Genomic DNA, 54483 nt, shown 5'->3' with positions numbered 1-54483 from the left:
CGGAAATTGCCTGAAGCCCGCCGCCGCCGATCTGCTGTGGCATAGTCGCGCTGCGCACATACTCACGCCAGATAACTTGGGCGTATTTGCCGTTCAGAACCATCGGATGGCTATCAACCACACCGGAAACTTCTGTTACAGTCCGGCGGTTGCGGCGTTCGCGAGCGTCGGTATCAACGGCGGGGCGTGTTTCCCCGAACGATACCAGCGCTTTCAAACGTGAACGACTTACACCTTGGCTTGCCAGATAGTTGACCGCGGCGTTCGCCCTGCGCTTACCCAATGCCTTGTTGTAGGCATCCGATCCAACGGCATCGGTGTGACCGAAGACGCTAAACTGGATTTCCGGGAACTGGCGGATCCAATCTGCCTGTTCGCGAAGAACCGCTTTTGCGTCAGCGTCAAGAACCGACTTGTCAAACTCGAAGGTCACCATCGTCGGCACTTCTGCTGCGAAGCGCTGGTTCAGGTTGGCCAGGAAAGTTTGATCACCGTTCTGGATCTGAGTGTTATTCATCGTCGGGTTGCCGAAGCCGCCTTCGTCGATGTAAGCGCCTGCTTCTTCATTGAAGCTGTCAAAGGCAGTGCCTTCTCCGCAGGCCGTCAGAGCGAGCACGCTGGCCCCGACAAGAAATGTTTTGATCTTGTTGGTCATGTGTCTCACTCCATCACGTAGCCATAGGAGCCGCCAAAGTCCTGTTTGGCCACTTCAGCTGCAGCACCTGTCTGCGGAGATCCCGCAGGCCGGGCTGTTTGGCCGAAGAGGAACAATTCAGACTCGGTGGGGATACGAACACGATCAGTTGGAAGCGCCAGCGCCTCGCCACGGGTCGGAGTGACCAGATGCGGGGTGATGATGACAACCAGTTCCGATTGGTTGCGTTCGTAGTTTGCACTGCGGAACAGGGCACCAAGGATTGGAATGTCACCCAACCAAGGAACCTGCGCTGCCGAGTCGCGGAAGTCGTCCTGAAGAAGACCGGCGATGGCAAAGCTTTGACCGTCCAGCATTTCAACTGTGGTTTTCGTTTCGCGGCGAGTAAACGCGTTGACCGAGAAGCCCGAGTTGGTGACTGAAGTGCCAAGATCAATTGCTGATACAGCGGCGTTCAGTTCCAAGTTGATGCGGTGGCCGTCAACAACACGTGGCGTGAAGTTCAGTTGAACACCGAAAGGCTTGTAATCAATGGTAACCGCGCCGTCCTGGTCAACAACCGGGATCGGATATTCGCCACCAGCAAGGAAGCTGGCTTCCTGACCCGACAGTGCTGTCAGGTTAGGTTCAGCGAGTGTGCGAACCAGGTTCTTGGTTTCCAGAGCTTCAAGAAGGACACCAAACGCCACGCTACCAACATCAAACCCGATGCCGAACTGACCTGTTGACGTGCTGTCAACGTTCAGAACTGTTGAGCCAGGCTGACCAAGCGTTCCACCCGGAACAAGCTGGCCGGAGCCGGCCGCTGCCGAGATCGCGGCATCGCTGCCTGCCTGGATGATGTTGAGACCAGCGGAAAGGTCTTTGATGACCCGGCGCTGAACTTCTGCGAAGCGAACTTTCAACATCACCTGCTGGGTTCCGCCAACAACCATCAGGTTAGAAACCCGATCTGGTGCATAGCGATTTGCAAGGTCCAATGCGCGATCAAGTCGAGCAATGGATGAAACAACACCAGAAAGAACGATGCCGTCGTTTGCGGTCCGCACTTCGACGGGCTCGCCTGGAAGGATTTGACGCAGGCGTTCTTTGAACTCTGCGATATCCGGAGTTACTTGCACCTCAACGTTGGTGATCAAGCGACCGTCCGGTCCAAGAAGCGTCAAGGTCGTGCGACCCGGAGCTTTACCCAGCACGTAAATGGTGCGGTCCGACAATGTCGAAATATCCGCGATGCCTGGGTTTGCAATACTCAGTTCTGCAAAAGGAGCATCAGCTTCAACAACGATCGCGCGGTTCATGGGAACCTGCAATGCTGAAGAAACTTCTCCTTGCATAACCGATAATGACTGCGCCCCTGCGTGGGACACCGCCGCAGCTGACACGGCAAATCCAATTACCGCCGCCTTTAACAACCTATTAAATGTCATGTGACCTGCCTTTCCGATCACGCCTCAGTTTCCGGGTCTCTACGCCCGTATGTCGGGCACGATGATGCAAGCGTTAATTTATTGCAACAATCAGGCGGTTGAATGGAAAACCTTATGTGGATAACCCGCAACACACCACCCAATGATTGCGGCAAAAAGAAAAAGCGCCACCTCATATGGTGGCGCTTTTTCACGTTCATGACAAGTAAGGATTAGTTCGTGCACGGAATTGGTATGACAACGACCTCTTCTCCGCTACGTCGACGGATCGTACAAACACGTTCTTTTGGTGCTTCGACGACCACTTGTTCTACGACTCCTAGCAAATCACGTTGGTCAACCTCGACAGATTCTGAGACCAGAACATCGTCCGCACCGACAAGAGACAGTGACAGTCTACCCGTCGCCTGGGCTTGCGCCAACGACGCGACCTGGCGTGGATTCAATTCGACGGTAACTGTTCGGGCAACCGTCGGATGGTTGCGATCTTCATCTGCTGATTGGTCAATTGCGATCAAACGAACGCCAGCATCGATCAACTTAGTTACGCCTTCGCCGTTCGTGCCCTTGCCAGTCCAGTAGATATCAACACGGTCACCTGGACGCAGAAAGCCTGATACGCCGCTGGTCACATCGGTTCGAATCGCGAAAGCACGCATTCCGGGGCTGAGGCGCGATGAAACACCTGCATCTTCGCCTGGACCTGTAACTTTGATCGCCATGACAGCCTCGTTTGGCTCCATGGTGCGCAGGATGGACCTTGTTATTTCCAATCCTTTTGGAAACAGCCCTTCCTCAGAGACAAATGCCCCTTCTGGCACTGCCGCTACCGGCCATCTAACGGTATTGACGTCTTCGACCGTAAGTCTCTGCCCATATCGCATCTGTTTGTTGACAACGTAAACCTGGACCGTCGGAACAATCGCTTCTTTTGCTAGCTCGGCTTCAGCAAGCTGTGCCTGTTGTTGTCCAATGAAATCTCTGGCCATGTAGACCGCCCCGCCGGCTAATCCCAAGCCGATCAACAGGACAAACCCAAACACCAAACGCATGACTATTCCTCTCTGGTTTTTGGCTTGGTCGTGCGCGACGCCCCAGCCACCCGATATATTCCCCTCGGTTTATGGAGATCGATTGTGGCGAAACCGTGGATGAAAGGGGGAGATGTCGTGCAATGTTGATCTGGACGGGCGGGCCCAGATGGCATTTTAGTAGGTTGTTGTTGGAGTAACCTGGTTCAGGTGTGCACCCAAACCGTCGGAATGGTGCAAGGCACCTTTCGCCATGGAACTCATAACAGCAGCTGAAAGTCCTACCAACGCGGCAGTCAATACAACGAAATCAACGGTAATTGCACCGCTTTCGTCGCAAACAAACTTGTCAAACATTCCGCGCATTCGGTCTTACTCCAGGTTTGCCCACCGAGCCTCTCACGCAGACTTTCATCTGATTGTGGCTGTACTTGGGCGTCGGGTTAGCTAATCGAGGATGAACTGTTTCCCGAAGAAGTAGAAAAGGCCGCGCAATGCTGCGCGACCTTTGATCGTAGTATTTGGAAACCAGAACTTAGTAAGTTGTGGTAACGCTTTTGCCGGCCATGTGGCTGGAAACTTTGTCTGCCAGTGCAGTTGTGCCGTTACCGACCGAGCTCAGGACAGCGATGCCCAGGCCCACGATTGCAGCTGTCAGAACAACCCAGTCAACTGTGACCGCGCCAGATTCGTCATTAAGAAATGCGTTGAACATTTTCATCTTAGTTACTCCAGTTCCGTATTAGTAAGTCGTGGTCACGTCACGAGTGGACATGTGGCTAGAAACTTTGTCTGCCAAAGTCGTGGTGCCGTTACCGACGGAAGTCAGAACAGCGATGCCCAGACCTACGATAGCAGCAGTCAGTACAACCCAGTCGACAGTTACGGCACCGGATTCGTCGTTAAGAAAAGCGTTGAACAGGTTCATGTGTCCCTCCATTAAAGCACGCTCAGTTTCAAATCACCTTGACGACTGAGCGGACCAATCTCTCACTTTCGATCCAATGCCGTCTTGGCATGGGGGCTATATGGCAGGTCAATTAGGGCGAGAGTTTGTCGCCTCTTGTACAATTTTGGTTCGATAATGATTAATACTGATATATTTCGTAAGTAACTGAATTATATTACTTAACCTGTATTCACTCGTAATCCTGAATGGTTAAATACTCGTTATCGAGCCTGACTTTGCACATAGCGTGAACAATCTGCCCAATTGCTCTGGTCTCTCGGGCCAGACTTTGCGACATTTTCAAGTATGTGCAGAATTTCTCGCTTCATTGAGATGAGTTTTATGCGAACCGGAATTGTTATGATTCTGGTTATTTGGATGAATCCGGTGCAACTCGCAGCCCAGACCGGTCAGGAAGGTGGAGATTTCACCTTTAAACGCGTTGGCGTGCCCGGCGGTGACTCCCGACAACGGATAAAAGTGCAGATCGATCCCAACGCGGAAACTTACTGGATTACACCTGGAAGCGAGCCAAGGCGACCCGGAGACCCGCGTCCAGATGCTGCAACCCAATTACCGGCGGGGTTAATACCCCAGGCACCAACCGACTATGACTGGTATTGGGAGGCGGTTTCGCCGGCCATAGGGGTCAATGCTTCTGACAGATTTCAGGATGCAATCGTCGCTGTGCAGCGTGGGGCAACCAAAGTTGGAACTCCAAGACTGCAAACGCTACGACGAATTGCAGAGAGCCATGGCATAGATATCCTTACCGCAACCATAGGCACAGATGTATCTCCAGCTTTGGTATTGGCGGTTATTTCGGTCGAAAGTGCCGGGCGAGTAGATGCGGTCAGCCATGCCGGCGCAGAAGGTCTGATGCAGCTTATCCCAGCAACTGCAAAGCGATTTGGCGTTAGCAACAGTGGTGATCCACGGCAGAATATCCGCGGTGGCGTGGCCTACTTGGATTGGTTGCTGTAAGAATTCGACAAAGACCCCGTTTTGGCCCTCGCTGGATACAATGCCGGTGAGGGTGCTGTCGCAAAGCATAGCGGCGTGCCACCGTTCGCAGAGACTCGCGCTTATGTGCCGAAAGTGTTGGCCGCATGGAATGTTGCGCGCGGGCTTTGTATGACGCCGCCCGATTTGGTGACCGATGGATGTGTCTTTGTGGGGCCAATGGCATCAAGAAGTGGTGGGTAACAGATTGATCCGCGAACCGCTGAGCAATCAGACAGGCACTATTTGAACGGTCAGGTTGGCGCTAAAAACCTCGGAAATTCGCTGTCTATATATATAGTAGGTAAAAGTTTCAGGTTTTGGTGAGTAATTTGGGGTCGATCGGCCAACGACGCGACGCCCGAACCCGACATTACTCTCGTTAAATTGCCAACTTCTTAAAGATGCGTTCGGGGATCGATTTGATCACCGTCATTACCGGCCACCAAATGAATGGCGAATAGATCACGTTTTTCTTGCGATCAACGGCCCGGAAGATGTCTGTTACGATTTTTTCTGGCTGCGCAAGAAACGGCAGCTTGTCCATACCCCAGGTCATAGCAGTGTCGACAGTGCCGGGTTTAACCGTAATGACGTGTACACCTTCGCGCCCCATCCGATTGCGCAAACCAGAAAGATAAGCGTGAAAACCCGCCTTTGCGGATCCGTACACATAGTTGCCCAGCCGGCCTCGGTCGCCTGCGACAGAACCAACACCGACAATCGTACCGCTTTTGCGCTGTTCCATGATTGGCGCCAGAAGCGTCAGGAAATGTGCCGGACCGGTGAAACTGTCGGTCACGGTGCCTTCGATCAGCGACGGATCGGCGTCAATCTCATCTTGTGGGGGCATCGATCCGACAAAAACAGCAGCACTGATTGTGCCCTCAATATCGGCTGCCTGAGACAGAATTGGGCCAAAACTTTTCGGATTACGGGCGTCAAATGAAATGACTTCAGTAATCGGAGCACCGCGCGCTGCACAGTCACCGGCTGTTACCTGCATGTCGTCCGCATCGCGACCACACAGAAGAACGCCTTCGCCCCGGATTGCAGCCTGTCGGGCAAAAACCTTTGCCATCGTCGATGTCGCACCAAGTATGATCCATGTTTGGGGCATTATTCGGTCCTCAATTTCAAGCGGCGGACAAGATCAGTTGTGAAATGGCCTTCTGGGTCGGCGCTTTTTACGGCCTTTAACCAGTCTGCATGTTCTGGGTACATATCCCGGATAGTATCCGGACCGCCCAAGGCATCTTTGGCCAGATAAATTCGGCCACTGGCATCAACTGTTGCCGCTTCAAGTCGTCGAATAAGGTCTTCAGCGCCATTCCGATTTGGGAAATCAACGGCCAGCGTATAACCCTCCATCGGGAACGACATGAAACCCGCTCGTCCTGGCCCCATGCGCTTCAGCACCGCAAGCGGCGAGGCAAGACCTGAGCCCGCGATGCGCTCGACTATGGCGCGCAAAGCGTCCGCAGCCTCGATCGGCACAACGCATTGGAACTGATGAAACCCTGTTTTGCCGTATAGGCGGTTCCAGTCATAAATCTTGTCCAGCGGGAAGAAGAAGTCATCAATCGGTTTAACGACTGTGCGGCCTGCATCCGGCACGCGACGCCAGTAAGCAGCGTTGAATTTGCGTACCACAGTTGGCGATAGAGCGAACCCTGGCGCGTTAAAGGGTATTTTCTTGCCTCGCTTCGCAGCCGGAACCAGCCCGCCGCCGGTTTCCGCCTCTTCCAGAATACCGCGCCCCAGCGCTTCGCCCTTGGCGGTCGCATCAATCCACCCCACAGAATAAGTCGCGTCGGATGCATCAAGCAGTGACAGAAATTCGTCCCAACCATCGACCCGGCGTTCAGTGACGACCATTACGTCACCTTTTGCCTTCAGCATCTGAACCTTGGCGGACAAAATCGGCCCTGTCTGGCCCAAGCCGCCAATTGTTGCCTTGAACAGATTGGCGTTCTTTTTTTCCGTCAGGGTCTTAAGGCCCTTTGGTGTTACAAGCGTGATCTCGGTTACGTGGTTGCCAAACGAACCTGCGCCGTGGTGGTTCTTGCCATGTACATCCATGGCGATGGCACCACCGATGGTGGCAAACCCGGTGCCGGGCATGACCGGGGGCAACCAACCGCGCGGTGCGAAAACCTTCAGCAAATCGCCGATCTGGGCACCGGCTTCGACGTGAAGCTCGCCTGCGTCGGCATCAAATGCGAGCACTCGGTCCAGTCGGGTCATATCAATCGCCTGACCGCCGTCGTTAAGGCATGCGTCCCCGTAACTGCGTCGCATGCCAATAGCTGGTGCGGGCGTTTCCTTGGTCAACGCGGCCAAGGCAGAAGCCCGTTCAGGCCGGGCCAATTCGCCCGTTGCACTGTGGACCCGGCCCCAGCCGGTGTATTCAGTTGTTTTCCAGCCCATGAGATGCCTTTTGTGACTGACGTTCGGCCCAGGGGAACACCAACAGGCCAAGGCCGATGGCGAACCAAAGAGTTGTTAGACGGATAATTAGTGTTGCGGGCACAGCGATTTCCAATGGCACGCCCTGCAGAGCAAGCAGGCCAACCATTGCAGCCTCTGCACCTCCAAGGCCACCCGGAGCACCGGTTAACCCACCTGCCATAGTGGCAAAGATGAAGATGGCCAGAGCCATCCAAAGATCGATCTGGGCACCCATCCACACCAAAAGCAGATGAAACGCCCAACCTTCGGCCATCCAGCCTATGACGCCCAAAGCGCCCGCTGCCATTAGGGTTGTTGGACCCTGAAATGCCTTCAGTGACATTGCGGCACGGCGAATGCGTGCGAAAAGTTTCGGCAGGCGTTTGCCCGTAAGGCTATGACCCAGGTTGGCCGCTGTTCGCATCAACTCGGGGCGCGTTGCGATATACGCGGCAATAAGCGCAAGCATGACAACCGGCGCACCACCGGCGATACCTGTTGTTGAAAAAGCAAGCGCCAGTGCCAGCAAAATGGCCATCGCCGCAAGATCGGCCGAGCGATCAACAAGAACCAACGGCGCCGTCTTGTCGAAGGGCCAGCCGGTTTCGCGCCGTATCCAGCGCATGCGCACCAATTCGCCAACCCGACCGGGGGTTACGGACATTGCAAATCCGCCAATGAATTGGCGCACGTTTGCGACAAGTTTAGTAGGCAGCCCCAGCCTTCCCGCAAATAGATGCCAGCGGAGACCGCGAAAACCATAGTTCACAAGGCTAAGTACCAACAAAATAGAAATTTGCGCGACATTTAGATTTTTCAGGCCAGCCAGCGTCTCTTCCCACCCTGTCGCCAACGCAAGTGCCACCAGACCGGCAACCACCAGAACGATCAGCCCGACCAATAGCCCAATATCACGCCAACGCCGCGAAAGCGCCGCGCCGCCGGAAACAGATGATGGAACAGGGTTTGTGCTTATGGTCATTGGCTGTCGGTTATCGACAGATTTAGGCGAGATTATGATGTTGTTTCGAAATAATAAACAGTCTTTGGGGCGATTCTGTGCAGGCGTTGTGCAATGGGGTCAAACGCTGAACACATCGGCCCAGTCCGGATGCTTGCGCCGTTCGGCATTTATGAACGGGCAAAGCGGGACAATTTTGTAACCCGCAGCCCTGGCATCGGATACTAATGCCTCGGCCAATATACGTCCGGCTCCGGTCCGGCGCAGGGCATCGGGTACATCGGTATGATCCGCAATCACGAGGCTGGGCGAGGCGATAGAGATGGCTAGTTCGGCCAAATGGCCGTCTCGCGTCAAAACGAAACGGCCCCGGTTTCCGTCGAAGTGTTTTTCGACAATGTCAGACAATCGTGCCCTCAGTGGCGGCCCGGATGTCGTCATGGCTGACGTCGGGCGCGCATTCGAGGATGTGCAGACCTTTGTGACCAACCTCTAAAACGCCAAGGTTCGTGATGATCAGATCAACCACGGCTTTGCCGGTCAACGGCAGAGTGCATTCCTTCAACACTTTGGAATCGCCATGTTTGTTGGTGTGATCCATGACGACGATCACGCGGCCGACCCCGGCAACTAGGTCCATCGCACCACCCATGCCTTTGACCAGCTTTCCAGGGATCATCCAGTTGGCAAGATCACCTTTCTCATCCACCTCCATTGCCCCAAGGATGGCCGCTGCGATCTTGCCACCCCGGATCATTCCAAAACTTTGAGCGCTGTCAAAATAGGCCGCGCGCCGAAGTTCGGTGATGGTTTGCTTGCCAGCATTGATCAGATCCGGGTCTTCTTCGCCCTCGAACGGGAAAGGGCCCATGCCCAGCATACCGTTTTCAGATTGAAGCGTGATATCCTTGTCGCCAACATAGTTCGCCACGAGCGTCGGAATGCCGATGCCAAGATTTACATACATTCCGTCTTCAAGTTCTTGCGCGGCACGGGCGGCCATTTCATTGCGATCCCAAGGCATTATGCTTCCTCCCGCTGGCGAACAGTGCGCTGTTCAATTCGTTTTTCGTGATCGCCCTTGATGATGCGGTTCACATAGATGCCGGGCAAGTGAATGTGATCCGGGTCCAGTTCGCCCGGTTCAACGATCTCTTCCACTTCCATCACGCAAATTTTGCCGCACATTGCCGCGGGCGGATTAAAGTTGCGGGCGGTCTTGCGGAATATTGCGTTGCCGGTGGTGTCGGCTTTCCAGGCTTTCACAATCGATAGATCGGCAAAAATGCCTTCTTCCAGAATGTAGGTCTCACCGTTGAAATCCTTGTGCTCTTTGCCTTCGGCAATGACTGTGCCGACGCCGGTTTTGGTGTAGAGCCCCGGAATCCCGCAGCCACCCGACCGCATGCGCTCGGCCAATGTGCCCTGAGGATTGAATTCCAACTCCAACTCACCCGACAGATACTGGCGCATAAATTCGGCGTTTTCACCCACATAGGACGACAGCATCTTCTTGATCTGCTTGGTATCCAGAAGTTTGCCCAACCCAAATCCGTCGACGCCACAGTTGTTGGACGCAATGGTCAGGTCTTGCTTGCCGCTGTCGACAATAGCGTCAATCAGCAGTTCTGGAATGCCGCACAGGCCAAATCCGCCCGCCGCAATAAACATGCTGTCGTGCAGCAAGCCATCCAGGGCTTCTGCTGCACTTCCGTAAACCTTTTTCATGCGTCGTTTCTCCCATGATATCTTTGGGCGAACTGGTGCCGTTGACCTTGGCCAGAGTCAATCGCCGCAGCGCGGCAACGCCAGATATGCTTTCTATTTCCTGATGTCGGGATATTGTGAACAAAACCTGAAGGGGCTTCACCATGGGATACTCCTGGCTGACCATCCACCGCGTGAATTATTCCAACGCACGAAGCTATGCAGACGACGGTGCTTTGCCGGGACCGACTGCTGCGAAGGCGTGGCGCTATGGGCCACATGCACCCTTGGGCAAGGGCCCCGCACGGACCGGCATTGCAAATGAATGGGGTTTTGTCGGCTTTTATGAAAACCGATCGGATGCCGAGCAAGTGCTCGCGGAACCAGAGCGGAACCTGCCTTTTCTTTCGGATACCGCCGAGCATTGGCACGCCCTGGCAGCCGTCATCAGCCATCGGGGCAAGGTGGATTGGTCAACCAAGGATGAGCCGCACCCGGAGCCGAAACCGTTGGAAGCAGATCCCGGTGGGGTATTGGCTGTCGTGACATCTGCCGGTTATGACAAAATTGATGAAAGCCAGTTCGCTCGTATTCGAAACTTTCAGGAAAAAGTCGACCATGTGATCGATTACTTTGGAACACTGGACGCAAATATTGCGCGAAGCCTGTTCACTGCGACCGAGGCTCGTCAGGGCATGACTTTTTCGGTGTGGAGATCTGACGCAACCATGGCAACCTCGGCCTATCGAAGTGGCGTTCACGCGGAATATATCCAGCAACACAAGAAAGAATCTTTGTTCGATTACAGTTCGTTCACCCGACTGCGGTTGCTGGATAGTTGCGGGTCATGGGATGGTATCGATCCAAGAGAGGCCGCACTGTCGGAAGCCAGTTAGGCTTCCGACAAGATCATTTTCTTAAAAAGACAGCATCAGCTCGCTTTCTTGCGCCGCCCGCCTTTTTTCTTGGTTCCAGCCTTCGCTGTGATCAACTCAACCGCCATTTCCATGGTTACGGCTTCGGGGTCTGTTTCCTTGGGCAACGTCGCGTTGACTTTTTCCCATTTCACATAAGGCCCGTATTTGCCGTCCATGATGGCGACAAGACCACCACTGTCGGGATGATCCCCCAATTCGCGCAGGGGTTTGGCTGCAGCACCGCGCCCGCCGCGTGATGCGACTTTTGCGGCGATCAGCTCGACCGCGCGGTTCATGCCAACGGTCCAGACTTCCTCGATGCCTTCCAGGTTGGCGTTTACGCCGCCTCGATCCGATGTGCTTTCAGCATACTTCAGATAGGGGCCATAGCGGCCGATATTGGCCCAGATCGGCACGCCATCGTCGGGGTGCGGGCCGATTTTGCGGGGCAGGGACAAGAGCTTAAGCGCCTGTTGCAATTCGACGTCTTCTGGCGGCCAATCCTTCGGAATGGACTGACGCGGGGGTTTCTTGTTCTCTTCGGTCACTTCGCCGCGCTGCACATAAGGACCGAAGCGGCCCTTGTGCACCCAGATGTTATCGCCTTCGTCCTGGCCGAGGTTCTTGCCCTCGGGAGGAATGGCGCTTTCTGCTTCGGTGCCCGGAGGACCGAAAGCGCGGGTGTAGCGGCATTCGGGGTAGTTTGAGCAGCCAATGAAGGCGCCACCAGAGCGTGCCGTGCGCATCGACAGGCGGCCAGCGCCACAGTTCGGGCAGAGACGCGGATCGCCGCCATCTTCGGTGGGCGGGAATAGGTGGGGCTCCAGAACTTCGTTAATTTTTTCAAGAACTTCGGTGATACGAAGCTCGGATGTTTCTTCAATCGCGGCTTTGAAGTCTCGCCAGAAACGCGCCAAAACATCCTGCCATTCGCGTTCGCCTGCCGTGATGTCGTCCAGCTCGTCTTCCAACTTGGCGGTAAAATCATACCCCACATAGCGGCGGAAGTAATTCTCAAGGAACGCAATGACCAAGCGGCCTTTGTCTTCGGGGAACAGGCGGTTCTTTTCTTTGCGGACGTAGCCGCGATCCTGAATGGTCGTTACAATCGACGCGTATGTCGAAGGGCGGCCAATCCCAAGTTCTTCCATGCGTTTGACCAGCGTGGCCTCGGTATAACGCGGCGGTGGCTGGGTGAAATGTTGTTCGGGCGAGATCGAGTTCTTTTTCGTCGCTTCGCCTTGCATGATCTGAGGCAGGCGCTTGTCGTCGTCATCAACAACCTGATCGTCGCGGCCTTCTTCGTAAACGCGAATGAAGCCATCAAAAAGAACGACCTGACCGGTTGCGCGCAGTTCAACCTGCCCATCGCCGCTGGCGATGTCGACCGTTGTACGCTCCATCCGGGCGGCGGCCATCTGGCTGGCCAATGTGCGTTTCCAGACCAGCTCATAGAGCTTCCGCTGATCCGGGTCGGCCAGCTTCAGCTTTTCAGCATCCGCCGTCATTTCGGTTGGGCGGATACATTCGTGCGCTTCCTGCGCGTTCTTTGCCTTGTTCTTATACATCCGCGGGCTGTCCGGGACATATTCCGCGCCGTAACGGTCTTTGATCGCATCGCGCGCGGCCATCACAGCTTCGGGCGCCATGTCGATGCCGTCGGTCCGCATGTATGTAATGTGCCCGGCTTCATAGAGCCGCTGAGCCACTTGCATTGTCTGCCGCGCACCGAAACCAAACTTGCGGCTGGCTTCCTGTTGCAGCGTCGAAGTCATGAACGGCGGCGACGGATTTCGCGTGGCCGGTTTGGCTTCGACGGATTTGACTAGCAGATCGCGGCTTTCGATTGCCTTAACGGCCAGTTCGGCAGCTGTGTCGTTCGGGATGTCGAACTTATCCAGCTTCGAGCCGCCCAAGACTGTCAGGCGCGCTTCGAACGCTTGGCCGCGTGGTGTCTCGAGGATGGCTTTCACAGTCCAGTATTCGCGTGCGTTGAAGACCTCGATCTCCATCTCGCGTTCGACGATCAGGCGCAGACAAACCGACTGGACGCGACCAGCCGATTTCGCGCCCGGCAGCTTGCGCCACAGAACGGGGGACAGGTTGAAGCCGACAAGGTAATCCAACGCGCGGCGGGCCAGATAAGCCTCGACCAGATCCTGATCAACCTGGCGTGGGTTTTGCATCGCTTCGGTGACGGCGGATTTTGTGATTGCGTTGAAAACAACCCGGCTGACTGGGGTGTCTTTCTTGATCGCTTTGCGGTTACGAAGCGCCTCTTCCAGATGCCAGCTGATCGCCTCGCCTTCTCGGTCGGGGTCGGTGGCGAGTATCAGCTCACCATCGTCTTTCAGGGCATCGGCGATGGCCTTGATGTGCTTTTTCGAATCGCTGGCAACCTCCCATTTCATCGAAAACTCGTTCTCGGTATCGACCGATCCATCCTTCGGGGGAAGGTCACGGACGTGTCCGTAGCTGGCAAGAACTGTGTAATCGGAACCGAGATACTTGTTTATTGTCTTGGCTTTAGCAGGGGATTCAACCACGACGACGGACATGAAATACCTTTCAGGGAAACAGGGGGCCTTGGCGGCGGAACATGTGGGGTGGATTCAGCAGTTGTCAACGGCGGTTCGGCATTTGGAGGCGAAAAGGTGTGTTGACCTGTTTCTTTGCGGCCTCAGTTCGTGCGTGTCAAAAGACCACCGGCGTTGCGCTTGATCCGTCCCTCGACCTCCAGAGTGAGGATCTCGGGGGCGATCTGATTGGCAGTTCCATTGAGGTCGCGGATCACCTGATCTTCGGGAACGGGCGTGGTTCCAAGACGATCCAGTATCTGGCGGTGAAGTTCGCGGGTCTCAGCCGCTGTGCGGGATGGTTTTGGCAGAGTTTCAGATGCTTGCGCAGGAATTTCGTCAGGCGTGCTTGAAAACGTTTCGATGACGTCTGTGGCCGAGCGGATCAGGGTGGCGCCATCGCGGATCAGCATATTATTCCCTGCGGCGCGAGCGTCAAAGGGATGACCGGGCACAGCCAAAACATCGCGGCCTTGGTCCAGGGCGTTTCTGGCTGTGATCAGGCTACCGGACTTGGCCGCGGCTTCGACAATCACCACCGCCTGAGCGAGCCCCGAGATGATGCGATTGCGGCGGGGAAAGTGGCGGGCCTGCGGGCGCGTGTTAACAGGCATTTCGCTGATCAACAGACCCTTTTCCTGAATTTCCTGTGCAAGAACAGCGTTTTCCGCCGGGTAGGTCACATCGACACCACCAGCCATCACAGCAATGGTCCCGGTTTCCAACGCCGCCAGATGAGCGGCAGTATCAATGCCGCGCGCAAGGCCAGAGGCGATTACAAAACCTTCTTTGCCAAGGTCATTAGCAAGACGACGGGCCATACGGGTGCCGAGGGACGATGCGTTGCGGGCACCGACAAGGGCGATGGCTGGATTGTTTAGCAGCGAAATGTCGCCAAGGGTCCAGAGGATCGGCGGAGGATCGGGGATGTCGCGCAAGTGAGCGGGATATTCAGGCGAGCCATAGGCCACCGGTATGACACCAGCCATCTGGGCGGCGCGCCACTCGTTCAATGCAGAATCGTAGGCGTGGGTCCTGTAGTTCTCAACGCCCGCTTCGGTTGCGATTTCCGGCAATATTTCCAGTGCTTTGGCGGCACTGCCCTGGTCGTTCATCAAACGATAGAAGGTTGAAACGCCCACCCGGCGTGATCGCAAAAGACGGAGCCAGTCTAGCCACACTTCCTCTGTGAGGGGTGGGGTGAGAGGGTGGGTGGAAGGGATAAAATCCTTGGCCATCCTGTCTCCGTCCTTCGCTGAAACCTTTATGAACAACAGTGGTTAATGCCGAATTAATGATAAATTTTTCCGGCCTGCCTTTTTTCGGGGAACGGGGTCGGCGGGAAAGCTGTTTGGATGATCGGGTTAAGGTCAGAGGCTACGAAGGATAATGCGGTTAACACATTGATTAACTACGATAACCGTTTTCAGGCAAAACCCTTTGGACAAGAATTATGGGAGTTCTTTCGCCGAGAAAAATGCGCTGTTGCGGTTTACGTCTGGGCAACGTTCGCAACGTCGCGGCACAGTTTTCGCGCCCCGGTTTGCGATTCGCGTTCATTCTTTCAGGGAATCACCTGATTTTGGCTTTCGGTATCGCGTCGGTAATACGTCGGTGCCACCGCACGGTGGTCGGTGATCGTGAACAGAGCGTGTGGTCTGTTTGTTGATTGTTAAGGAAGGGGCTCTGCCCCGCCGCGCTTTGCGCGGCCCCCCGGAGTATTTTGGATCAGAAGAAGGAAGTTGGGAGATGGGTCCGGGATGGGATTTAGTTGGGCGGCAAGAATGGTGATGATACCAAGATGATACGTCATTTCGTTATTAATAGCGGTGTTGGTCTCGCACTATGTTGCTGGCAATGACCGCTTCGAGCCGATTTTGTTGAAAAAGTCGTTTGGTTTTGTGCTTTGGGGATGGTTACGGCGTATATTTTATTGGGCAGTCTGAGGCGGTACCGCCGCGTCATCCTGCGGCTGGCACCATCGGCGTGAGTTTGGCTAGTTTCCGGAGGTTTTGGGCTGCTGCTGCGAGAGTAAACTCGTCTTGGACGCCGCAGGGTCCACGTAATCGGAGCCGCCCGAGGCCAAGGATGCGTTTGAGGTGTGCAAAGAGCATCTCGACCTTCTTTCGTCGTTTCTGTGCGGTGACATTGAACTCTGACGCCATGCATCGGCGGGCGAAGTCCCGGACGATTTCGTATTTCTCGCGATGGACGGCGCGGGCCTCGGCGTTGGGGCAGCATTTTTCCTTCAGCTCGCATCCTGTGCAATCGGACTTCAGCGCTCGATACTTGCGAGCTTTCCAGCTTGGCGCGTTTCGAGCCGGGTCAGAATAGGTCCGCCAAGTGTGCCGCATCTCTTTGCCGCCCGGACAGATATAGCGGTCGTTCTCATCGTCCCACGTGAAGTCGGATCGTGAGAACGTTCCGTCCGTGCGCTCACCTTTGTCGAAGACAGGAATGAAGGGAAGGATTTGGCGCTTCAATGCGAGCCAGACAAGATTGTCTTCTGATCCATATGCGGTGTCCGCAGCGATCCAATCGGACTTCACACCAAAACGTTCTTCGGTGCGATCGAGCATTTTGCGCATGGCACTTATTTCAGCGGTCTTGTTGGACCGACTGGCATCTACGTCCATGATGATACTGTGATCGGTATCGATCAGATAATTAGTAGAATACGCAAAGAAAGCCGGGCCTTTACGTGCAGCCGTCCATTGGCTGGCGGGGTCGGCATGGGCCATGAACTTGGGCTTGACCGTGGAGGCTGCACCAAAGGCCTCGTCGTCCAAGGTGTCGAGATACTCGCGCACTGCGCGCGGCGCGTTATTGGGATCAATGTCACGGGCGGCCCAGTCTTCGGGATTGCTGGAGTTTTGCTTCTGAACATCCGCACTGATCAAACTGGCATCAACAGCAAAACCCTGACCGCCCACCAGTCCTTCTTCCATGCTGCGTGCAACCGTGGTCTCGAACACATGGCGCAGCAGATCGCTCTCACGGAACCGACCATGGCGGTTCTTCGAGAAGGTCGAGTGGTCTGGAACTTGGTCGGTCAAATTCAGCCGGCAAAACCAGCGGTAGGCGAGGTTCAGATGAACCTCTTCGCAGAGCCGGCGTTCTGACCGAATACCAAAGCAATACCCCACCAACAGCATCCGAATGAGCAGTTCCGGATCAATGGATGGACGGCCTGTGTGACTATAGAAATCCGACAGATGCGCCCGGATACTGCTCAGGTCAACGAACCGGTCAATCAACCGAAGAAGGTGGTCTTGAGGGACATGATCCTCCAACGAGAACTCATAGAACAACGCCGCCTGTGCTTCCTGCTTAGGTCCCATCATCGCAAAACCCTCCCTATCCGTACGATGAATTGAATCAGCAGTTCATTCCACGATCAAGCATGAGTTTTTCAACAAAATCAGCCCTATCCGCAAACGTTGAACGTTAGAGTAACAGCATCATGGGACTCCAAACGGTTCTGCACCAATTAGGGCGTCGGGGTTCCAAATGTCCGGCTTCATCACTTGTGATCTTGCGGAGATATTGGCATCTCGCTTGACGCCGAAACACCCATGAAATAGGCGCTAATTCGCAGAGCGGGCGTTTTGTGCTGGTACGACCTTGCCTTCCAAGCTGATGTCAAACAACTAAAGATCTCATCTGGAACGAAATGTTCAGAAACTCCAAAATACCTGCAGAATATTGGTCTGGCTTGAGTTAGTTTTGGCATAAAAGCATATATCGAAACGGGATCTCAGCAAGACGTGAAACACGTAGTGAGACTTAGTTGGTGGGCATTTTGGTGGGCATTTCGAAAAGTATAATTTTTTATTGTTAAATTTCAGATAGTTAAACAATTTAGTGGCGGAGAGACAGGGATTCGAACCCTGGGTGGGCTTGCACCCACAACGGTTTTCGAGACCGCCCCGTTTGACCACTCCGGCACCTCTCCGCGAAGGGTCAAGCCCGCGATGTAAGTGAACCTGCGCAGCGGTGCAAGCCAAATTCACCAATTCATTCCAGCGCTCTTGGTGTTTGGCCTGAGGGGAACTAAATTAAGCAAAAGAGGAAAGAGCAGATGAGATCATCATTCGCGCTTCGCGCAACGGTAACATTCTTTGCATGGAGCCTTCTATTGCTCCCGGTGAATGCCGCCAGCGAGTCCGATTTGGATGATCTTGTCGACGCGATTGGTCTGCCGGAATTAATGGAGATTTTGCGCATCGAAGGGATGAGCAAATCCGAAGAACTGCGCCAATCCATGTTCCCGAACCGGGCAGGAGGATGGGGCACCATCGCTTCGTCGATCTATGAAACCGACAGAATGCTGACGACATTCCGCGAGGCGTTTGATGCGGAGTTGACCAATGAGGACGTCGCACCGGTTCTGGGTTTCCTGCGATCTGATCTAGGAACCCGTATTATCGAATTAGAGGTCGGTGCGCGTCGAGCACTTTTGGATCCTTTGGCCGAACAGGCAGCAAAAGACAGTCTGGACAGTCTGACTGAAGTTAATCCCGAACGCGTTGCGATTGTGTTGGAGTTCGTGGAAGTCAATGATCTGTTGGAATTGAATGTGGCCGGCGGGCTGAACGCTTCGCTAGCATTCTACAAGGGTTTGGTCGCCGGCGGGTTGGAATTGACTGAAAGCGAAATGCTGGAACAGGTTTGGGCACAGGAACCTGATATTCGCGACGAAATTGAAGAGTGGATGAGCGCGTATCTGATTATGGCTTATGAGCCGCTGACAGACGAAGAGATCCGCGAGTATATTATTTTGTCCACGACTGATGTGGGAAAGGACCTTAATCGTGCACTTTTTGTGGGATTTGACGCGCTTTTTGATCAGTTGTCTTTTGCGTTGGGATTGGCCGCATCTCAGTATTCAGCCAGTGAGGATATCTAGCAGAACTGGGTTTTCTGGCCTTGACTTGAAGGTGTCTTCGGTCAATAAGCCGGGCTTCGGCGGGCCTTGCCCGCTTTTTCATGTTTGATGATCGCCCAATGGGGCGCGCAGTCCGAGGCGGCAAGATGCCAAAACGCCTGTTGATCAGGGGCCAAACGACGCGAAAAAAGGAAGGAAGACCAAATGTTTGCGGTCCTTAAGACTGGCGGCAAGCAGTATCGGGTTCAAGCGGGCGATGTGCTTCGCGTAGAAAAACTCGCTGCTGATGCTGGTGAAAAAATTCAGTTTAACGAGATTCTGATGGTGGGTTCCACTGTCGGCACGCCTATGGTTGATGGTGCGGCTGTTCAGGCTGACGTGATTGATCAGATCAAAGGCGAGAAGGTTATCCACTTCGTGAAGCGTCGCCGTAAGCACGGCTCGAAGCGCACGAAGGGACACCGTCAGCAGCTGACGTTGTTGCGCGTGACTGACATCCTGGAAAAGGGTGGCGACAAGTCGGGCGTTAAAGCTGCTATGGGTGCTGGTTCGGTTTCGGTTGCAGCCGTAGAAGCTGCGAAGCCTGCCAAGAAGGCAGCGCCGAAGAAAGCAGCAGCGCCTAAAGCGGAAGCCGCACCGAAAGCGGAAGTTAAGAAAGCGGCTCCAAAAGCCAAAGCGGCTGATGCTGGTGCGGACGATCTGAAGAAACTGTCCGGTGTTGGTCCTGCTTTGGAGAAGAAGCTGGTTGCCGCTGGCGTCACTACGTTTGCGCAGATCGCAAGCTGGGGCGAAGCAGAGATTGCCGAGTTCGACGAGAAACTGTCGTTCAAAGGCCGTATTGAGCGCGAAGGCTGGGTCGATCAGGCCAAAGCTATCGTTGCTGAAAAGGAGTAACACGAGATGGCACACAAAAAAGCAGGTGGTTCCAGCCGTAACGGCCGCGACTCAGCCGGTCGTCGCTTTGGCGTGAAGAAGTTCGGCGGCGAAGCCGTTATTCCGGGCAATATTATCGTGCGTCAGCGCGGCACCAAGTGGTGGCCGGGCGAAGGCGTTGGCATGGGCCGTGATCACACGATCTTTGCAACAGCCGATGGCGCCGTCACCTTCCACAAAGGCCTGAAGGGTCGCACGTTTATTTCCGTGCTCCCGATGCAGGAGGCAGCAGAGTAAGCCGAACCTTTTGGCAAAGTTTTCAGGGGGGATCGGCAGCAGCCGGTCCCCCCTTCATGTTTTAGGGATCGGCTTGCAGGAAGAGCGTCGAGAACCCATCTGACATTAAGCCGTGCTGTTGAGGGGCAGTTGGCATCTTACGAGGCAAAGGAGGAGCCCCGTGAAAATAGATATGATCGTCAACCAACCTGTCGTTGAAACCAAACGGCTGTTGTTGCGTCCCTTGCGCCGGTCTGACGCCGGCAATATGGAACTTTTTGTTGCGGATGAACGGGTTGCGCGTATGACGCGTTCGATCCCGCATCCGTTGCCACCCGGTGCGGTGGACAGCATCATCGGTGCGGCTTTGGCTGAGGATCGGGTGGAAGACATTTGGGTTCTGGATGGCTCGTCCACTGGTCTGGGTGAATTTCTTGGTCTGATCACGCTTGAGCAGATGGATCGCAATCAATCAGAAGTGGTTTATTGGGTGGTTCCAGCATTCTGGAATGCGGGCCTGGCGTCTGAAGCCGTTAGCGCGCTGATCGCCGAAAACCCGCATCAGGACAAAACTATCTTTGGATCGGTGTTTCAGGACAACCCGGCGTCGGCCCGTGTGCTGACCAACGTAGGGTTTGAGTATCTCGGGGACGCCGAGGCGTATTCGGTTGCGCGCGCAGCGCCGGTTCCGACCTGGACATATCTGAAGCGCCTGGAGTGAACCCATGTCACACGCGGCGCTTCCCGTTATTCGGACGCCGCGTCTGACGCTTCGTCCCTTGGAAATGACTGATGCTGATGCGCTTGTTGAAGGTGTTGGCAACTACGATGTCAGTCGTTGGCTATCGGTCGTTCCTTATCCCTATTCTCGTGAGGATGCCGTTTGGTTTCTCGAGAAAACCATTTCAGAGGGCACTCTGGTTTGGGGCATCTGTGATTCCATCGGGCTTCAGGGTGTCATTGGGTTGGAAGATGAGATCGGCTATTGGCTGGCGCGCCCTGCGTGGCGCAAGGGATACGGGTTTGAGGCAGCGAAAGCCGTTGTTGATCATTGGTTCTCTGTTTCAGATCGAACTGTCCTAACTTCAGGGTATTTTAAAGGAAATGAACGCTCCGCGGGGGTGCTGAGCGCACTTGGGTTCGAAATTGTCGGGGAGAGCTTGCGCGATGCCCGGTCTTTGAATCAGGAAGTTCTGTCCGCCGAAATGCGACTGACACGTGACCGTTGGCAGTCGCGTAAAGATCTGACGTTATTCACGCCCCGCTTGGTGCTGCGGCCTTGGAAAGAGGGCGATGCGGAAGGCTTTTGGTCACTTACGACACCTTCTGTGAACCGTGGCACGGCATCCATCCCGAACGGCTGGTCGTTGAATGACGCAAAAGACTATCTGAACCAGCGAAGTTGGCAGGGTTATCCCGGTTTCATGATTGGGATTGAGTGTCAAAGCAGGCTAATTGGAGCGGTCGGCATCGGCGGTGCGCTGTTGTCGGCGATGTATATGCTTGGCGAGGAATATTGGGGTCAGGGTTTTGCGACCGAGGCGATGTCAGCTTTCTTGCCAGAAATATTCGACCGTTTCCCGATCAACAGGCTTGCGGCAGATCATTTTGATGACAACCCGGCATCTGGTCGGGTTCTACAGAAACTGGGCTTCCAACAAACAGGCCATGGGATCGGTAAGTCAAAGGCAAGGCTTGAGCCTTCGCCCGTGATCACATACGCCATCACCCGAGACACCCTTAGGATCTGGTCATGAAATTCCTCGACCTTGCACGCGTGAATATCCGATCCGGAAGCGGCGGCGCCGGATGCGTCAGTTTTCGGCGTGAGAAATACATTGAGTACGGAGGCCCCGATGGTGGAGATGGCGGAAAGGGTGGCGATGTTTGGGCCGAAGCAGTTGAAGGGCTGAACACGCTTATTGATTTTCGATACCAACAACATTTCTTTGCCAAAAATGGCCAGCACGGCATGGGCAAGCAGCGCACCGGCAAGGGGGGTGATGACATCGTCCTTCGGGTGCCGGTTGGCACAGAAATCCTCGATCAGGACGAAGAAACCGTGATCGCGGACATGACCCAAGTGGGCGACCGGGTTCTCTTGGCTCAAGGCGGCAATGGCGGATTTGGAAATCTGCATTTCAAATCGTCCACCAACCAGGCTCCACGACGCGCAAACCCCGGACTACCTGGTGTCGAATTGGAGATCTGGTTGCGGTTGAAATTGATTGCGGATGCGGGATTGCTTGGATTGCCGAATGCCGGGAAGTCGACGTTTTTGGCAGCGACATCCAACGCGCGCCCGAAGATCGCTGATTACCCTTTCACAACGATCCACCCCAATCTGGGCGTGGTTGGCGTGGACGATGTTGAATATGTTGTCGCTGATATTCCGGGCCTTATTGAAGGCGCACATGAGGGCAAAGGTATTGGCGACAAATTTCTGGGGCATGTTGAGCGCTGCGCGGTCTTACTGCATCTGGTCGATGGCACGTCACAAGATGTGGCCGCTGATTGGCAAACAATCATTGGCGAGCTTGAAGCATATGGTGGCGAATTGGCGGCCAAGCCGCGCATAACCGCATTGAACAAAATTGACGCGTTGGATGACGAGGAGCGTGCCGAAAAAGTTGCGGAACTCGAGAAAGTTGCTGGCAAGGTACATTTGATGAGTGGGGTCAGTCGGGAAGGGTTGATTGATGTGCTACGCATGGTTCGATCAAAAATTGACTCGGATCGGTTGCGTCAGAAAGAACAAGTTGAGGAGCCAGGGCCGTGGCGTCCCTGACGGAAGCAAAACGCGTTGTCGTTAAGATCGGCTCGGCCTTATTGGTTGAGGGCGGCCGTCTTCGAAAGGCATGGCTAAAGACATTAGCAGAGGATGTTTCTGCGCTTCGTGGTCGCGGTGTTGATGTTGTTTTGGTATCCTCGGGTTCGATCGCATTAGGCCGGGCGGCACTTGATCTGGGAAGAGGAACTTTGCCACTGGAGCAGAGCCAAGCTGCTGCTGCCGTTGGACAAATCCGACTCGCGCGTGCTTATGAAGAAGCATTGGAACCTTTTGGCATTTCTACGGCGCAAGTTCTTGTGACGCTGGAAGACAGCACGGATCGGCGGAGGTACCTGAACAGTCGCGCGACGTTGGAGCAGCTGTTGTCGCTTGGGGTGGTGCCGATTGTGAACGAGAACGACACCATCGCGACGGATGAGATCCGCTACGGCGACAATGATAGGTTGGCGGCGCAGATTGCGGTGACCATTGGTGCCGACGTGTTGGTGCTTTTGTCTGATGTGGATGGGTTTTATTCAGCCAACCCAAAGACAGATGCTGAAGCCAAGCGTTACGAGGTCATTGATCGCATTACGCCCGAGATCGAGTTGATGGCTGGCGATGCTGGCACTGGACTTTCGAAGGGCGGGATGAAGACCAAGTTGATGGCCGCCAAAACCGCGACAGCTGGTGGTGCTGCAATGGCCATCACATTGGGCGCACCGGTCAATCCGCTACGGCGTCTGGAAGAGGGTGCGCCGGTTACCTGGTTCACGCCGGAAACTGATCCGCAAGTTGCCCGTAAACGCTGGATTGCGGCCATGAAGCCGCGTGGAGAGATTGCCATTGATGACGGTGCTGCGCGAGCATTGGGGCATGGAAAGTCGCTTTTGCCCGCAGGCGTGACTGATGTTTTCGGTGCCTTTGGCCGCGGCGACCCGGTGACAATCAAGGGCGCGAACGGTGAAACTTTGGGCCAGGGATTGACCCGATACACAGCCGATGAAGCCCTAGCGATCCGTGGTCAACGTTCGGGTAAAATTGAGGAAATACTAGGATATCCGGGTAGAGCGGCCCTGATACACAGGGACGACATGGCAGTTTGAGGACCGTTTTGGTAAAGTAGCGCGGTGAAAAAGATGGATGTGATGAAAGACGCTTTGGACATTCAACAAGCGATGCAGGATATCGGCGCAAAGGCAAAAGCTGCGTCGGTTCAGCTGGCTGTTGCCCCGGCGGAAGTAAAGTCAAAGGCCTTGAACCTGGCTGCAGATTCTGTGTGGGCTCGCCGCGACGAGATTATTGCTGCAAACGCCAAAGACATGGAATTTGGTCGAGAGAAAGGGCTATCGCCAGCTATGCTGGACCGTCTTTTGCTGACTGAAGATCGTATTCAGGGAATCTGCGACGGACTGCGTGCTGTTGCAGCGCAGGATGATCCTGTTGGCCAGATTACTGAAGAATGGGACCGGCCAAGTGGTTTGCACATCCAAAGAGTCCGAACCCCTCTGGGTGTCATTGGCGTAATTTATGAAAGTCGACCCAATGTGACGGCTGATGCTGGCGCGCTATGCTTAAAGGCCGGGAATGCGGTGATTTTGCGGGGCGGATCCGAGAGTTTTCATTCTTCGGGAGCGATCCACGCTTGTCTGGTTGAAGGGTTGCGCAGCGCTGGCCTACCTGAGGAAGCCATTCAACTGGTGCCGACACGAGACCGCGCCGCTGTCAGCGAAATGCTAACGATGACGGACTATATTGATGTGATTGTCCCCCGGGGCGGGAAGGGTCTGGTTGGGCTGGTTCAGCGCGAAGCGCGTGTGCCTGTTTTTGCCCATCTTGAAGGCATTGTTCACATTTACCTTGATGCCGAGGCCGATCCTGAAAAGGCGCTGAAGGTAGTGTTGAATGCAAAGACGCGCCGCACTGGAATTTGCGGCGCCGCCGAGTGTCTTTTGATCCACCGTGACGTCTTCCAGACTGTCGGCCAAGGTGTCGTCAAATCATTGTTGGACGCTGGAGTCGAAGTGATGGGCGACGTCACTGTTCAATCCATCGATGGTGTTGCGGCAGCCGGCGAGCAAGATTGGGGGCATGAATATCTTGATATGAAGATTGCCGCCAAAGTTGTTGATAACATTGACGAAGCGATCAGTCATATCCGTGAGTTTGGATCAGATCACACCGATGCCATCATCACCGAAGACGACGGCGCGGCGGCGCAGTTTTTTTCCAATCTGGATAGCGCAATATTGATGCGAAATGCCTCGACACAGTTTGCCGATGGTGGCGAGTTCGGCATGGGAGCAGAGATTGGCATTGCTACTGGCAAGATGCACGCACGCGGCCCGGTTGGGGCGGCGCAGCTGACTAGTTTCAAATATCTTGTTGTCGGCGACGGAACGATCAGAAGCTAAGGGAAATCTGCGTATCTCCTAGAAATGCCGCGATCTGACGTTCAGAGTCGCGCATGGCGATCGGGACGAGCGCAAAGTGCACTTCGGATGCTGCGACGCTGCTTTCCAATTTGCCTTTGGTGACGATATCCCAAAGTTCGGGGTCGTGTTTTAACTTTTCGGCATGTGCTTCGATACGCCATTGCCCACTTTGACGAATGACCGTGATTTCTCCGCCCCATGGCAGGGCGTTCTCGATACATTGTAGCAATAGGAAGGCGAGTTTGACTTCGTTGCGTGGCAGACCTTCGTCGATCTTCCAATTCACGCGAATGCGTGATCCGCGATACATATCCCGCAACACCGAATGAAGTTCACCGGTCGAAACCGCTGTTCCAGGCATGGCGGCGCCAAAAGCGATACGGAAAAATCTGATCTTTGCATTCGCGTTTTCAACACTTTCGGAAATCAGAGCAATTTCGGGTGCAGCGCCAAAACCGGACATGGACAGCAATTCAACGCCATTGCCAATTGCACCGATGGGGCTGATAAGGTCATGGCATATGCGCGAACCGATCAACGCATTTAACTGGTTGTCATCCATCGTTCGCGCCTTTCGTCGTCATCTTGGAAGTCGTCATATGTCTGATCTTACCTCACTTCTTGAGCCCGGAATGCTGGTTCGTCACCCCGACTGCCCGGAATGGGGAGTTGGTCAGGTGCAATCCAATATTCAGGGCCGCGTAACCGTGAATTTTCCCGAGACAGGAAAAGTGGTTATAGACGGACAAAAAATTCAACTAATTCCTGTTTACGACAGTCATAGTTAATGATGTGTAACGCAACTTAAACGTGTAATCAATGACTATTATAAACGCTATGGTGTCATAGGATTGCATTGGCGCGACACTGGTTTTAGAAGGCAGGGACCCGCTGGACCAAGGGCCTAAATGGACCGCGACAGAAGTTTCTTTTCAACGAGGATTGCGACCAGCGATCAGGATCTGCGTGCCGCCGAGCGGCTGCGCTATAAGGTTTTCATTGAAGAACTTGGGGGTGATGGGCCCCTGGTTGATCACGAAAGTCGCTTTGAGAGGGATCAATTCGATCCGCACTACGATCATTTGATTCTGGTTGATAGCCGTCGCGACGCTGAAGCATTGGATCACGTCGTCGGAGTTTATCGACTTTTGGACGGCGAGACAGCGTCCAAGTTGGGCCGGTTTTATTCTGAGGATGAGTATGACATCGCGCCTTTGCGGGCATCCGGACGACGCTTGTTGGAGTTAGGGCGGTCTTGCCTGCATGCGGATTTCCGTGGAGGCATGGCGATGTATCACCTTTGGAATGCGTTGTCAGATTATGTGAATGACCATGATATTGATGTGCTGTTCGGCGTTGCGAGCTTTCATGGAACGGACGTTGATGCCGTGGCGCCATCGCTTTCATTGTTGCATCACAAGCATCTGGCACCGCCCGAGCTGCGTGCAAAAGCGCACGCCAAAGTTTTTCAGTCGATGAATCTGATGCCGTTGGACGATATTGATAGAGTGGCGGCAATGAAGGCCGTGCCCGCGCTGATTAAGGCCTATTTGCGTCTGGGTGGGACGGTGGGCGACGGGGCTTATGTGGATCGCGAGTTCAACACCATCGACGTTTGCTTGATCCTGGATACAGAACAATTGAACGAACGGGCGGCAGACGTTTACCGGAACGCGCGCTGATGACGCGAGATCCGACCTGGGAGTCTGACGAGGCAGCATCGCGGGTGCGGATCGGGGCTCTGGGGTGGCTACTAGTGCTGCTGCGTGGATCGATATTCGTAGCGGTAACCTTTGGCGGGCTGGCGGTTTTGCTTTTTGTGCGGCTGATCGAAAGGCCCTTTTTTGGGATCCGGCGACCGTGGACGCCGTTTATTACACAATTCGTGTGCCGCACAGCGTTTCGCGTCTTTGGAATGCAGTATCAGAGCCATGGTGTGTCAATGGCGCATCCCGGCGCGGTGGTGTCTAACCATTCTTCCTGGATGGATATTTTCGTGTTGAATGCGACCGACAGGGTCTATTTTGTAGCGAAGTCCGAAGTTGCAGCTTGGCCCGGCATTGGCTGGCTAGCGCGGGCGACGGGGACGGTCTTCATCCGGCGGTCAGCGCGGGACGCCGGGGCGCAGAAGCGGGTTTTCGAAGATCGGCTTGGGGCAGGGCATCGGCTGCTGTTTTTTCCCGAAGGGACATCGACCGACGGGCGGCAAGTGTTGCCCTTTAAACCAACGCTGTTCGCGGCGTTCTTCGCTGAAAGGCTGCGGGACAATTTGTGGGTTCAGCCCGTGACCGTGCGCTATCAGGCCCCGGAAGGCGAGGAGGATCGGTTTTACGGCTGGTGGGGCGATATGGATTTTGCGCCGCATCTGCTGAAAGTGCTGGCAGCGCGGAGGCAGGGCGGTGTCGAATTGATCTGGCACAGGCCTTTGCGGATCGCTGAGTTTGCGGACCGCAAGGCGTTGGCCAAAGAGGCAGGAGAAGCCGTGAGCGGCGCGTATACGGACGACGGCACCGAAGCCTAGCTCATGGCGGCGATCAGGTCTGAAAGCGCTTGTGCGGAGCTTTCAGAGGCCCAAATCTCGTCCCCAATTGCGAAGAAGTCTGCGACAGGGGCAAGTTCAGCGATATTCTCAGCATTCAAAGCACCTTCAGCCACAACCGGCACTTCGATCACTTCGGACCACCAGGTGAATATCTCGGGGTCGACGACAGTGCCATCGCCGAGGGCTGTCGCGCCAATAGGGCCGAACGAGATATAGTCTGCCCCGCTTTCGGCTGCGGTCATACCGTCGTGTCGGGAGGTTGCGCAGAACGCGCCGACAATGGCGTCTGCGCCAAGGGTCTTGCGCACTTTGCGGACCGAACGTGCGCCGTCGGTCAAATGCACACCATCAAGGCCCAGCCGCTCGGCCAACCCGACATGGCTGTCGATGACGATGGCCACGTCGCGGGCGTGGGCCACTTCGCGTAAGGCGTCTGCCGCGCGAGACAGGCGATCTTCGTCACGGGTGGACAGGGCCAGGCGGATGCACGCGACCTCGTGCGCGTCCAGAACTTCGGCCAACTGCGTCGGGAAGGACGACAGTTCGAACTCGGGCGGTGAGATCAGGTAAATCTGGGGGCGCTCGGCGTCAGCCATTTTGTTGTTCCGTTACAAAACCTTCTGCCGCCTATAGCGCGAGGATCACTTGGGGGGAAGGGAGCGTGCGTTTTCCATGGCAAGCGCGATGATCTGGCCACGGCGGGCGTCGTCAGCCAGCAAGTCCTCGTCAATATCGACCATTCCGCCCATGGGCCGTCCAGTGAAGGACAATGGTGCGGTGCCCTCGATGGCCAGTGCTGCATCCTGCCGCGATTTGCCGATGCGGGCCATGCCGCCGCCCTTGTGGACGCCGCAGATCATATTGCCGTGCAGCAGGAAACAAAGGCCGCCGAACATTTTCTTTTCGCTGATCCCGCTAATGTCAGCCAGATCGCCGCGCATCAGCTCGGCCAGTCCTTCGTCATAGGCCATATTCCCTTGCCCTCCCTTGTGCTTTCGCCCTTCGGAACCTAAACCCACCGGCGATCCAATTGGGTGCAGCATACATGAACCAACCTGTCTTTGTCCTTGTTCGTCCGCAGATGGGCGAAAACATCGGTGCGGCGGCGCGGGCGATGTGGAATTTCGGGTTGGACCGGATGCGGATTGTGGCACCGCGCGATGGCTGGCCGAACCAGAAGGCGGTGGCCATGGCCAGTGGGGCCGGGCGGTTACTGGACGAGGCGCAACTGCATGATGATCTACCGTCGGCGATCGGGGATCGCACGTTTGTTTATGCGACGACGGCGCGTCAACGTGATCTGACGAAACCGGTGTTCACGCCTGAGGCTGCAATGGCGGATGCACGGGCGCGGATGTCGGCGGGTGAAAGCGTGGCGGTGATGTTTGGGCCTGAGCGGGCAGGGTTGGAGAACGAGGATATTTCGCGGGCGAATGCCCTGATCTCGGTTCCGGTAAACCCCGAATTTCCTTCGCTAAATCTTGCTCAATGCGTGTTGCTGACAGCCTACGAGTGGCAGCGTCAGGCCAAGGCGGTTGAAGGTGAGTATCTGGAGTTGGCAGGCACTGAAATGGCCAGTCAGATTGAGGTTGAGAAGCTTGCGGATCACTATGAGGATCGGTTGTCCGTGGCGGGGTTTTACTACCCTGAAGCCAAGGCCGAGGGCATGAAGCGGACGATGCGAAACATGTGGTCGCGGATGCCGATGACGCGGGCGGATGTGCAGCTTTTGCATGGGGTGCTGCGTCAGATGGTCCGCTGGAAAGAGCGCGGGCAGTGACTGGACGCGCATCGTGGCGGGGCCTACATTTCGCGCAATCACGAGGAGCAGGTGATGAGTGAAAAGCGCAGCATCTTTGAAGAAGTTGGCAGCAATACCAAGCCGGTCGAAGCCCCGAAAGGCGGGGTGATCGACAGTGGCAAAAAGGGTGCGCGGGGCGCGATCCGGGCCTGGCTGATGGTGCTGTTTGCGCTGGTCGTGGTGATGATCGCGGTGGGCGGATTGACCCGGCTGACCGACAGCGGTTTGTCGATCACTGAATGGAAGCCGGTGACGGGGGCGATGCCTCCGACCAGTGAGGCCGCGTGGCAGGCCGAGTTCGACAAATATCGCGAAATCCCGGAATATCGGTTGCAAAACAAGGGGATGACCCTTGCGGAATTCAAGACAATCTACTGGTGGGAATGGGGCCATCGCCAGTTGGGTCGGGTGATTGGTTTGGTCTGGGCGGTTGGATTTTTCTACTTTCTGGCACGGAGTCAGATCCCAAACGGATGGACCGGCCGGCTTGTTGGATTGGGCGCTTTGGGTGGGCTTCAGGGTGCGATTGGCTGGTGGATGGTGTCGTCAGGGTTGGAAGGTACGATGCTGGATGTGGCGTCATACCGGCTGGCAGTGCATCTGGGATTGGCGTTTGTCATCCTGGGGCTGATCGCCTGGTATGTCTTTCACTTGGGGCGGCGCGATGCTGATCTGCTTCAGGCGCGCCGGGGGGGCGAGCAGGGGCTGATGCGCCTTGGTGCGTGGCTGGCCGGGTTAACCTTTGTTCAGATTTTGCTTGGCGCACTGGTGGCCGGGATCGACGCCGGCTTGAGTTTCACTGACTGGCCTTTGATGGGTGGTCAGTTTTTCCCCGAGGGCGCGTTCTTTTTGGAACCCGCATGGCGCAATTTCTTTGAAAGCCCCGGTTTTGTTCAGTTCCTGCACCGGATGACCGCATACGGTTTAATCCTGTTTACCGGTATTGTTTGGTGGCGGTCGCGCGCGTCTGGCAATGATCAAACGCGGTTTGCGTTTAATGTGGTTTTGGCTGCGATTTGTTTTCAGTTGGTTTTGGGCGTCCTCACTTTGCTTTATTTCGTGCCTTGGCAGTTGGCTATACTACACCAGCTTGGGGCGGTGTTGCTGTTTGTGGTGACCCTGCGCGCGCGGTTCCTGGCGCAGTACCCGCTGTCGCAATCAATTCGGGGGTAAATATGTCTGCATATGAAGAGCTTATGGCGTTTCAACGTCAGACCATTGCTTTGGGCGAAGTGATGGGGCGTTTGGGTTGGGACATGGAAGCGGTCATGCCGAAGGGCGCGACTGACCAGCGGGCCGAGGAAATGGCCGCCATGGATGGCGTTTTGCACGCGCGTCGCACCGATCCACGGGTTGGTGAGTGGCTTTCAATGGCGGCTCCGGAGGGGTCTGTTCAGGCGCGGCAGATTGCATTGATCACGCGTGAATATGAACGCACGCAAAAGGTTCCAGCCGCGCTTTCGGCGGCCATGGTGAAGGCCTGTGCCAAAAGCCACATCGCCTGGATTGAGGCGCGGAAAGCGAATGATTTCAATCATTTTGCCCAGCATCTTGAAGGCGTTCTTGGACTGGCGCGGGAGAAAGCGGCGGCATTGGCAGATGGTGGTGATGCCTATGACGCCCTGTTGCAAGAATATGAGCCGGGGGCGACGGGTGCCGAGCTGGAGGCGATGTTTGCCGCGTTGCGGCCAAGGCTGGTTGACTTGCGGGACCGGGTGTTGGGAGCCGATCGGCGATTTGAACCCTTGAACCGGGAGTTCGATCTGGCCTTGCAGGTGAAGATATCGACGGCTTTGGCAGAGGTGTTTGGGTATGACTTCCAGCACGGGCGGATCGACGAGGCGGTGCATCCGTTTTCGTCGGGGTCCGGTCTGGATGTTCGGATCACGACCCGGACCGATCCGAAGAACCCATTTGATTGTTTTTATTCGACAATTCATGAGGTTGGGCACGCCTGTTACGAACAGAATATCGACCGCGACTACCTTCTGACGCCGCTAGGTCAGGGTGTGTCGATGGGGGTGCATGAGAGCCAGTCGCGCATCTATGAAAACCAGTTGGGGCGCAGTCGGGCGTTCACGGGATTTGTTTATGGCAAAATGCGGGATACGTTTGGGGATTTCGGTGTTGCATCGGAAGAGGAATTTTACGCAATAACAAATAGTTGTGATCCGGGATTCATTCGCACTGAAGCGGATGAAGTGCACTACAATTTGCATGTTTTGATGCGGTTTGATCTGGAGCGGGCGCTGGTGGCGGGAGATCTGGCAGTTGCGGATCTTCCCGAGGCTTGGGACGCGAGATTTTCAAGTGATTTCGGGATGTTAGTGGATGAGCCGGCGAATGGTGTTTTGCAGGATGTGCATTGGTCGGAGGGCTTGTTCGGGTATTTCCCGACCTATGCACTGGGCAATGTCTATGCGGGCTGTCTGCACGGTGCTTTGCGCAAGGATGTTCCGGGTTTGGATCGGGATTTCGCGAAGGGTGATACTTCGGCTGCAACCCATTGGTTACGTGAGAAAATTCAGCGCCATGGTGGGGTGTTCGAGGCGCGAGACTTGGTGACGCAGGCGATCGGTGGTGCCCCTAGTGAGGCGCCATTGCTGGACTACCTCGATGCGAAATTCGGGGAGATTTACGGGGTTTGACGGCGGCAATTGGCCTGTCTGTATCGCGTCGGTTTCACGTCGGTATTACGTCGGTGGACCCGAGCGGTGGGGTAAGGTGTCGTTAAAGAAAAGGTAACGGATTTCGACACGAAATCCGGGCGCGGAGTGCCTCCGCGTGCCTTCGGCGAGGATATTTTTGGGCCGATAATGGTGTAGGTCGCTCCTGGCTCTTGCGCTTTCAGGTTGGGGTAATGTCCCATTGGGTCGCCAGATCGTCGAGTCCCGCCCGGATCAGGTCGCGCAGAGCGGCGTCATCAACGCCGTCCAGCGATTTCAGATACCAGCAGCTTTTGCCACGTTTGTGCGGGCCGAGGCGGGCGGCGATGTCGGGGAAATCGGAATACCCGGGCAGGATGTGGAGCGAGATGTCGCGGGCGCGCATGGAAAATCCGGTGGCCAGGAATTCGCCGCTGCGGCCAGAGGCGTAGGTGTAGGCGTAGCGGCCGTAGCCGATGATTTTGCCCCAGGCACGCGGTTTCCAGCCGGTGACGTCCTGAAAAATGGCGTCGAGGGCGCGGGCTTCATGCCGTTTTTCAGGATCGGTGAGGCTTGCGAATAGGTCGGACATTGGGTCAGCCTATCGCGCTTTTTATCCCGTGAAAATATTGGCGTCTGAAGGCGTTGGTGCCCATAGCGGCCAAATTGGCAACGATTTGTTTCCCGGTGCGCGCTGGATTTGGGCCGGTTCGGTCCGCTAGAATGCCCACAGGTATTAGGCTGGGGGGCTTTTCATGCCAAGACGTTTGGTTGCATTCCTGCGCGGCAGCGAAGACGCTGTGCCAGGTGATTACATTCTGGCCATCGTGGCCGTTTTTGGCACGATGTTCGCGCTGATGGCGCGGATGCTGTACTGATTGGCGCCAGCTATTTAAGAATACATACCGTCGTAAATCGGCTCGAGTGTTTCCGGATCAAAGAGGCTGGAGACGCTTGTGCCGTGCCAGATGTTCAGGATCGCCTGGGCAAACATCGGTGCTGTTGGAACGATGCGGATGTTTTTGGCGGCCTTGGTTTCGTCGGTTGGTTCGATGCTGTCTGTGATCACCAGCGATTTCATTGCCGAGTTGGTCACGCGCTCAATGGCCGGGCCTGACAGGACGCCGTGAGTGATGTAGGAGTGAACTTCTTTCGCGCCGGCCTGCATGAGCGTGTCCGCCGCTTTGCAGAGCGTGCCGGCGGTGTCGATGATGTCATCGACGATGATGCAGGTCTGGCCGGTGACGTCGCCGATGACGGTCATCTCGGCAATTTCGCCAGCCTTTTCGCGGCGTTTGTCGACGATGGCTAGGGCGCAACCCACCCTTTGGGCCAATTCACGGGCGCGGGCCACGCCGCCGACGTCAGGTGATACGATGGTGACGCCGTCGAGCTTGCCTTTGAACTTGTGTTTGACGTCCAGCGCAAAGACTGGCGCGGCATAAAGGTTGTCGACCGGGATATCGAAGAAGCCCTGAATTTGTGCTGCGTGAAGGTCCATTGTCAGGACACGTTCGATACCGGAAGAAACCATCATGTTGGCAACAAGTTTGGCGGTAATGGGTGTGCGGGCTTTGGTGCGGCGATCCTGGCGAGCGTATCCAAAATAGGGGACCACAGCGGTGATGCGAGCCGCAGAGGAGCGGCGCAACGCGTCAGCCATAACGAGGAGTTCCATCAGGTTGTCGTTGGCCGGGTTCGAGGTGGATTGCAGGATGAACATGTCCTCGCCGCGCACATTCTCAAAGACTTCGACGAAAATTTCGCCATCGTTGAACCGTTCGACTCTTGCATCCACCAGCCCGACGCTGACGCCGTGGTGCATGGAAAGTCGTCGTGTTACGGATTTTGCGAGTGTCTGGTTGGCGTTCCCCGAGATGATCTTCGGTTCTTCGATATTAGGCATGCAGCACTGTCCTGATTGTGATCCGTGGCTATATGACGGATTCGTGACGTTGACACCGCTTAGCACGGGCCTAGGGTCACGCAAACATTCCAATGCCGGAGCGACGACGAAATGCCTCATATCGACTATTATCTCGCGACTTTTTCCACCAATTGCTACATGGCGGGCACCCGTCCGGCAGAAGTTGCACAGAAGTATGGGGCAACGATCACCTACAAGCCGCTGGATCTGATGGCATTGTTTTCGCGCACCGGAGGGTTGCCACCGGGTCAGAGGCACATTTCCCGGCAGGAGTATCGTCTGATCGAGATGGAGCGTTCGGCGGCGCATCTGGGAATGCCGATGAATTTGAAGCCTGCGCATTTTCCGACCAATGCGGCACCATCGTCTTATGCGTTGATCGCGGCGCAGGAGGCTGGCGGTGGTGATCTGGCGGCGCTGGTGTTTTCCATTGCGCGGGCCTGTTGGGCCGAAGAGAAGGACATCGCCGAGGATGCGGTGATCAAGGCCTGTCTGGAGGGCGCGGGGTTTGATCCATCGTTGGCCGATAGCGGTTTGTTGGCTGGGGCACAGGCTTATGAAGCAAATCTGGAAGAGGCAGTTAAGGCTGGCGTTTTCGGGGTACCTTTCTTTATAACGGATGACGGGGCACGGTTCTGGGGGCAGGACAGAATTGCGATGCTGGAAAGGCATCTGGCAGGAGAGCCTTAAAAATATGATCAAGCCCCTTGGTTTGATACATTGCGGATTGGGACACGGCGGCACCTAGACGGGGCTGTTGGATGCCTTGGGTTTGCCGGTGGAACCGATATCGATCGAATTGCCCGGGCATGGCGATGCCGAGGACTGGGACAGGTCGCGGGATTATTCTGATCAGGCGCTGGAAATTGCATTGGACAGGCTTCCGCGCGAGCCGGTGCCTTTGATCGGGCATTCATACGGGGCGGTTCTGGCGCTTCGGATTGCGATTGAGCGGCCGGGGCGGGTATCTTCCTTGGTGATGATCGAGCCGCCGTTTTTTGCGGCGCTGCGGGGATCGTATTCGTTTGATAAAATTCAACGCGACATGTCGCCATTTGCGCAAAAGATGGCGGATGGGCAGGCGGCTTCGGCAACAAAGCACTTCGTTGAATTGTGGGGCGATGGCACGCGGTGGAACGACATCGAGGAAAGGGCCCGGCGTGGGTTCATCAATCAGATCGATCTGATCCTGGCGTCGAATGTGTTCTTGTGGGACGACCCGGCCGGGTTGTTGTCACCGGAGCGGCTTGAAGGGTTAGAGATACCGGTGACACTGGTCGAAGGCATCGGGTCACATTCGGTGATGCCAAAGATCGTCGACGCTATAGGGCGGCGCATTCCGGATGCCGAAGGGATTACCGTGCCGGACGCGATGCATATGGTCGCGGTTACCCATCCGGCATCGGTGGCCGAAGCAATTAGGGATCGACTGGTTTGGGAGGCTGGCGGCTAGGCTTTTGGGCTTGAAAGCGCGCCGGAAAACGAAGGGCACCACCGAATTCGGGGTGCCCTTTGTCTTGGGCGAATGTTTAGCGCAGGACGTGCACAGCGCATTTGGCGTGACGTACGACGCGCGCGGCTGTGGAGCCCAGGAAGAAGTCTTCGAAACCCGGTTTGTGCGATGCGATGACGACGCAGTCCACATCATTGTCATCGGCGAACTCGAGGATCTCGCGATAGGCGTGGCCCAGAACCACAGCGGTTGAGACGTTTTCTCCGGCGTCGCTTGCCAGACGTTTCAGGTTGTCCAGAGCAGCGGAACGGTTGGCGTCTGCGGTGCCGTCGGGAAGGTATTGCTCGACGAAGCTAGGAATTTGCTCTAGCACGTGCAGGAGAGTGACTTTGCCACCTTCATTCAAGAGATGACGGGCAGCGGGAAGGGAGCCGACGGCCAGATTGTCGTGATCGAAGGCGACCGGGACAAGAACGTGATCATACATGGCGGGTCCTTTGTTTGATGATTTGCATACTATTGCATCCCGCTAACGGGCGCTTTGATGTGAATCAAATGGGCATATTGGCGCGGGGTGGGTAAAAATAGTGCTCCGCAGGGACCAATGAGCCGCTTTATCGCGCCCGGTGACCGGCGTGCTATTTCTTTAAAAGAAATCGGGTCGGAAACTCTGTGAGTTTCCGGGCGGCGGCGCGCCGTTATCAACGGGGCAGCATTTTATCTTTCGGAATCCGGTCGGCAGTTTAGATGCTTTGTCCTGTCACAAACTCAAAGGACTGCTCAACAAGTTGAAGAACAACTTCCAACTCTTCTTGAGTTTGGGGGGTGAAGATCATGACAAACCCTTCCCAGCCGGCACGTTCGTTTGCCCAAGGATGGGCAACTGCCCATCCCGCGTCGATCGCGGCGCGTGCCAATGCTGGTTCCAACGAAGCATGCAAGCTGCCGTCGGGGTGCAAATGCGCAAACTCACGCCCTCCGACGATAACTTCGGGTCGGGCAATGGGTACGCCTTGCTGTATCTGGAAGCCGACCGCACCCGGCAAGGAGACCCGTGTCGCGCCAAGTTCGACGCCGGGATAATCCTCGACCCGGCGCAGCAATGCTTCGGACAGTTCCGGCACTGCCTTAATTCCGATTTGTATATGAGGAACGCCGTCTGTGGTTTCAGGAATGGACGATTGCCGTTTCGGCAGTTCCTGTGCGACGACCGGGCTGGCCGACGCTGCTATCCACGTTATCAAGACGGCTGCGAGATTTCGGTGCAACGGATCCATTTCAGATCATCCTTCATTTTGTCCAAAAGCGCTTGAGTGCCCGCCCGGCCCGGAGGCCGGGAGGGTCTTCGGTTTTGTTTATCAGCTTTCCGGAATCCAGGGGTAGGGCCCCATCCAGATATCCAGCATGACGCGCCCGGCGTTCATTTCAAGCCATTCGTCGTAACCAGACCATTCAGCATATTGAGGTAGTTCAACTGTAGCCGGGATCTGATCGGCAGGGGTGCCATTTTGGAATTCAGCGAAAATCGCGCCTCTCAGGTCGCCGATGAACTGTTTTTCTTCCGCGACATGGGTTTTGGTGCAGCCGTTCGGAGCTTCCTCGGCGGATAATCCCGTGTGCGAACAAACCGCGACGTCAAAATCAAGCTCCAGGATTTCGCCCAGTGATCTTTCCCATTCGCCAATATTGAAATCCGGCATGATATTGAACCCAATGCGATCCGGCGTGACCAGATCGGCAATATAGGCCACTCGTTTCTCGGGAACGACGTATACTGTCATGCCAAGACCGTGATTCAAGCCCAGATAATGGTGCTCGACTGTGAGGCCACCAATTTCGATGTCATAGCGATCACCTTCCCATACGATATCTGGTGATGAGGTGTCCTGACCCGGATTTGCTTGGATATATTGCGCGGCCAGGGTGTGCATTACGGTTTCGGCCCCAGCAGCCTGAAACACCCCACCACCGCTGGCATGATCCCAATGGTTGTGTGAGTGAAGTGCAAATTTTATCGGCTGATCACTTACGTCTTTGATAGCCTCGATCATCTTTTCGCTATGTGCCGAGTTAATGGTTTCAATCGCCACTACACCTTCGTCCGTGACCAGAAACATGGAGTGGTACCCGTTTCCGCCACCAAAGCTGTAAACGCCGGGCGCAATTTCGTTTGTATAGGCCAGCGGCTCGTCTGCTTGTCCAGCCCCGGCCCCCAGCGCCAGCAACGACGTCGCCGCGAGGGTCTTCATAGTCATGGTCTTCATCTCTTGTGTCCTCCAGGAATCTCAGCCCAGTATTCCGGTCCACGATTTCTATAGAACATACTGTACTTCTATGCAACAAAATGTACTATAGAGGGACAAAGTGCTTCCAAAATAGGATTTTCAGTTTAAATACAGGATTATGGACAGATCATCAGACCCCCGGTTGGACGCAACGCGTTCACACGCGCTGCAATCCGCACTGAAGTTGCTGCAGAAAAAAGGGGTGTTGTCTGTGACTCACGCTGCAATCAGCAGTGAAACCGGCATTTCGCGCAGCACGCTTTATCGCCACTGGCCCAAACTTGAAGACTTGCGCAATTCGGCCTTTGCCCGCGCGGCCACATCTCCGAATAGTCAGCCGCGCACCAATGGCCCGCTGAGGACTGACCTGACTTGGATATTGGGCCATCTGATGGCTGCGTTGAACGAAACGCCCTGGGGCAAGGTGGCAGCACAGGTTATTGCAGTCGCGGCTACCGAGGATCAGGCACGGTCTTTAATGCGTACCTGGATCGAAGACCGAAGCCTGGACGTCAAAGCAGTTTTTGACGCAGCAATTGCCCGGGGTGAAATCAACGACGAGGCACCAATACCGCAGTTGATCGAGATGGCCATAGCAATCCCGTATTTTCGCAAACTTGTTGCTGATCGTGAGTTAGATCACGTTTGGCTGGATGAACACGTTGATCTGATTTGCAGCCTTGCAACAAAGACAGCGAAGGGATGAACGACAGAGCGCGGATGTTGAGAATGACTAAAACGGGTAAGCCCGGTTATTCATGCAATTGCGTAATTGTCGCCGATTGAGTGCACACCAATCCGGCCGGTGTCACCCGCCGGTGTGGCTCATGTGACGAGTCATCTGGCCGTCGATGGTTTGGCGCGAATAGTCAAAATCATGGCCTTTGGGTTTGCGCGAAATCGCGGCGCGGATAGCGTCAGTCAGTTGCGCATTGCTTTCGCTGGCTCGAAGTGGGGCGCGAAGATCGGCGTTGTCTTCCTGACCAAGGCACATGAACAACTCGCCTGTACAGGTCAGTCGCACACGATTGCAACTTTCGCAGAAGTTGTGGGTCAGCGGGGTAATAAAACCAATCTGCTGACCGGTTTCTTCCAGTTCCACATAGCGCGCAGGTCCGCCCGTGCGGTGGGCCAGGTCTTTCAGCGTGTATTCTTGAGCCAGTTGGCGTCGTAGGTCTTTTAGTGACCAATATTGGCCAATCCGGTCGGTTTCCTCGCCCATATCGCCCATGGGCATAACCTCGATGAAAGTCAGGTCGAGGTCGCGAGACGCGCACCATTCGGTCAGTTTGAAGAGTTCGTCTTCGTTGAAGCCTTTTAGGGCGACGGCGTTTATTTTGACCCTGAGACCGACCTTTTGCGCGGCATCGATACCTTTCAACACCTGGGGCAGGCGGCCCCAACGGGTGACGCGGGCAAATTTTTCTTCGTCCAGCGTATCGAGTGAAACATTAATGCGACGCACTCCGGCGGCATAAAGATCGTCGGCAAAGCGGGCGAGTTGCGAGCCGTTCGTTGTGAGTGTCAGCTCTTTCAAGGTGCCCGTTTCAAGGTGGCGGGACATCGACCGGAAGAAGGTCATGATCTCGCGGCGAACCAATGGTTCACCACCGGTTATGCGCAGCTTTTCGACGCCAAGATCGACGAAGGCAGTGCACATGCGGTCCAGTTCTTCCAGCGTCAGAAGCTCTTTCTTTGGCAGGAAGGTCATGTTTTCCGACATGCAATAGACACAGCGAAAGTCGCATCTGTCAGTGACCGAGACACGCAAATAGGTGATTGCGCGCTGAAACGGGTCGATGAGGGGTGCGGTTTCCATACGTGAAGGTGTATGATGGCTATGACCACAGAGCAAGAGACAGGTGATCCCATGCCATCACGTCTGTATGACGTATTGAAAACTTGCGGGCTGGGGGTTTTGGTCCTTGGCTTGGGCGGGTGCGAAGTGCTGGAACCGCTTCGATCTGTGGAAGACCGACCCAGCGAAATTGCAGTTGTGGAGGGCAGTCCTGAACCACCAGCAAACGCCCGAACAGTCGAGCAATTTGATACGACTACTGCTGCCGAGCGCGCAGCGGCGACATCTACAGGGGATGGAAATTTGCTGGGTACGGTTGTTGTTTCACTAGGGGATGTAACGCAGCCAGGATTTTGGCTTCAGACGACACTTGTCGATCGCGCAATGCCGGGGCAAGTGCGGCTTGGCTCTGCTGGTGCCGGAGTTGCGGTTGAACTGAGGCCCATCAGCGAGGGATCGGCGCGTCTGTCGCTGGCAGCGTTTCGGCTTTTGGGTGTCGGCCTGACGGATTTGCCCCGTGTTCAAATCCTCGCCAATTAAATCCCCGCAAATCAAGTCATTACCAAACGGAGCGCCCTTCGGGCGCGCACCACAACTCACTGGGGCTCTGCCCCAGACCCCGGAGTATTTTCACCAAAAAGAAGCGTTCTGATGAGTACGATCATTATTCATTATTGGCCCAAAAATATCCCGGGGAGTGTGAGGGGCAGCGCCCCTCGCCCACCGCGATGGCGAAGCCAGCGCAAACAAGAAAGCTACTCGTATCCCGGTAGAAGTCGCGCAGCTTCGCGTCTTGCGAAGGGTTTCATCTCAGCGCCATATGTCTCCAGAAACGCTTGCGTGCGCTCGGGGTCGCGTTTCGACAGATCGCGCAGCCACCAGGCGACGGCTTTCTGAATAAACCATTCGGGGTCGCCGACATAGCCTGCCGCCCAATCAAGGATACGCTCGCGCTGTTCTAACTCGTCCGGTTTCGGGTTGCGGTTTTTGGTCCATGGCAGCGTCATCACCAACGCGGCACGGCGTGTCCACATGTGGTCTGAGCTTGTCCAGGCTTCGATGTCGTCCAGACGCCTCGGATCGAAGCTCACGCGTTTTTGCCCCGCAATGCCGACGTGGTCCGCGATGGCCCAGGCGTCAAAGTCCGGCACCCAGGACTGGATCAGGGTCCATGCGGCGGCGTCATCCGGGCGGATGCGGGCTTGGGTCAGAAGCTTGGCGGCAGCAACGCGGGCTTCGTGGATGTTGGTTTGCCAAAGGTCCGACGCCAACGTGAGGCGGGCGTCCAGTTCTAAGGATTTCCGCCAGTCTTTGGTGCAGGTGTCGATCACCGGGTTGGCGACGCCCAGAAAGGGGCGGTCCACTTTGTGATAGGCCGCCATCTCGGTCGCTTTTTGCGCATTTGCCGTGACACCGAGGTCTTTCAGCGCGTCATCAACGGTCATTTGGGATCGATGTTGCGCTTGGCGATATGGGTCTCAAAGCCGTCCAGTGTGGTCTGGTTATACTTCAGCCAATGAGTGCGGATGTCTTCGTCGGATTTGCGCTCGCCCCAGTTGGTCAGCACGTCGCGTTCCTTTTCGAAAGTCATCTCGGGCACCGCATAGCCGCAGCTTTTTTGCACCATATCCACGTCCAGATCGAAGATTTGCCGGGCTGTGTGGTTGGGTTCGAACATGGCGTTCAACTCTTCCCAGTCGGGGTCGTTCAGGTGGATGCTGCGGGCGGTCGCAAAGGCCCGCAGGATCATCGGTGGGCCCGAAAACGAACACCACATTATGGTCATACGGGGCACCTCGTCGACATGGGCGGCGCTTTCATTGCCGCTGCCGGTGAGGTTGCGCCAGACGATGCGGTTGGGTCCGAGTATGCGAAGCGAATCCATGCCCTTGGGCGAGACGTTGACCTTACCCGTCGCCGCGGCGGTGCCTGTGAAAAAGATCGGCTGGGCTTTGATGAACTTCTGGAACTGGGGCTCGAGGTGATCGTGCTGGGTGCCCATGGGTTACTCCACTGTCACGGATTTCGCGAGGTTGCGGGGTTGATCGACGTCGGTGCCTTTGGCGACAGCCGTGTGATAGGCCAGAAGTTGCGCCGGGATCGCGTAAAGGATCGGGGCCAGCGCGTCGGGGGCTTTTGGCATATGGATCGTTGCCTTGGTGCCTTCGCCCGCTTCGGCTGCGCCGGGGCGGTCGGTGACCAGAATGACCTGGCCGCCGCGCGCCATGACCTCGTGCATGTTGGAAACGGTTTTCTCGAAGAGGACGTCCATGGGGGCCATGACGATGACCGGGACGGCGGGGTCGATCAGGGCGATGGGGCCATGCTTCAACTCGCCGCTGGCGTAGCCCTCGGCGTGTATATAGCTGATTTCTTTGAGTTTTAGAGCGCCTTCAAGGGCCAGGGGATACATCTGGCCGCGACCCAGGAACAGGATATCGCGCGCTTCAGACAGATCACGCGATATGTCGGCGATGGCGCTGCTGGCCTCAAGAGCCTGAGCGACGAGGCCGGGCAGGGCGCGCAGGTCTTTGATGTGATCTGCCAGTGTTGTGTCGTCCATCTGACCCCGGTCGCGAGCGGCCTTTAGGGCCAGCGCGTGGAGAACTGTTAGCTGACAGGTGAAGGCCTTGGTTGACGCCACGCCGATCTCGGCACCGGCCAGAATGGGCAGGGCGACATCGCTTTTGCGGGCGATGGTGCTTTCCGCGACGTTGACGATGGACAGGATCTGCGCGCGAGTGGCGACGTGGCGCAGGGCGGCCAGCGTGTCGGCGGTTTCGCCCGACTGGCTGACGAAGATGGCCAGAGTGTTGGGGCCGATGGGGGGCGTGCGATAGCGGAATTCGGACGCGATATCGACTTCGACAGGGATGCCCGCCATGCGTTCGATCCAGTATTTCGCCGTCATGCAGGCCAGAAAGGCGGTGCCGCAGGCGACCATCAGGATGCGGTCGACGTTTGCGAAGTCGGGCACGTTGTCTGGCAGGTTCAGGCTGTCGTTGGTGACATAATGAGCGATTGCGTCGGCTAGAACGGTGGGCTGTTCGGCGATTTCCTTGGCCATGAAGTGCTTGTGGCCGCTTTTGTCGATGCGGGTGGCGTCGATCATAACCTTGCGGATGTCGCGATTGGCGCGGTTGCCGTTGGCGTCGAAGATCGTGACACCGTCGCGGGTCAGCTCGGCGCGGTCGCCTTCTTCCAGATAGGTGATCCGGTCGGTCATCGGCGCGAGGGCAATGGCGTCGGAGCCAAGGAACATCTCTCCATCACCATGGCCAACAGCCAGAGGTGAGCCCTTGCGGGCGGCGATGATCAGGTCGTCTTCGCCTTCGAACAGGAACGCCAAAGCGAAAGCGCCTTCGAGGCGCGCGATGGTTTGTTCGGCCGCGTCGCGGGGGGCGAGGCCTTGATCCAGGAAGCTTTGCGCTAGTAGTGAGATGGTTTCCGTGTCGGTTTCGGTTTGGGCCTTGTAGCCTTTGGCGTCGAGGTCTTCGCGTAAGGTTTTGAAGTTCTCAATGATGCCGTTGTGGACGACGGCGACGGGGCCGGATTTATGCGGGTGGGCGTTGGTGACGCTGGGCGCGCCGTGGGTGGCCCAACGGGTGTGACCGATGCCGGATTTGCCGGAAAGCGGTTCGTGCACCAGAAGGTCCGAGAGGTTCACCAGCTTTCCGACGGCGCGGCGGCGGTTCAGCGCGCCATCTTCAACCGTGGCGATGCCTGCGCTGTCATACCCGCGATACTCAAGGCGTTTCAGGGCCTCGACCAAAGTCGGGGCTGCTTCGTGGTGTCCTAATATGCCGACGATGCCGCACATGGGATTATCCTTTGTTTTTCGCAGCGTTAGCTGCGCGCATCTTTTTGAACAGGCGGATGGCGAAACCCGGTTTATTGTCTTGCTTGGCCCGCGCGATGGCAAGATCGCCGGGGGGGACGTTTTTGCTTATGACCGAGCCTGTGGCGGTTATGGCGTCGTCGCCAATAGTGACGGGGGCGACCATGAGGGTGTTTGAGCCGATGAAAACTCGTTCGCCGATCTCGGTATGGTGTTTCGAGACGCCATCATAATTGCAGGTGACGGTGCCTGCGCCGATGTTTGTGGCCGCGCCAACCGAAGCGTCGCCGACATAGGAGAGATGATTCACTTTTGCGCCGTCGCCGATGTGGGCGTTCTTGATCTCGACGAAATTGCCAATCTTGGCGTCGTTGGACAGTTCCGCGCCCGGGCGCAGGCGGGTGTATGGGCCGACAATTGCGCCTTTGCCAACATGACACCCTTCGAGGTGGCTGAAGGCGCGAATGTGGGCGCCGGTTTCGATGGTGACGCCGGGGCCGAAGTAGACGTTGGGTTCGATCACCGCGTCGCGGCCGATGTGGGTGTCCATGGCAAAATGGACGGTATCGGGGGCTTGCAAGGTGACGCCGTTTTCAAGGGCCGACTGGCGGGCGCTGGCTTGGAATGCAGCCTCGGCGGCAGCCAGTTCGGTGCGGGAGTTGACGCCAAGGGCTTCGGCTTCGGGGCAGGTGACGGAGGCGACTTTCAGGCCTTCGGCGTTGGCCAGTGCGACGATATCGGTCAGGTAGAATTCCCGGGCTTCGTTATCGTTCTGAACTGATTTCGCGAGGCGGAGTAAGGTTTGGGCTTCGCCCACATAAAGGCCGGAATTACAAAGGGTTAGGGCGCGCTCATCTTCGGTTGCGTCTTTCCATTCGACAATACGCTGCAACTGATCGCCGTCGTGGACCAGGTGGCCGTAGCGGTTGGGTCGGTGGACGTGAAAGCCGAGAACGACGAGGTCGGCTCCGGCCTGGCGGGTCTCGATCATTTTCGCCAGAGTTTCGGCGGTGATCAGAGGATTGTCGCCGTTCATGATGGCGACGTTGCCGGTTGCCCCAGTAAGCGCATCAGTGGCCATGGTTGCGGCGTGGGCGGTGCCGTTGCGCTGTTCCTGTTCGACGACTTGGATGTCGGGATCCATCTCGTTGAGGGCGGCCTTAACAGCATCACCGCCATGGCCTGTGATGACGACGCGCGTGCCGACCTCCATACCGTCAGCGGTGGACAGTGTATGGGCGATCATTGGGGCACCTGCGATCTGATGCAGCACCTTGGGCTGATCGGACGCCATGCGCGTGCCTTCGCCAGCGGCGAGAACAATAAGGTGTAGGGGCATGCCTGCTCTTTCCTTTTCTTGTCCGCTGTTTTAGCCGCTAGGGGCTTTCCCGCAAGACGGGGCGGCTTCACTTGATGTTGCCAGACGTTACAGCGCGGGCAATGCTTTGCCCATGGAGGCGTGATGAAAACCGTTGTTTTCGATCTGGATGGAACCCTTGCGGACACAAGTGGCGATTTAATCGCGGCTGCGAATGCCTGTTTTCGGGGGCTTGGGCACGGGGACATGTTGGACCCTGAAGCGGACCAGTTGACCGCATTTCACGGCGGAAGAGCGATGTTGCGACTTGGCTTTTTGCGACTTTCGGGGGAATTTGGCGAGGCGGACATCGACGCGCAGTTTCCGCATCTTTTGGACTATTACGATCAAAATATAGACGTTTTTACAGTGCTTTACCCGGGGGCTATTGAGGCCGTCAAATGGTTGCGGGCCGAGAAGTTTGCCTTGGCGATTTGCACAAATAAGCCAGAATGGCTGGCGGAGAAGCTTTTGACTCGGCTGGGCGTTCGGGGTTTGTTTGATAGCCTGATTGGGGCGGACACATTGGCGACCCGTAAGCCGGATGTCGCACCTTATCGGGCCTCGGTTGAGCGGGCCGGAGGGGATGTTGGCCGATCTTTGCTGATTGGTGATACGGAAACCGATGTGAAGACCGCGCGGGCCGCAGGGGTGCCGGTGGTATTGGTGGGATTTGGGCCGGAAGGTCCGGAGGTTGCACGCCTGCAACCGGATCATCTTATTGAAAACTATGGCGAATTAAGTGGAGTGATTACCGATCTGATGCCTTAAATTACTGCGGCGCGGTGGCGGAATTTGAGACAAATTCCGGATCGATTTCCGAGTGGAAATCGGCGCGGCGCGAAATGTTTCCGGGGCAACATCCCCGCTATGGGCTGCAAATCTTGGAGCAGCGTCCCCATATAGACTCCAACGAATTGTAATCGAAGGTAATTTGTCGGGAGGCGCCGAGACATGAAGGATCAATCGGGGACTTTACCGGGCGCGACCTTAGTCGATGTTTTGGCCGAACAAGACGGATTTCGGGCGGCTCCGCCGTCTGCTTTGCCACGGGCCGTGCGATCCATCTCGCGACCAATAGGGTATTTAACTCATCGCCTGATACCAGCCGAAGTCATCGAGGCGGCGATCCGGGGCGCGGACTGGGCCGCCTCGGGTTCGATACGTAAAACGGCGATCAGCCACGATTTCTCGGATTTTGCTGCTTGTGAGGACGCGGCGATTGATGTGCGGCGCTGGGCGTTGGGATATGCCGTGACCGGAGGTGGAGCGGCAGGCGCATTCGGCGCCATTGGACTGGCATTTGATGTGCCAGCTACGGTGACGCTTGCCTTGCGGACCATTCGGCTGACCGGGCTTTGCTATGGTTTTGGCGATAATTCCGAGGCTGAACGCGTTTACATTCTGGATGTCTTGCAGTTGGCCGGGGCCAATAGCCCGGATGACAAAGCCGCAGCGATTGCGCGGCTGGCGGCGGAACGGCAGGACATTCACCCTGATGCCTGGCAAAAGATCGTGCAGCTAACGGGTCAGACATCGGGTTCGCTGGCGGCAACGCGGCGGGTTGCGGCAACATTGGGCGTCAATTTGTCGACCCGTAAAATTGCCCAGGTGGCTCCGATTGTTGGCGCAGCCGTTGGTGCGAGCGTCAATGGGGCCTTTCAGAACGATGTGGCGTCGGCCGCACGCTTTGCCTATCGCGAGCGGTGGTTGGCGGCGAATGAAGGCATTATCGACGGCGCTGCAGCGGATGTCGTCTCACCGAGCTCATAGGGTTTTGCCTCTTTTTTTGCGCTAACGATATCTTCACCCGAAGTGTCTAGGAACGTCACAGGCGACATGTGGACGTGGGGCTGATGATGAATATTTCGGGTGGCGAATTGCCGGGCGCGCGGCCGAGCGCGGCAGAAGGTGGCAAGCGCAGCATGGCAGTTGGGCAAATGGCAAAGCAGGCAGTCGCGGCGGCGCGTGCGGACAGCGCGGAATTGCCGAAGAATGCACAAGGCTTGGCGGCATCGGCGATTGCACGCGGGGCGGATCCGGCGAGTATTTTCACGGCACTGGTGGCTCCGCCAGCGGTTGAGGTGCCACCGGACTCGGAAGAACCAGTCATAGCAGGCGACACCCCGCCTGGCGCGGATGAGCCGCCGCTGGCTGATGATCCGCGCCCGGTTGTCGATGACCCGGCGCCGGTAGAGCCGGTGGATGTTGCGCCTGTCAATGATGCCGGACCACAAGTAGAGGGCGGCGGGGCAGTGGCCAATACTGACGATGTTGCGGAGGTCCCGATGGCAGAGTTATTTGACCTTGTTGTTGACGTTGACCCCACCGAACTGGGCAAGTAGGTGTGAGGAAAGCAGCGCGTTAACTGACGCTGGCCTAGTTTAATGACGGAGCGTTGAACGTGGACGATCTATTGCGGGAGTATCTGCCGATTCTGGTTTTTCTGGCTCTGGCCATTGGACTTGGGTTGGTTTTGATTTTGGCGGCGGTTCTTGTGGCCCCAAGCGATCCTGATCCCGAGAAGCTGAGCGCCTATGAGTGCGGGTTCAACGCTTTTGATGATGCGCGGATGAAATTCGATGTGCGTTTTTACCTTGTCGCGATCCTGTTCATTATCTTTGATCTTGAGATTGCCTTTTTGTTCCCCTGGGCCGTGGCCTTCGGAGGGCTAAGCGACGTCGCTTTCTGGTCTATGATGGTTTTTCTGACCGTTTTGACGGTTGGATTTGCCTATGAGTGGAAAAAAGGCGCGATGGACTGGGAGTAAGTCCAAGCCTCTGAAAATAAAGTAAAAGCACTCGTCATCTGGCGGGTGCTTTTGTGTATGGCGTCGGAAAATCTGCCATAGTGTGGTCGAAATTCGCGGGTATCCGAAATCCATTCATCTGTAATGGATTGCGAATGACCTTTGAAATTTTGATGTATCGAATATTGCGCCTGCGCCGGTTGATCGTATTTTCCAGCCTGCTGCCTTGGATTGTTGCGCTGACGTATATTGCGGATTGGGGCCCGTTTGGTGCCGGAATTGTCGCTGTAATTGCACTGCTGCCCGTCGTGCATCTGGTTTTTTATCCCAATGCGTGGATGGAGACTGTGTCGGTGTCCATCACCTCGGCGCTTGTTCTGACAGGCGGCGTTTTCATTGATCCGGCGATGTCTTCCGAGCAGATCGGGCAACGTATGTTTGGTCTGACGATTCTTGGCACCATCCTGTTTTTCATGATGACGGTTGTGGTGGGTTTTTGCACCGAGCTGGGGCCGCGTCGCACGTTTGTTTTGCGCAGCTCGGAGCGGTCGAGCCTGGACATTGAACCGTTGCGCCGAGCGATCACGTTATATCCCGGGCGTCGTGACGACAGGGTCGATTGCGGAGAGCCGAATGCCGAAGGTATCTTTCCGATTACGCTATATTTGCAGGGCATTTCCTCGTCAAATTCGGGAGACGAACAGATCACTGTCGGCGATGCCCAGACCGTGACCGAAGACGGCATTGTGCTGCCCGAGATGGACATGTCGGGATTGATTGCAAAAAGCAACGATGCGGTTCACGAGGTCAACACCTTTACCAATGACGGCCAGGATCAGGGGCTTTGTCGGCACGAGTTTTCCCGACGGGGCAATCAAACGATCGTTGAGTATCAGGAGTATGCCAGCGGGCTGACATGGGCGATCCGATTTGGGATGTATTTGCAGGATTATTTAACCGACTATCTGGTCAGCGAGATTGATGCGGCCGAAGGGCGATCACCGCGCGCCTTGCGCAGTGAACCCATTCATCAGCTTGTTGTGGATATCGCGCGCAAGTGGTTTCCGCCGGAACCGGGCCCAAACTCGACCAATCCATAGGATCTTAACACGGATTTCAGGCTTCCATTGCCTTGACCTTTTGAGGGCTGACGCATAGTCCGAAAAGGGTCTTGTCGCTGCTGCGACCGGACCAAAAGCGGAACCGGGTAGGAGAAGCCAAAGTATGAGTGTCGCAACCGGCCAGAATACTGCGGGCGCTGACAAGGAAGTCGCGACCCAGGCACTGAACAAAGAGCTTCAGGACAAGGGCTTTCTGGTGACGTCGACAGACGACATCATCAATTGGGCCCGCACCGGGTCTTTGCATTGGATGACTTTCGGATTGGCCTGCTGTGCAGTCGAAATGATGCACACCGCGATGCCACGCTATGACATGGAGCGGTTCGGGACTGCGCCGCGCGCGTCGCCACGTCAGTCTGACCTGATGATTGTTGCGGGCACTTTGACCAACAAGATGGCCCCGGCTTTGCGCAAAGTTTATGATCAGATGCCTGAGCCGCGCTATGTGCTTTCGATGGGATCCTGCGCCAACGGCGGTGGGTATTACCATTACAGTTACAGCGTTGTGCGTGGGTGTGACCGGATCGTGCCGGTGGATGTTTATGTGCCGGGCTGCCCCCCAACTGCCGAGGCCCTGCTTTACGGGTTGTTGCAGCTTCAGCGGAAAATCCGCCGGACGGGAACCATCACACGATGAATTCGGAGCTGGCCAACAAAGTTCTTTCCGGAGCGGTTTTGACTGCCATTGGGCTGTTGGGCGTTGGTTATTTTAAGCTGAACCGGGGCGTTGATGCTGCCTATGCTGCATGTAGGAGCAATAACGATGTGACAGTTTGCGCCTGTTGGCGCGAAGGATTCACGGCCAGCCGCACGATATTCACTGAGACGCCGCTGATCGGCTGGCTGACTGGACCAACGCAGGACGCCCACGCGGCGCATATGCAGGCGGTCAATGCAAGATGCGGCGTCGTTGCCGCGTCTGCGTGAGAGAACAAGGGATAGCGATATGTCAGAAGCGTTGAACGAACTGGCCACCCACATCGAGTTAAAGCGATCTGATTGCGTTGTGTCCTGGGACATCACGCATGGCGAATTGACGATGAATGTCACGCTGTCGTCGCTTGCCAATTTCGTTGAGTTCCTGAAAACCGATGCAAACTGCAAGTTCTCGACTCTGGTGGATATCACCGGTGTTGATTATCCGGACCGCGACCCGCGTTTTGACGTGGTTTATCATTTCCTGAGCATGTATCAGAACCATCGCATTCGACTGAAAGTTGGCGTGCGCGAGGATGACATTGTTCCGTCGCTGACCGAGGTGCATCCCAGCGCCAATTGGTTCGAGCGCGAAGTATTCGACATGTTCGGCATTCTGTTTTCGGGTCATCCCGATCTACGCCGCATCCTGACAGATTACGGCTTTCGCGGGTATCCGTTGCGCAAGGATTTCTCGACCACGGGTTATATTGAGGTGCGGTACAACGAAGAGCAGAAACGCGTGGTTTATGAACCGGTGAATTTGGTTCAGGAATATCGCCAGTTTGATTTTATGAGCCCCTGGGAAGGTGCAGAATACATCATGCCAGGCGATGACAAGGCCGAAGAGGCCAAGGGTTAACGCCATGATTGGTCCGTTCCCCTCTTTTATGCTGATGGTGGCGGCGGTGCTGATTATTGTGCCGTTCTGGCGGCTGTTGCCTGGGTATGGGGTGTCGAAATACTTCGCATTGTTGGCGCCGATCCCGGCGGTGGCGCTGGCCTTGTTGTGGGTTATGGCGTTTCGCGACAGCTTCAAGGGGACAGGCGGATGAGCGTTGTGTTCCTGTGTGTTGGGGCGGCGAAGGCCGGGACCACTTGGCTGCACCGGCAGCTTTCGGAACATCCCGAGTGCCATTTCCGCACGATCAAGGAATTGCATTATTTCGATGCGGTGGATGCAGGGCGGCTTGAGAAGCAACTGGACCATCATCGCGCCATGCAGGCAGAAATGAAATCGCGACTGTCTGGATGGGGGCGGCGGCCCAATCATGTGCAGGCAGCGCGTTTGCAGGATCGGGCCGATTGGATCGGGGTTCTTGCGTCGGGCCGTGAAAACACCGAAGGGTATCTGAATTACCTGAACACCGGTGCTGGGCAGGCGCGCGTTGTTGGAGAGATGACACCAGCCTATGCGCTTTTGAGCGAGGCGCGGTTGGCCAAAATGGCGCAGATCGCGTCGGACGTTCGAATTTTGTTTTTGATGCGGGACCCCGTAGAGCGGCTTTGGAGCCATGTTCGGATGATGGCCGGACGGCGTGATCCGCAGGGCAAAGTGAACCGAGGGCGCACGGGCGCGCATCTTAAAGCGCACGCTTCGCGGCGACGAAACGCAGATCGCCAAGCGTTGCGACTATGTTGATGCGATTGCCAAGTTGCAGGCAGCGATCCCGTCGGCTCAGGTTTTGTTCGAAGTGTTCGAAGATGTGATTTTGGGCCAGGGATTCGCCCGGATTTGTGCGTTTCTGGGCCTGACAGAAATTCAACCCGCGCGTTTGATGGTGCACGAAGGGCAGCCGTTGGACATGTCGGCGGACCAAAGACAGGTGGCGGCTGAGTGGCTGGCACCGCAGTATGATGCAGCGGCCAGGGTTTTAGGGCATATGCCCGACGCCTGGGGTCGGAAAGGATGATGTGATGGATGGCAATTTCGACGACGCGCTGACCGGCGAACAGAAAATCCGCAATTTCAACATTAACTTTGGCCCGCAGCACCCTGCAGCGCATGGAGTTTTGCGTCTTGTGCTGGAACTGGACGGCGAGATTGTCGACCGGTGCGATCCGCACATCGGGCTTTTGCATCGTGGCACCGAAAAGCTGATGGAAAGCCGGACGTATTTGCAGAACCTGCCGTATTTCGACCGGCTGGATTATGTGGCCCCGATGAACCAGGAACACGCTTGGTGTCTGGCGATTGAAAAGCTGACGGGCACCAAGGTGCCGCGTCGGGGGCAGTTGATCCGAGTATTATATTCCGAGATCGGACGCATTCTGAATCATCTGTTGAACGTGACGACTCAAGCCATGGATGTTGGGGCTTTGACGCCGCCGCTGTGGGGATTTGAGGAACGCGAAAAGCTGATGGAGTTCTACGAACGGGCATGTGGCGCACGTCTGCACGCGGCCTACTTCCGCCCCGGCGGAGTGCATCAGGATTTGCCGCCTGAGCTGATTGAGGACATCGATCTTTGGGCGCAGGAATTTCCTGCTGTTATGGAAGATATCGACGGGTTGTTGACCGAAAACCGCATCTTCAAGCAGCGCAACGTGGATATCTGCATCGTGTCCGAGCAAGAGGCGTTGGACTGGGGCTTTTCCGGTGTGATGGTGCGCGGCTCGGGCATGGCCTGGGATTTGCGTCGTGCGCAACCTTATGAATGTTATGACGAATTCGAGTTTCAGGTGCCGATTGGCAAGAACGGTGATTGCTATGATCGTTACTTGTGTCGGATGGCCGAGATGGTCGAAAGCCTGAGTATCATCCGTCAGGCCTGTGAAAAACTGCGCAATGAGCCGGGTGAGATCATGGCGCGGGGCAAGATGACACCGCCAACGCGGGGCGACATGAAAACCTCGATGGAAGCGCTGATCCATCACTTCAAGCTGTATACCGAAGGGTTCCACGTGCCCGAGGGCGAAGTTTATGCCGCTGTTGAGGCGCCGAAGGGCGAATTTGGCGTGTATCTGGTGGCCGATGGGTCGAACAAACCCTATCGCGCCAAGATCCGCGCGCCGGGGTATCTGCACTTGCAGGCGATGGATCATGTCGCGCGGGGTCACCAACTGGCGGACGTCGCGGCGATTATCGGGACAATGGATATCGTGTTTGGGGAAGTGGATCGCTAATGGCAGAACGTCTGGTTGAATGCTCGACACATGGGCAAACTCGACCGGCGTTTGTTTGCCAGCATTTGCTGGCGACACTGAGGGATAAAAAGGAACGCGGGGTCAATTGGCTCTGGGATGAAGAAAAACAAGTGAATGCGTGGTGCAACGACTGCGAAGATTTTCTGCAGAGCCACGGTGAAGAATGGAACGATGAAACAGAGGCTTTTGCCAAGATCACTTTGATCTGCGAAGGGTGTTTCAACCGACTAAAAGACACGAACCCGACGAGGGATTTGAACTGATGCTGCGCCGACTACACAAAGACCAACCCGATAGTTTCGCTTTTACGCCTGCCAATCAGGCGTGGGCCGAGGCTCAGATTACGAAATTCCCGGAAGGGCGTGAGGCTTCGGCGATTATTCCGTTGCTTTGGCGGGCGCAGGAGCAAGAGGGGTGGCTGTCTCGGCCAGCCATCGAGGCTGTCGCGGGGATGTTGGGGTTGGCCTATATCCGGGCGCTGGAAGTGGCGACGTTTTACTTCATGTTCCAGCTTCAGCCGGTGGGTTCGGTTGCGCATATTCAGATTTGCGGTACGACGACCTGCATGATCTGCGGCGCGGAAGATTTGATGGCGGTCTGCAAGAAAAAGATTGCAGCCAAGCCCCATGAGATATCTGCCGATGGCAAGTTTAGTTGGGAAGAGGTCGAGTGTCTGGGGGCCTGTGCGAATGCGCCGATGGCTCAGATCGGCAAGGATTACTACGAGGATCTGACGGCCACGCGGTTTGCTGAGATGATCGACGAGATGGCGGCGGGTAAGGTGCCGGTGCCGGGGCCTCAGAATGGGCGTTATGCGGCGGAACCCCTGGAGGGTTTGACCTCGTTGACTGATTTTGAGTCGGGCAAGCAGCAGTATAATGTCAGCGCGCAATTGGCTGTAGACATCGGGGATTCGATCAAACGGATCGACGGAACTGAAGTGCCGCTTTTGACGCCATGGTTGAATTCTGGTGGCGACACGGCGGTTGCGGAAAGGCTGGTTGAGGTCGCACCTGCTCCGGAACCCGAGGCAGAGACTGCGCAGATACCAGAAGCGACGCCTGAGCCTGCGCCCGTTGTCGCCAGCGACGAGGCCGAGCGGCCCGCTGGACTTGAAGGCGCGCGGGATGGGACCGCTGATGATCTGAAAAAGATCAAGGGTGTCGGTCCGAAGATGGAAAAGCTATTGAATTCTATGGGCTTTTTCCACTTTGATCAGGTTGCGGGCTGGACAGCGGCGGAAGTTGCCTGGGTTGATGACAACCTGGAAGGCTTCAAAGGTCGGGTTTCCCGGGACAATTGGGTCGAGCAGGCCAAGCTGCTGGCAGGTGGTGGCGAGACTGAGTTTTCCAAGAAAGTCGACGACGGCGACGTTTACTGACGTAGCGATTTTAAAAGGCCGGGAAACAACTTGTTAACCCGGTCGATCCAACTTGACTTGGTTATGTCACGATTCCGGTGTTTACTGCTTCGGCGAACATTGGGCGTCTGCCACGCCACCTGGGAGGATTTGCAAATAATGAACAGAACAAACTCACACGCCTATGGGTATTTGGCCGTCGTGTCATTTGGCATGTTTTTGCTTGGACTTGTCTATCAAATGTTGATCGGCGGTCGCGGTCTGTTGGGTGCCATTATCATGGGGCTGATATTTGCAGCGGTTGTTGCCGCGATTATCTATCTGTTCCTGATGACGTCGTTGGGCAAGGAGTGGTCTCAGACTGCCGCCAAAACCATCGAGGCCAAAGCTGGGGAAGCCAAGGCGAAGATTGAAGAGGTGCGCGCGACACCTGCGGAGGCTGTCGCTGAAGCGACGAAAGAGGAACCGGTTGAATCGGTTCAAGCAGCTGAAGAACCAGCGACCGCCGTTGATCCCGCATCGGCTGGAAAACCAGCGACGCTTGCCGCACCAGAAGGCGGTGCTGCGGATGATTTGAAGAAGATCAAAGGCGTCGGGCCAAAGCTGGAACAAGTTTTGAACGGCATGGGATATTATCACTATCACCAAATTGCCGCCTGGGGTGCTGACGAAGTGGCCTGGGTTGATGACAATCTTGAAGGCTTCAAGGGCCGTGTCAGCCGGGACAATTGGGTTGATCAAGCCAAAGAGCTTGCCGGATAGGCAGACAAAGCGCGAGAATTCTATTGGCGCGGGGTGTGAAAATGCCGTTGCGCCAGTGCCTTGGGCGACGATATACAGATG

General features: G+C 56.0%; 61 protein-coding genes, 1 tRNA gene and 2 pseudogenes (1 of these 64 running past the window's edge). 35 read left to right on the top strand and 29 right to left on the bottom strand.

Annotated features, from left to right (window positions below; genetic code table 11):
• The 6 genes from GKR98_06460 to GKR98_06435 form a co-directional block, all read right to left on the bottom strand.
• Window positions 1-655: the 5' portion of an OmpA family protein gene (locus GKR98_06460; GenBank protein ID QMU57871.1), read on the bottom strand. It extends 17 nt beyond the left edge of the window; 655 of the gene's 672 nt are visible here — the first part of the coding sequence; the start codon lies at window positions 653-655; the stop codon falls past the left edge of the window.
• A 5-nt stretch (window positions 656-660) separates the two neighbouring features.
• Window positions 661-2085, bottom strand: coding sequence for a general secretion pathway protein (locus GKR98_06455; GenBank protein QMU57870.1), 1425 nt, complete (start codon window positions 2083-2085; stop codon window positions 661-663).
• A 212-nt stretch (window positions 2086-2297) separates the two neighbouring features.
• Complete coding sequence (cpaB, locus tag GKR98_06450; GenBank protein QMU57869.1) at window positions 2298-3137, bottom strand: Flp pilus assembly protein CpaB; 840 nt, start codon at window positions 3135-3137, stop codon at window positions 2298-2300.
• Between the two features lie 156 nt (window positions 3138-3293).
• Entirely contained in the window at window positions 3294-3482 is a 189-nt protein-coding gene (locus GKR98_06445; GenBank protein QMU57868.1) for a hypothetical protein, read from the bottom strand.
• Window positions 3483-3651: 169 nt separating this feature from the next.
• Window positions 3652-3837, bottom strand: a complete 186-nt coding sequence (locus GKR98_06440) for a hypothetical protein (GenBank protein QMU57867.1) — start codon at window positions 3835-3837, stop codon at window positions 3652-3654.
• Window positions 3838-3858: 21 nt separating this feature from the next.
• The gene (locus GKR98_06435; protein ID QMU57866.1) at window positions 3859-4044 is read right to left on the bottom strand and encodes a hypothetical protein; all 186 of its coding nucleotides are present in this window, start codon (window positions 4042-4044) and stop codon (window positions 3859-3861) included.
• Between the two features lie 363 nt (window positions 4045-4407).
• On the opposite strand from GKR98_06435, the pseudogene GKR98_06430 reads away from it, so the two are divergent.
• Window positions 4408-5271 (top strand): annotated as a pseudogene (locus GKR98_06430) (transglycosylase SLT domain-containing protein).
• A gap of 178 nt (window positions 5272-5449) precedes the next feature.
• Here the strand turns inward: GKR98_06430 and GKR98_06425 are convergent.
• From GKR98_06425 to GKR98_06400, 6 genes are all read right to left on the bottom strand, one after another.
• Window positions 5450-6187 (bottom strand): SDR family NAD(P)-dependent oxidoreductase, encoded by a 738-nt coding sequence (locus GKR98_06425; GenBank protein ID QMU57865.1) that lies wholly within the window; start codon window positions 6185-6187, stop codon window positions 5450-5452.
• Window positions 6187-7497 carry an FAD-binding protein gene (locus GKR98_06420; GenBank protein QMU57864.1) on the bottom strand — a complete coding sequence of 437 codons (1311 nt, stop codon included), beginning with the start codon at window positions 7495-7497 and terminating at the stop codon, window positions 6187-6189. Before GKR98_06420 ends, GKR98_06425 begins: the two co-directional genes overlap by 1 nt.
• The gene (locus tag GKR98_06415) at window positions 7478-8500 is read right to left on the bottom strand and encodes a flippase-like domain-containing protein (GenBank protein QMU57863.1); all 1023 of its coding nucleotides are present in this window, start codon (window positions 8498-8500) and stop codon (window positions 7478-7480) included. Before GKR98_06415 ends, GKR98_06420 begins: the two co-directional genes overlap by 20 nt.
• Before the next feature lie 99 nt (window positions 8501-8599).
• On the bottom strand, window positions 8600-8920 hold the full coding sequence (locus GKR98_06410; GenBank protein ID QMU57862.1) for an N-acetyltransferase: 321 nt from the start codon (window positions 8918-8920) through the stop codon (window positions 8600-8602).
• Window positions 8880-9503, bottom strand: coding sequence for a 3-oxoacid CoA-transferase subunit B (locus GKR98_06405; GenBank protein QMU57861.1), 624 nt, complete (start codon window positions 9501-9503; stop codon window positions 8880-8882). Before GKR98_06405 ends, GKR98_06410 begins: the two co-directional genes overlap by 41 nt.
• Window positions 9503-10207, bottom strand: a complete 705-nt coding sequence (locus GKR98_06400) for a 3-oxoacid CoA-transferase subunit A (GenBank protein QMU57860.1) — start codon at window positions 10205-10207, stop codon at window positions 9503-9505. Before GKR98_06400 ends, GKR98_06405 begins: the two co-directional genes overlap by 1 nt.
• 143 nt (window positions 10208-10350) lie before the next feature.
• Between GKR98_06400 and GKR98_06395 the strand changes: the two genes are divergently transcribed.
• Window positions 10351-11082, top strand: coding sequence for a hypothetical protein (locus tag GKR98_06395; GenBank protein ID QMU57859.1), 732 nt, complete (start codon window positions 10351-10353; stop codon window positions 11080-11082).
• Between the two features lie 35 nt (window positions 11083-11117).
• On the opposite strand, the gene topA is transcribed toward GKR98_06395, so the two are convergent.
• The 4 genes from topA to GKR98_06375 all read right to left on the bottom strand — a co-directional run bounded on the left by topA (window position 11118) and on the right by GKR98_06375 (window position 17634).
• Window positions 11118-13661, bottom strand: a complete 2544-nt coding sequence (gene topA / locus GKR98_06390) for a type I DNA topoisomerase (protein QMU57858.1) — start codon at window positions 13659-13661, stop codon at window positions 11118-11120.
• Window positions 13662-13783: 122 nt separating this feature from the next.
• Window positions 13784-14917: a DNA-protecting protein DprA gene (gene dprA / locus GKR98_06385; GenBank protein ID QMU57857.1), complete on the bottom strand. Its 1134-nt coding sequence runs from the start codon at window positions 14915-14917 to the stop codon at window positions 13784-13786.
• Between the two features lie 723 nt (window positions 14918-15640).
• The gene (locus GKR98_06380; GenBank protein QMU57856.1) at window positions 15641-17023 is read right to left on the bottom strand and encodes a transposase; all 1383 of its coding nucleotides are present in this window, start codon (window positions 17021-17023) and stop codon (window positions 15641-15643) included.
• Window positions 17024-17544: 521 nt separating this feature from the next.
• Window positions 17545-17634 (bottom strand) — tRNA-Ser (locus tag GKR98_06375).
• A 126-nt stretch (window positions 17635-17760) separates the two neighbouring features.
• Between GKR98_06375 and GKR98_06370 the strand changes: the two genes are divergently transcribed.
• From GKR98_06370 to GKR98_06335, 8 genes are all read left to right on the top strand, one after another.
• Window positions 17761-18588, top strand: a complete 828-nt coding sequence (locus tag GKR98_06370) for a DUF2059 domain-containing protein (GenBank protein ID QMU57855.1) — start codon at window positions 17761-17763, stop codon at window positions 18586-18588.
• 183 nt (window positions 18589-18771) lie between these two features.
• On the top strand, window positions 18772-19461 hold the full coding sequence (locus GKR98_06365; GenBank protein ID QMU57854.1) for a 50S ribosomal protein L21: 690 nt from the start codon (window positions 18772-18774) through the stop codon (window positions 19459-19461).
• Between the two features lie 6 nt (window positions 19462-19467).
• Window positions 19468-19737: a 50S ribosomal protein L27 gene (gene rpmA, locus GKR98_06360; protein QMU57853.1), complete on the top strand. Its 270-nt coding sequence runs from the start codon at window positions 19468-19470 to the stop codon at window positions 19735-19737.
• Window positions 19738-19897: 160 nt separating this feature from the next.
• Window positions 19898-20437 (top strand): GNAT family N-acetyltransferase, encoded by a 540-nt coding sequence (locus tag GKR98_06355; GenBank protein QMU57852.1) that lies wholly within the window; start codon window positions 19898-19900, stop codon window positions 20435-20437.
• Window positions 20438-20441: 4 nt separating this feature from the next.
• On the top strand, window positions 20442-21473 hold the full coding sequence (locus GKR98_06350) for a GNAT family N-acetyltransferase (GenBank protein ID QMU57851.1): 1032 nt from the start codon (window positions 20442-20444) through the stop codon (window positions 21471-21473).
• The gene (gene obgE, locus GKR98_06345; GenBank protein ID QMU57850.1) at window positions 21470-22504 is read left to right on the top strand and encodes a GTPase ObgE; all 1035 of its coding nucleotides are present in this window, start codon (window positions 21470-21472) and stop codon (window positions 22502-22504) included. Before GKR98_06350 ends, obgE begins: the two co-directional genes overlap by 4 nt.
• Complete coding sequence (locus tag GKR98_06340) at window positions 22492-23592, top strand: glutamate 5-kinase (GenBank protein ID QMU57849.1); 1101 nt, start codon at window positions 22492-22494, stop codon at window positions 23590-23592. The genes obgE and GKR98_06340 overlap by 13 nt, the downstream gene beginning before the upstream one ends.
• Before the next feature lie 42 nt (window positions 23593-23634).
• Window positions 23635-24900, top strand: a complete 1266-nt coding sequence (locus GKR98_06335) for a glutamate-5-semialdehyde dehydrogenase (protein QMU59992.1) — start codon at window positions 23635-23637, stop codon at window positions 24898-24900.
• Here GKR98_06335 and GKR98_06330 read toward each other — a convergent pair.
• Window positions 24890-25483 carry a histidine phosphotransferase gene (locus GKR98_06330; protein QMU57848.1) on the bottom strand — a complete coding sequence of 198 codons (594 nt, stop codon included), beginning with the start codon at window positions 25481-25483 and terminating at the stop codon, window positions 24890-24892. The two genes, GKR98_06335 and GKR98_06330, sit on opposite strands and share 11 nt — an antisense overlap.
• 37 nt (window positions 25484-25520) lie before the next feature.
• On the opposite strand from GKR98_06330, the gene GKR98_06325 reads away from it, so the two are divergent.
• From GKR98_06325 to GKR98_06315, 3 genes are all read left to right on the top strand, one after another.
• Window positions 25521-25709 carry a DUF3553 domain-containing protein gene (locus GKR98_06325; GenBank protein QMU57847.1) on the top strand — a complete coding sequence of 63 codons (189 nt, stop codon included), beginning with the start codon at window positions 25521-25523 and terminating at the stop codon, window positions 25707-25709.
• A gap of 120 nt (window positions 25710-25829) precedes the next feature.
• Window positions 25830-26603, top strand: a complete 774-nt coding sequence (locus tag GKR98_06320; protein QMU57846.1) for a GNAT family N-acetyltransferase — start codon at window positions 25830-25832, stop codon at window positions 26601-26603.
• Window positions 26603-27442 (top strand): 1-acyl-sn-glycerol-3-phosphate acyltransferase, encoded by an 840-nt coding sequence (locus tag GKR98_06315; protein QMU57845.1) that lies wholly within the window; start codon window positions 26603-26605, stop codon window positions 27440-27442. The genes GKR98_06320 and GKR98_06315 overlap by 1 nt, the downstream gene beginning before the upstream one ends.
• Here GKR98_06315 and GKR98_06310 read toward each other — a convergent pair.
• Together GKR98_06310 and GKR98_06305 are read right to left on the bottom strand one after the other, a co-directional pair.
• Complete coding sequence (locus tag GKR98_06310) at window positions 27439-28059, bottom strand: thiamine phosphate synthase (GenBank protein QMU57844.1); 621 nt, start codon at window positions 28057-28059, stop codon at window positions 27439-27441. The genes GKR98_06315 and GKR98_06310 overlap by 4 nt on opposite strands.
• 45 nt (window positions 28060-28104) lie before the next feature.
• A complete protein-coding gene (locus tag GKR98_06305) occupies window positions 28105-28434 on the bottom strand; it encodes a hypothetical protein (GenBank protein QMU57843.1) in 330 nt (109 codons plus the stop codon).
• Window positions 28435-28508: 74 nt separating this feature from the next.
• Here GKR98_06305 and GKR98_06300 point away from each other — a divergent pair, with 74 nt between their 5' ends.
• Genes GKR98_06300 through GKR98_06290 form a run of 3 tightly spaced genes read left to right on the top strand, consistent with a single transcriptional unit; the run spans window position 28509 to window position 31912 of the window.
• Window positions 28509-29243, top strand: a complete 735-nt coding sequence (locus tag GKR98_06300; GenBank protein QMU57842.1) for a TrmJ/YjtD family RNA methyltransferase — start codon at window positions 28509-28511, stop codon at window positions 29241-29243.
• Window positions 29244-29297: 54 nt separating this feature from the next.
• Window positions 29298-30437, top strand: coding sequence for a heme A synthase (locus GKR98_06295; GenBank protein QMU57841.1), 1140 nt, complete (start codon window positions 29298-29300; stop codon window positions 30435-30437).
• A gap of 2 nt (window positions 30438-30439) precedes the next feature.
• The gene (locus GKR98_06290; protein QMU57840.1) at window positions 30440-31912 is read left to right on the top strand and encodes a carboxypeptidase M32; all 1473 of its coding nucleotides are present in this window, start codon (window positions 30440-30442) and stop codon (window positions 31910-31912) included.
• Between the two features lie 199 nt (window positions 31913-32111).
• Here the strand turns inward: GKR98_06290 and GKR98_06285 are convergent, their stop codons facing one another.
• Together GKR98_06285 and prs are read right to left on the bottom strand one after the other, a co-directional pair.
• Complete coding sequence (locus GKR98_06285) at window positions 32112-32501, bottom strand: DUF1801 domain-containing protein (GenBank protein QMU57839.1); 390 nt, start codon at window positions 32499-32501, stop codon at window positions 32112-32114.
• 300 nt (window positions 32502-32801) lie between these two features.
• Window positions 32802-33815, bottom strand: coding sequence for a ribose-phosphate diphosphokinase (gene prs, locus GKR98_06280; GenBank protein QMU57838.1), 1014 nt, complete (start codon window positions 33813-33815; stop codon window positions 32802-32804).
• Between the two features lie 111 nt (window positions 33816-33926).
• On the opposite strand from prs, the gene GKR98_06275 reads away from it, so the two are divergent.
• Together GKR98_06275 and GKR98_06270 are read left to right on the top strand one after the other, a co-directional pair.
• Window positions 33927-34526, top strand: coding sequence for a 2-hydroxychromene-2-carboxylate isomerase (locus GKR98_06275; protein QMU57837.1), 600 nt, complete (start codon window positions 33927-33929; stop codon window positions 34524-34526).
• Between the two features lie 64 nt (window positions 34527-34590).
• Complete coding sequence (locus GKR98_06270) at window positions 34591-35289, top strand: alpha/beta fold hydrolase (protein ID QMU57836.1); 699 nt, start codon at window positions 34591-34593, stop codon at window positions 35287-35289.
• A gap of 76 nt (window positions 35290-35365) precedes the next feature.
• Here the strand turns inward: GKR98_06270 and GKR98_06265 are convergent, their stop codons facing one another.
• From GKR98_06265 to GKR98_06255, 3 genes are all read right to left on the bottom strand, one after another.
• Window positions 35366-35776, bottom strand: a complete 411-nt coding sequence (locus GKR98_06265; protein QMU57835.1) for a universal stress protein — start codon at window positions 35774-35776, stop codon at window positions 35366-35368.
• Window positions 35777-36032: 256 nt separating this feature from the next.
• Window positions 36033-36566: a phospholipase gene (locus GKR98_06260; protein QMU57834.1), complete on the bottom strand. Its 534-nt coding sequence runs from the start codon at window positions 36564-36566 to the stop codon at window positions 36033-36035.
• An 81-nt stretch (window positions 36567-36647) separates the two neighbouring features.
• Window positions 36648-37553 carry an MBL fold metallo-hydrolase gene (locus GKR98_06255; GenBank protein QMU57833.1) on the bottom strand — a complete coding sequence of 302 codons (906 nt, stop codon included), beginning with the start codon at window positions 37551-37553 and terminating at the stop codon, window positions 36648-36650.
• Between the two features lie 139 nt (window positions 37554-37692).
• On the opposite strand from GKR98_06255, the gene GKR98_06250 reads away from it, so the two are divergent.
• The gene (locus GKR98_06250) at window positions 37693-38280 is read left to right on the top strand and encodes a TetR family transcriptional regulator (protein ID QMU57832.1); all 588 of its coding nucleotides are present in this window, start codon (window positions 37693-37695) and stop codon (window positions 38278-38280) included.
• 102 nt (window positions 38281-38382) lie between these two features.
• On the opposite strand, the gene moaA is transcribed toward GKR98_06250, so the two are convergent.
• On the bottom strand, window positions 38383-39393 hold the full coding sequence (moaA, locus tag GKR98_06245; protein QMU57831.1) for a GTP 3',8-cyclase MoaA: 1011 nt from the start codon (window positions 39391-39393) through the stop codon (window positions 38383-38385).
• A 21-nt stretch (window positions 39394-39414) separates the two neighbouring features.
• Between moaA and GKR98_06240 the strand changes: the two genes are divergently transcribed.
• Window positions 39415-39912 (top strand): hypothetical protein, encoded by a 498-nt coding sequence (locus GKR98_06240; protein ID QMU57830.1) that lies wholly within the window; start codon window positions 39415-39417, stop codon window positions 39910-39912.
• 215 nt (window positions 39913-40127) lie between these two features.
• On the opposite strand, the gene GKR98_06235 is transcribed toward GKR98_06240, so the two are convergent.
• Genes GKR98_06235 through glmU form a run of 4 tightly spaced genes read right to left on the bottom strand, consistent with a single transcriptional unit; the run spans window position 40128 to window position 44549 of the window.
• Entirely contained in the window at window positions 40128-40817 is a 690-nt protein-coding gene (locus GKR98_06235) for a DNA alkylation repair protein (GenBank protein ID QMU57829.1), read from the bottom strand.
• A complete protein-coding gene (locus GKR98_06230; GenBank protein ID QMU57828.1) occupies window positions 40814-41374 on the bottom strand; it encodes a pyridoxamine 5'-phosphate oxidase family protein in 561 nt (186 codons plus the stop codon). The genes GKR98_06235 and GKR98_06230 overlap by 4 nt, the downstream gene beginning before the upstream one ends.
• 3 nt (window positions 41375-41377) lie before the next feature.
• On the bottom strand, window positions 41378-43192 hold the full coding sequence (gene glmS, locus GKR98_06225) for a glutamine--fructose-6-phosphate transaminase (isomerizing) (protein QMU57827.1): 1815 nt from the start codon (window positions 43190-43192) through the stop codon (window positions 41378-41380).
• A gap of 4 nt (window positions 43193-43196) precedes the next feature.
• A complete protein-coding gene (glmU, locus tag GKR98_06220) occupies window positions 43197-44549 on the bottom strand; it encodes a bifunctional UDP-N-acetylglucosamine diphosphorylase/glucosamine-1-phosphate N-acetyltransferase GlmU (protein ID QMU57826.1) in 1353 nt (450 codons plus the stop codon).
• 123 nt (window positions 44550-44672) lie between these two features.
• Between glmU and GKR98_06215 the strand changes: the two genes are divergently transcribed.
• The 15 genes and pseudogenes from GKR98_06215 (at window position 44673) to GKR98_06145 (ending at window position 54402) form a co-directional block, all read left to right on the top strand.
• A complete protein-coding gene (locus tag GKR98_06215) occupies window positions 44673-45338 on the top strand; it encodes an HAD-IA family hydrolase (GenBank protein QMU57825.1) in 666 nt (221 codons plus the stop codon).
• Between the two features lie 183 nt (window positions 45339-45521).
• Window positions 45522-46340, top strand: coding sequence for a hypothetical protein (locus GKR98_06210; GenBank protein QMU57824.1), 819 nt, complete (start codon window positions 45522-45524; stop codon window positions 46338-46340).
• 83 nt (window positions 46341-46423) lie between these two features.
• Window positions 46424-46912, top strand: a complete 489-nt coding sequence (locus GKR98_06205; protein QMU57823.1) for a hypothetical protein — start codon at window positions 46424-46426, stop codon at window positions 46910-46912.
• Between the two features lie 59 nt (window positions 46913-46971).
• Complete coding sequence (locus GKR98_06200; GenBank protein ID QMU57822.1) at window positions 46972-47337, top strand: NADH-quinone oxidoreductase subunit A; 366 nt, start codon at window positions 46972-46974, stop codon at window positions 47335-47337.
• A gap of 134 nt (window positions 47338-47471) precedes the next feature.
• Complete coding sequence (locus GKR98_06195; GenBank protein ID QMU57821.1) at window positions 47472-48416, top strand: hypothetical protein; 945 nt, start codon at window positions 47472-47474, stop codon at window positions 48414-48416.
• A 124-nt stretch (window positions 48417-48540) separates the two neighbouring features.
• Window positions 48541-49074 carry an NADH-quinone oxidoreductase subunit B gene (locus tag GKR98_06190; GenBank protein ID QMU57820.1) on the top strand — a complete coding sequence of 178 codons (534 nt, stop codon included), beginning with the start codon at window positions 48541-48543 and terminating at the stop codon, window positions 49072-49074.
• On the top strand, window positions 49071-49364 hold the full coding sequence (locus GKR98_06185) for a hypothetical protein (protein QMU57819.1): 294 nt from the start codon (window positions 49071-49073) through the stop codon (window positions 49362-49364). Before GKR98_06190 ends, GKR98_06185 begins: the two co-directional genes overlap by 4 nt.
• A gap of 19 nt (window positions 49365-49383) precedes the next feature.
• Window positions 49384-49995 (top strand): NADH-quinone oxidoreductase subunit C, encoded by a 612-nt coding sequence (locus GKR98_06180; GenBank protein ID QMU57818.1) that lies wholly within the window; start codon window positions 49384-49386, stop codon window positions 49993-49995.
• A 4-nt stretch (window positions 49996-49999) separates the two neighbouring features.
• Window positions 50000-50188 carry a hypothetical protein gene (locus GKR98_06175; GenBank protein ID QMU57817.1) on the top strand — a complete coding sequence of 63 codons (189 nt, stop codon included), beginning with the start codon at window positions 50000-50002 and terminating at the stop codon, window positions 50186-50188.
• Window positions 50185-50775 (top strand): hypothetical protein, encoded by a 591-nt coding sequence (locus GKR98_06170; GenBank protein ID QMU57816.1) that lies wholly within the window; start codon window positions 50185-50187, stop codon window positions 50773-50775. Before GKR98_06175 ends, GKR98_06170 begins: the two co-directional genes overlap by 4 nt.
• A gap of 13 nt (window positions 50776-50788) precedes the next feature.
• Window positions 50789-51046: a hypothetical protein gene (locus GKR98_06165; protein ID QMU57815.1), complete on the top strand. Its 258-nt coding sequence runs from the start codon at window positions 50789-50791 to the stop codon at window positions 51044-51046.
• A gap of 4 nt (window positions 51047-51050) precedes the next feature.
• Window positions 51051-52259, top strand: a complete 1209-nt coding sequence (locus GKR98_06160; GenBank protein ID QMU57814.1) for an NADH-quinone oxidoreductase subunit D — start codon at window positions 51051-51053, stop codon at window positions 52257-52259.
• Complete coding sequence (locus GKR98_06155) at window positions 52259-52543, top strand: hypothetical protein (GenBank protein QMU57813.1); 285 nt, start codon at window positions 52259-52261, stop codon at window positions 52541-52543. Before GKR98_06160 ends, GKR98_06155 begins: the two co-directional genes overlap by 1 nt.
• Window positions 52543-53661, top strand: a complete 1119-nt coding sequence (nuoE, locus tag GKR98_06150; protein ID QMU57812.1) for an NADH-quinone oxidoreductase subunit NuoE — start codon at window positions 52543-52545, stop codon at window positions 53659-53661. The genes GKR98_06155 and nuoE overlap by 1 nt, the downstream gene beginning before the upstream one ends.
• Window positions 53662-54156: 495 nt before the next feature.
• Window positions 54157-54402, top strand: a pseudogene (locus GKR98_06145) (fused NADH-quinone oxidoreductase subunit E/endonuclease).
• Window positions 54403-54483: the final 81 nt, after the last annotated feature.

This window comes from Boseongicola sp., from assembly GCA_014075275.1.
Lineage (GTDB): Bacteria > Pseudomonadota > Alphaproteobacteria > Rhodobacterales > Rhodobacteraceae.
This window is presented reverse-complemented; position numbering and strand designations above follow the sequence as displayed.

What these genes read in the sequence shown, in the direction of transcription:
- GKR98_06455 (QMU57870.1), bottom strand. Translation starts at nt 2,085, where the DNA reads ATGACATTTAATAGGTTGTTAAAGGCGGCGGTAATTGGATTTGCCGTG.
- GKR98_06400 (QMU57860.1), bottom strand. Translation starts at nt 10,207, where the DNA reads ATGAAAAAGGTTTACGGAAGTGCAGCAGAAGCCCTGGATGGCTTGCTG.
- GKR98_06250 (QMU57832.1), top strand. Translation starts at nt 37,693, where the DNA reads ATGGACAGATCATCAGACCCCCGGTTGGACGCAACGCGTTCACACGCG.
- moaA (QMU57831.1), bottom strand. Translation starts at nt 39,393, where the DNA reads ATGGAAACCGCACCCCTCATCGACCCGTTTCAGCGCGCAATCACCTAT.
- GKR98_06155 (QMU57813.1), top strand. Translation starts at nt 52,259, where the DNA reads ATGGCAGAACGTCTGGTTGAATGCTCGACACATGGGCAAACTCGACCG.
- GKR98_06255 (QMU57833.1), bottom strand. Translation starts at nt 37,553, where the DNA reads ATGAAGACCATGACTATGAAGACCCTCGCGGCGACGTCGTTGCTGGCG.
- GKR98_06320 (QMU57846.1), top strand. Translation starts at nt 25,830, where the DNA reads ATGGACCGCGACAGAAGTTTCTTTTCAACGAGGATTGCGACCAGCGAT.
- GKR98_06315 (QMU57845.1), top strand. Translation starts at nt 26,603, where the DNA reads ATGACGCGAGATCCGACCTGGGAGTCTGACGAGGCAGCATCGCGGGTG.
- GKR98_06285 (QMU57839.1), bottom strand. Translation starts at nt 32,501, where the DNA reads ATGTCCGACCTATTCGCAAGCCTCACCGATCCTGAAAAACGGCATGAA.
- GKR98_06180 (QMU57818.1), top strand. Translation starts at nt 49,384, where the DNA reads ATGTCAGAAGCGTTGAACGAACTGGCCACCCACATCGAGTTAAAGCGA.
- cpaB (QMU57869.1), bottom strand. Translation starts at nt 3,137, where the DNA reads ATGCGTTTGGTGTTTGGGTTTGTCCTGTTGATCGGCTTGGGATTAGCC.
- obgE (QMU57850.1), top strand. Translation starts at nt 21,470, where the DNA reads ATGAAATTCCTCGACCTTGCACGCGTGAATATCCGATCCGGAAGCGGC.
- GKR98_06265 (QMU57835.1), bottom strand. Translation starts at nt 35,776, where the DNA reads ATGTATGATCACGTTCTTGTCCCGGTCGCCTTCGATCACGACAATCTG.
- GKR98_06240 (QMU57830.1), top strand. Translation starts at nt 39,415, where the DNA reads ATGACCACAGAGCAAGAGACAGGTGATCCCATGCCATCACGTCTGTAT.
- GKR98_06305 (QMU57843.1), bottom strand. Translation starts at nt 28,434, where the DNA reads ATGGCCTATGACGAAGGACTGGCCGAGCTGATGCGCGGCGATCTGGCT.
- glmS (QMU57827.1), bottom strand. Translation starts at nt 43,192, where the DNA reads ATGTGCGGCATCGTCGGCATATTAGGACACCACGAAGCAGCCCCGACT.
- GKR98_06310 (QMU57844.1), bottom strand. Translation starts at nt 28,059, where the DNA reads ATGGCTGACGCCGAGCGCCCCCAGATTTACCTGATCTCACCGCCCGAG.
- GKR98_06260 (QMU57834.1), bottom strand. Translation starts at nt 36,566, where the DNA reads ATGGATCCGTTGCACCGAAATCTCGCAGCCGTCTTGATAACGTGGATA.
- glmU (QMU57826.1), bottom strand. Translation starts at nt 44,549, where the DNA reads ATGCCCCTACACCTTATTGTTCTCGCCGCTGGCGAAGGCACGCGCATG.
- prs (QMU57838.1), bottom strand. Translation starts at nt 33,815, where the DNA reads ATGCCTAATATCGAAGAACCGAAGATCATCTCGGGGAACGCCAACCAG.
- nuoE (QMU57812.1), top strand. Translation starts at nt 52,543, where the DNA reads ATGCTGCGCCGACTACACAAAGACCAACCCGATAGTTTCGCTTTTACG.
- GKR98_06410 (QMU57862.1), bottom strand. Translation starts at nt 8,920, where the DNA reads ATGACGACATCCGGGCCGCCACTGAGGGCACGATTGTCTGACATTGTC.
- GKR98_06350 (QMU57851.1), top strand. Translation starts at nt 20,442, where the DNA reads ATGTCACACGCGGCGCTTCCCGTTATTCGGACGCCGCGTCTGACGCTT.
- GKR98_06395 (QMU57859.1), top strand. Translation starts at nt 10,351, where the DNA reads ATGGGATACTCCTGGCTGACCATCCACCGCGTGAATTATTCCAACGCA.
- GKR98_06160 (QMU57814.1), top strand. Translation starts at nt 51,051, where the DNA reads ATGGATGGCAATTTCGACGACGCGCTGACCGGCGAACAGAAAATCCGC.
- GKR98_06230 (QMU57828.1), bottom strand. Translation starts at nt 41,374, where the DNA reads ATGGGCACCCAGCACGATCACCTCGAGCCCCAGTTCCAGAAGTTCATC.
- GKR98_06435 (QMU57866.1), bottom strand. Translation starts at nt 4,044, where the DNA reads ATGAACCTGTTCAACGCTTTTCTTAACGACGAATCCGGTGCCGTAACT.
- GKR98_06170 (QMU57816.1), top strand. Translation starts at nt 50,185, where the DNA reads ATGAGCGTTGTGTTCCTGTGTGTTGGGGCGGCGAAGGCCGGGACCACT.
- GKR98_06185 (QMU57819.1), top strand. Translation starts at nt 49,071, where the DNA reads ATGAATTCGGAGCTGGCCAACAAAGTTCTTTCCGGAGCGGTTTTGACT.
- GKR98_06440 (QMU57867.1), bottom strand. Translation starts at nt 3,837, where the DNA reads ATGAAAATGTTCAACGCATTTCTTAATGACGAATCTGGCGCGGTCACA.
- GKR98_06445 (QMU57868.1), bottom strand. Translation starts at nt 3,482, where the DNA reads ATGCGCGGAATGTTTGACAAGTTTGTTTGCGACGAAAGCGGTGCAATT.
- GKR98_06300 (QMU57842.1), top strand. Translation starts at nt 28,509, where the DNA reads ATGAACCAACCTGTCTTTGTCCTTGTTCGTCCGCAGATGGGCGAAAAC.
- rpmA (QMU57853.1), top strand. Translation starts at nt 19,468, where the DNA reads ATGGCACACAAAAAAGCAGGTGGTTCCAGCCGTAACGGCCGCGACTCA.
- GKR98_06175 (QMU57817.1), top strand. Translation starts at nt 50,000, where the DNA reads ATGATTGGTCCGTTCCCCTCTTTTATGCTGATGGTGGCGGCGGTGCTG.
- GKR98_06370 (QMU57855.1), top strand. Translation starts at nt 17,761, where the DNA reads ATGAGATCATCATTCGCGCTTCGCGCAACGGTAACATTCTTTGCATGG.
- GKR98_06290 (QMU57840.1), top strand. Translation starts at nt 30,440, where the DNA reads ATGTCTGCATATGAAGAGCTTATGGCGTTTCAACGTCAGACCATTGCT.
- topA (QMU57858.1), bottom strand. Translation starts at nt 13,661, where the DNA reads ATGTCCGTCGTCGTGGTTGAATCCCCTGCTAAAGCCAAGACAATAAAC.
- GKR98_06190 (QMU57820.1), top strand. Translation starts at nt 48,541, where the DNA reads ATGAGTGTCGCAACCGGCCAGAATACTGCGGGCGCTGACAAGGAAGTC.
- GKR98_06235 (QMU57829.1), bottom strand. Translation starts at nt 40,817, where the DNA reads ATGACCGTTGATGACGCGCTGAAAGACCTCGGTGTCACGGCAAATGCG.
- GKR98_06415 (QMU57863.1), bottom strand. Translation starts at nt 8,500, where the DNA reads ATGACCATAAGCACAAACCCTGTTCCATCATCTGTTTCCGGCGGCGCG.
- GKR98_06335 (QMU59992.1), top strand. Translation starts at nt 23,635, where the DNA reads ATGAAAGACGCTTTGGACATTCAACAAGCGATGCAGGATATCGGCGCA.
- GKR98_06330 (QMU57848.1), bottom strand. Translation starts at nt 25,483, where the DNA reads ATGGATGACAACCAGTTAAATGCGTTGATCGGTTCGCGCATATGCCAT.
- GKR98_06380 (QMU57856.1), bottom strand. Translation starts at nt 17,023, where the DNA reads ATGATGGGACCTAAGCAGGAAGCACAGGCGGCGTTGTTCTATGAGTTC.
- GKR98_06405 (QMU57861.1), bottom strand. Translation starts at nt 9,503, where the DNA reads ATGCCTTGGGATCGCAATGAAATGGCCGCCCGTGCCGCGCAAGAACTT.
- GKR98_06210 (QMU57824.1), top strand. Translation starts at nt 45,522, where the DNA reads ATGAAGGATCAATCGGGGACTTTACCGGGCGCGACCTTAGTCGATGTT.
- GKR98_06295 (QMU57841.1), top strand. Translation starts at nt 29,298, where the DNA reads ATGAGTGAAAAGCGCAGCATCTTTGAAGAAGTTGGCAGCAATACCAAG.
- dprA (QMU57857.1), bottom strand. Translation starts at nt 14,917, where the DNA reads ATGGCCAAGGATTTTATCCCTTCCACCCACCCTCTCACCCCACCCCTC.
- GKR98_06215 (QMU57825.1), top strand. Translation starts at nt 44,673, where the DNA reads ATGAAAACCGTTGTTTTCGATCTGGATGGAACCCTTGCGGACACAAGT.
- GKR98_06420 (QMU57864.1), bottom strand. Translation starts at nt 7,497, where the DNA reads ATGGGCTGGAAAACAACTGAATACACCGGCTGGGGCCGGGTCCACAGT.
- GKR98_06325 (QMU57847.1), top strand. Translation starts at nt 25,521, where the DNA reads ATGTCTGATCTTACCTCACTTCTTGAGCCCGGAATGCTGGTTCGTCAC.
- GKR98_06205 (QMU57823.1), top strand. Translation starts at nt 46,424, where the DNA reads ATGATGAATATTTCGGGTGGCGAATTGCCGGGCGCGCGGCCGAGCGCG.
- GKR98_06425 (QMU57865.1), bottom strand. Translation starts at nt 6,187, where the DNA reads ATGCCCCAAACATGGATCATACTTGGTGCGACATCGACGATGGCAAAG.
- GKR98_06365 (QMU57854.1), top strand. Translation starts at nt 18,772, where the DNA reads ATGTTTGCGGTCCTTAAGACTGGCGGCAAGCAGTATCGGGTTCAAGCG.
- GKR98_06275 (QMU57837.1), top strand. Translation starts at nt 33,927, where the DNA reads ATGCCTCATATCGACTATTATCTCGCGACTTTTTCCACCAATTGCTAC.
- GKR98_06195 (QMU57821.1), top strand. Translation starts at nt 47,472, where the DNA reads ATGACCTTTGAAATTTTGATGTATCGAATATTGCGCCTGCGCCGGTTG.